The sequence below is a fragment of the Kitasatospora sp. NPDC006697 genome (genome assembly GCF_042869935.1).
Lineage (GTDB): Bacteria > Actinomycetota > Actinomycetes > Streptomycetales > Streptomycetaceae > Kitasatospora.
Genome location: NZ_JBIAGU010000049.1, coordinates 1 through 43,777 on the forward strand (window position 1 = coordinate 1; position 43,777 = coordinate 43,777).

Here is a 43,777-nt window from a genome sequence, read left to right on the forward strand (position 1 = left end):
CTGAGCCCGCACGCAAAGCGCGTCCGTACTACGAGCGGCCAAACCCCTGCCACGAGCCCGTCACAGGGCAAACGTTGCTTGATGCGGCACTAGAATCCGCGGCTGAGCATGGTCGACCAGGGGAGCAGGCGGATGTCCGAGCGGCAGCAGGAGCACAGCGAAGGACCGCCGGACGGGGTCGAGGAAGCCGCGGGTATCGACGGCCGGGCCGCCTGGACCGCCCGGCTCGCCGGGCCCAGGGGGCGGTTGGCCGCGGTCGCCGCAGGGGCGCTGGCCTTGGTCGCAGTGGCCGGCTGGCTGGCGGTGGACGCGAGTTCCACTACGGCCCCCCGCCACGGGGCCGTCCCCGCCGCCACCTCAACGGCGCCCTCGGCTGCCGCGTCCAGCCCATCGGCCCCGGCGTCCGCGGCGTCCTCTGCGAGCGCAGAGCCGTCGGCCCCGCCCACCGCTGCGCCGTCGGCCTCGCCGGCGGCCGACGGCGCTGTGCCGACCGCCGCCGCTTCGGCACCGCCCACCCGGCCCGCCGCGTCGGTCCGGGCCACCCCGCGCACTGCGCGGCCGAGCAGCACACCGCAGCCTGCGCACGCCAGCCCGACTCCCGGCCCCGCGGCCACCCCGCTGTGGGACATCACGCCCAGGCCCTGCGGCAGCGCCTGCACTACCGGCGGGACCCCGGCCGGGCCGGCGCCGTGCCCGCCGGGCTCGTTGAACCAGTACCCGCCATGCGATCCGGTCCGCAGCGGCATCCCGATCCCCCAGCCCGCTCCGTCGTCCAGCTTCACGCCGCAGTCCGTACCGTCGCAGGTACCCCTCGTGCCCTGACACCGGCCGCAGCAAGCGTTGAGGGCGGTGACCGTCTCCACTTCACCCCTTCCGTCTTCACCGCCTTCATCGCCACCCTCAGGAGAGCCCACCTCCCCATCACTGGCCTCCGAGGGCGGTGGCCGCGCCGCGGACCAGGTCGGTGGCTGCGGTGCGGGGTCAGGCGGCGCGGCAGGCGGCGGGTCAGTCGGCGGGTCAGGTGGCGCGGGCTGGGCAGGGGGCGTGGGAACGAGCGCTGCTGCTTGATCGTCATCACTGACATGTCGTCAGTTCTGATCCTTGGAATCGATCCACACGCAGTGCCTGGCATGGACGGGGATGTCATCCGCGCGGCCCTCGACCAGGAACTGACACGGTTCGGCGAACACGCCGTCGACGCGTCCATGGCGCTGATCGCCTTGGACGAGTCGGCCGAGTCCACGATGGTGACCGCGCTGTCCGAGCGTGAGTGGGACGTCGTCGTCATCGGCGGCGGAATCCGTAAACCGGAACCACTCCTGCCGCTGTTCGAGCAGGTCGTGAACCTTGTCCGACGGCATGCACCGAGGGCCGCGATCGCGTTCAACACCAGTGGAGGCGACAGCGTCGAAGCGGCCAAGCGGTGGCTGTGAATTCGGGCTGGGCTGGCAGCTCGACGCAGGAGACAGACCACCTGTTCCCCCTGTCATCGGCCCGTTCACATTCCCCACCGGCGGCCACCTGACGGGAAGTCACCTGGCCGCGCCTCCTTCACCTTCGTCGCCTGTCACCGCAGTTGGCTGAATGCCTGGTCGGCGTCGGCTACGGCCTCGGGGTGGACGTCGCGGGCGGTTCGACCGTCGGCGATCTTCTGCCAGTTGGCCCGGGCGAGCACCCGCTGGATCGCGAGTACCTGGGCGGCTCGCACGCGTGCCTGGATGCCTTCGCCGAGGGCGTGTGCCAGTGCCTCTTCGTCTTCGAGCTGGTACCGCATGAGTCGTCCAGCCAGGCTCGGGGTGGTGAACACCAGCCGGTGGAACGCCACTACCTGCGGATGATCGTTGAGGCCGGTGACGGGGTCGTAGCGGTCGAGGGCGGCCCGGAAGTGCCGGTGCAGTGCCGCTACCGGCTTGATTCCGGACTCGCGGTCCCGTACGACGCGAGCCGCCTCGCCCTGGTGGTCCGCGAAGCGGTGCAGTACCAGGTCTTCCTTGGTGGGGAAGTACCGGAAGAGGGTCGGCTTGGAGATCTCGGCGGCCGCGGCGATGTCGTTGACCGAGACGCGGTCGAAGCCGTGCTCCAGGAACAGCGAGACGGCCGCGTCGGCAATGGCATCGCGCGTCCGCTCCTTCTTGCGGGCCCGCAGGCCCGTTGGCTCGCTCATTTGACCACCGTAACATCAACATAACCGGGTTGCATTTTTAACCGAGTAACGTTTCTATGGGTGGCATGACTCAGACAGACAGTTCTCCCGTACTCGTGACCGGGGCGACGGGCCGGGTCGGCCGGGGCGTCATCGACCAACTCCTCGACGCGGGCCTGCCGGTCCGTGCCCTCACCCGTGGTTCGGAGGCAGCTGCGACGCTGCCGGCGAAGGTCGAGGTCTTCACCGGCGACCTCACCGTGCCCGACTCGCTCGACCCGGCATTGGACGGCGCTGCTGCGGTCTTCCTCCTCTGGACCGCTCCGCCCCAGACCGCCGCCGAAGTCGTGGCGCGGCTGGCAGCCCACGTGCGTCGTGTCGTCTTCCTCTCCTCCCCGCACCAGACGCCGCACCCCTTCTTCCAGCAGCCCAATCCCATGGCGGCCTTGCACGCCGACATCGAGCGGCTCATCGCGGCCACCGGGCTCGAGTCGACGATCATCCGGCCGGGGATGTTCGCGTCCAACTCGCTGGCCTGGTGGGCGCCCGCGATCCGCGCGGGCGAGGTCGTCCGGTGGCCTTGCGGCGCCGCCGAGTCAGCACCGGTCGATGAGCGCGACATCGCAGCCGTCGCGGCGCGGACGCTCCATCAGGACGGATACGTCGGTGGAGACTACGTTCTGACGGGCCCCGAGTCGCTGACCCAGGCCGCGCAGGTGGGCGTCATCGGTGACGTCCTGGGGCGCCGGATCGCGTTCGAGGAGATGACGCCGGACGAGTTCCGAAGGCTGTCGGAGGGTACGGCGCCCAGTTCCGTCGTCGACATGCTGCTCGCCGCGTGGAGCGCGGCGGTCGGGCAGCCGGCGTACGTCACCACTGCGGTGGCCGACATCCTCGGGACGCCGCCCCGAACGTTTCGCCAGTGGGCCGTCGACCACGCCGGCGCGTTCGCGAAGGATTCGTAGCCACGTCGGCGCGGCCTGTGCCCCCGGCCTCCGCCTGCGCGACCTGCCGGGCGCTCGGGCACGGGAGGCTCGGGCCGACAGGAGGCGACTCGTCCCGAGCCGGCAACGGACCCTTCGTCACCGACGTGAACCCGGTGCCGGTCGGCTTCGACGACTACGAGTCCCAGTCCGGGATCAACGGCCTGGCCTTCGGCAGCTGGGTCAACCTGCTCGAGAAGGACTTCGCCACCGCGATCGTCCAGTTCGAGCGGACCGCGGGCGCGGCCGGTGCCCTGCCCAACGGAGGGCCGACGCCGAAGCGGCCACGTGGCGCCGAACGCGTGACGTCCCGGTACGCACACCTCCCGGGGCCGTTGGACCGGGTGGGGCGAAGGCGAAGAAGCTGATCCGAGGGGAAGCCGTGGCAGAGGACGCACGCGAGCACGCCGAGCAGCTGCTCGCCGCACTGGACGCGCTGGACATCGCCTGGCAGCCCGACGCGGTGGCCGACGACGAGGTGCGGGCGGTGATGCTGGCCACCGCGCTGCTCGGCGCGGCCGAGGCCCACTTGGTCGGCGCCGAGATCGACGCCTTCGGAGCCGGCGCCGACGTGGAGGCGCTGCGCACCGCCTACAGCCCGGTGCGCGAGGAGGTCGTCGCCACCGCGATGCCGCCCGGAACCGAGACCGACCCGCAGCGCCTTCTGCTGACGGTGCGCGCCGCGATGCTGCTCGACGACCTGGCCCGCGCGGCCGGCCCCGACCAGGAACACCCGGACAGCGAGAGCCTGGCCGCCGCCCGCGACGCCCAGGCCGTCGTCTCCGCCCTCCTCGCCTACCACTACGGACCCGACCTCGGCCCGGACCAGGTGCCGCAGCGCGAGTCCCTCTCCCTCGCCGTCGGCCTGCTGCGCCAACTGGCCGGGCGCCTCGCACTCCTCGCCCGCGACCAGACCGACTGACTCGGCCCGACGCCGAACACGCCGAACACAGTGCCCGCGGCCACTACCGCCGGGCTGTGTCCGCTGTGCCCAGGGGGCCCTCAACCCGATCGAGTGCGGCGCGATGTGACGGACTCGCAAGGCTCCGAGCCCCGGGTACGCATTGAGCACGGCTACCGGTCGCGCCGGGTGGTGACGAGCCGGCCGTTGGAGAGGCGGTGGTCGAGTCGGGGCCGCCCTCTTTTCCGTGCTACGGCGGCGGTGCGTTCGCGGCTGCTGAGAGGATTGCGTCTCATGACTTCCGTTCCGTGGAGTACTCACGCTGTCGACCTGCGGTCCGACAGCGTCATCAAGAGGTTCCGGCCTGAGGGCAGTGGCAAGTGCGAGCGCGAATGGCGTGCGCTGACGCTGCTGGCCGCCCACGCACCAGGGTTGGCCCCCGTCCCTCAGAGCGTGGATCTTGCGGCGACGGGGCCGGTGGTGGCGATGTCGCGCCTGCCGGGTGAGCCGCTGCGGGGAAAGTCGCTCAGCAATCAGCAGCTCAGGGCTCTGGCGGCGGCAGTGAGCGAGCTGTATGCGTCCGTGCCGGCGGATGTTCTGGCGGAGGTCCCCGTCCGGCCCGGCCAGCAGCATCAGCTCATCGCTCAGATTCGCTCCTGGGCGCCGCAGGTTCGTCCGCGAGTCAGTGAGGCGATAGGGGAGAGCATGGACCACGGCCTCGAGTGGCTCGCCCGTTCAGGCATGGAACGAGTCGGCGGACCGGACATCCCGATGGTTTTCGGCCCGGGGGACGGCAATCTCGCCAACTATCTGTGGGACGGCACTCGCGTGCGGGTTGTCGACTTCGAGGACTCCGGTCTCAGCGACCGGCCTTTCGAGCTGGCGGAGATCACGGAACATGCGGCCAGCTGGGTGGGCCCTCCACTCGACAGCGAAGCGTTCCTGAATCTGTTCGACCTGAACTCTGCCGAACGTACGCGGCTGTTGGAATGTCGCAGGCTGCTGGCGCTCGTGTGGTTGTTCCTCTTGTCCTTCGACGATCCCCAGCACCCTCGCAACCCGCCGGGAACGGCCGAGCGGCAAGCCGTCCGGCTGTCCCGGCTTCTCGCTTGAGGACACACGCTTGGTCGACCTTCCGAGCGGGGACTGATCACGCGGTGGGGGCTTTCAGCGCGCGGGGAAGGTGGGCGCCCTTTTCCGGACCAGTAAGTGATCTTGTAGCTGAGGTCCGTTCGGCCGAGCCACAGGCTGCGCTTCGTGAACCGATTCGATGAGGTCGTGGCGACGTTCTGGAACAGCGGCGACTTCGGCGTCCACGAGCCTTTGACGGACGAGATGGTGCAGGAGGCCGAGCGTAGGCTCGGTGTGAGACTGCCGCTGGCGCTGCTTGACCTCCTTCGGGTTCAGAACGGCGTCGTCGTGGGGGATGGTCACGACGCGTTTCCCACCAGCCAGCCGACCTCGTGGAGCGAAGACCACGTGCCCTTCGACCACCTGATGGGGATCGGGCGCGACGAGCGGGCTACCTCGTTGCTCGACACTCCGTACCTGGTTGAGGAGTGGGGCCTGCCGACGCCGCTCGTGCTTGCGCGGTCATTCCGCCGAGCGGCGGGACTCCCTGAACTCGCGGGAGACCTCCCACGCGTCCCCGACCGGGCCGACGTGGCCCAGCTTGTCGGGGTTGAGCACGAAGCGGATCGTCTGGATCTGCCCGTCCAGCACGTCGAGCGCCAGAGTCTGCAGCACCTTGCCGTCCCGGTCGCGGAAGATCGCGCCCGGCTGGCCGTTGATCTCGTGGGCCTCGGTCGTGAGTCCGATGCGGGCCAACTCGGGGAAGACGGCGGCAAGCAGGCGCGCCACCTTGTCGGCGCCCATGACCGCTCTGGCCAGCTGCGGGGCCTTGCCGCCGCCGTCGCCGACCATGGAGACGTCGGCGGCGAGCAACTGCTGCAGACCGAGGACGTCGCCCTCGCGGAGGGCTTCGAAGAACCGCGTCGCCAATTCCTCCCGCTCCCGGCGGTCGGCCTCGAAGCGGGGGCTGCCGGCGCTCATATGACGCCTCGCCCGCACTGCGAGCTGGCGGCACGCGTCTTCCGAGCGGCCGACCGCAGAGGCGACTTCGGGGAAGCCGAAGTCGAAGACCTCGCGGAGCACGAAGACCGCACGCTCGAGCGGGCTGAGCCTCTCCAGCAGCAGGAGCGCTGCCGTCGACACGGAGTCGGCCAGCTCCGCCGAGCGCTCCGGGTCCTCATAGGGGTCAGCGAGCAGCGGCTCTGGAAACCACGGCCCGACGTACTCCTCCCGCCGGACCCGGGCCGAGCGCAGCACGTCGATCGAGATCCGGGTCACCACGGCGGAGAGGAAGGACTTGACCGAAGTCGGCTGCGTCGGCGAGGCCTCGAAGCGCAGCCAGGTCTCCTGGACCGCATCCTCGGCCTCGCTGACGCTGCCCAGGATCCGGTAGGCGATGGAGAACAGCAGCGGCCGCAGCTCCGTGAACTCCTCGACCTTGCTCATTCCTTGGCCCTCTCCGTCTCCCGATGATCATCCGAGCCGCTGACGTTCAGTGCAACTGCCCGGCGACGTAGTCGCCGGCGCACGGCTGGCGGGTGATGATGTTCATCCGGTTCACCATGTTCATGAATGCGATGTGGATCACCAACGCGGTGAGCTGCTCGGCGTCGAAGTGCTCGGCGGCGTTGGCCCACACCTCGTCACTGACGCCCTCGGCTGCGTCCGCGACCCGGGTCCCCTCCTCCGCGAGCGCCAGCGCGGCCCGCTCGGCCTCGCCGAAGACGGTGGCCTCCCTCCACGCCGCCACGAGAGCCAGCTTCACCGGGCTCACGTCGGCGGCGATGGCCTCCTTGGCGTGCATGTCGAGGCAGACGGCGCAGCCGTTGATCTGGCTCACGCGCGTGGACACCAGCTCCTGCAGGCTGGTGGGCAGCCCCGATTCCCGGATCACCTTGCCCGCGGACATGAAGTACTTCAGGGCCTTGCCGGAGACGGGAGCGGCGAAGAAGTCGAGTCGCGCGTCCATGGTGTGTTCCTCCGTGCTCGTGAGTGGGTTACACCCCCGAGACGAGACAGCCGGCCGCTCAGTGACACGTCCGAATGTGACGTGGATCACCACGATGTTCGCACTGCCGAAGAACTGGCCTTCTGCCGCTGGTCGAGCTGCTCGGCTGGGCCCGCGACGGTGTGCCCGTCTACGGCAGCGGCAGCGGCAGCTTCACCGCTTACGGCGGCCCTGAGGTCCTGACCCTCCCACCGCCGAGGGCCCGGTGAACAGGTCCTGTCACGAACGATCCCCGGTGCTCAAGGCTTGGACGCCCGAGGTCGGCCGGACCCCCGCTCCGGAGCCTGGCCACCGGACCCGCGCAGCCGTTCAGGGCAGCGCCCGCTGGGCCGATCGGCCGAGCGGGTTCCACCGGGCGATGGAAAACGTGCGCCGAGCGGGCGATCTCGGCATCCGCCTCCGACGCGCCATCTCGGGTCTCGTGCACTTTCTCTTTATCAGCTCTCCATAAGTGAAGAAAGCACGAGGACATTGCGCACAGACCCACCCCGGCAGGCCGTTCCGGCCGGCCCGCCGGAACACAGGCCATCGCGCTGGTGGCGGCCCCTCATCGGGTCAGAGCCGCCGACCAGCGGCGGCGCACCGGCGCCGCCCGTGCAACCGTCCGGGTCCGCGGTCACCTGGTGGGGCCGGACGCCCCGTCGGCTCGCGGCCACACTCGCCGCGCTGGCCGTCGCCGGCGGCTACCTGACGATCCATTCGCACCCGGCCCGGGCCGCGGCGGGCGACGGGTCGGTCACCGTCCGGGTGGTCCGCGCGGTCGACAACACCGGCGTGTACACCCCCGTGCTGGAACCGGGCCTGTCCGGCGTCACCGTCAACCTCACCGACGACGCCGGCACCACCATCAGCGGCACCACCGCCGCCGACGGCACCGTCACCCTGAGACCGGCGAGCAGCGGTCTCACCGGCGGCAAGTACCGCGTCCAGGTGATCAACCCCAAGCCCGGTATCTTCTACTCCGCCTTCGCCTCCCGGCAGGGCCTGTCCGGCGCGCCCAACCAGCTCAGCAGCACGGAGGAGTTCGTCGACCTCTCCGGCGGCAAGAACGTCTCCTACACCACCGCGCTGTGGAACCCGGACGACTACTGCCAGAAGAACGCGCCGCTGGTCACCGCGTGCGTGCGCGGCGATGTGAACCCGACGGAGCCGGGCACCGCCCGGACGCTGCTGACCTTCCCCTACAACGCGCGCGGTGTCGAGAACCAGACCACCAACATCGCCACCAAGGCGCAGACCGGTGCGCTGTACGGCATCGGGTACAGCAAGCAGAAGAAGTGGATCTTCAGCGGCGCCCACGCGCACCGCGCCTCGGGGTACGGTCCGTCCGGGCCGGGTGCCGTCTACCTGACCGATCGCGCGACCAACGCGACGTCCTTGTTCACCACCGTTCCCAACGCCGGGACCACGGTCCACAACTTCGCCGTGGACATGGACCTCGGGTTCGCTCCAGCCGTCGCCAAGGAGGCCCTGGGCGACGTGGAGGTGTCGGACGACGGCGCCGACCTCTATGTGGTCAACCTGAACGACCGGAAGCTGTACCGGTACGACGCGACGAACCGGACCGCGTCCGCGCCGAAGGCGAGCTACGACATCCCCGGCCCGGACAGCCCGTGCCCTGCCGCCGGTGACTGGCGGCCCTACGGCCTGGGGATCCAGGACGGCGTCGTCTACGTGGGCGGAGTCTGCTCCGGCGAGTCGACGCAGAAAAAGGCGGACCTGCGCGCCGTCGTGCGGACCTTCGACCCGGCCGCGGGCACCTTCGGGTCCGTGATCCTGGACCAGCGGCTGGACTACCCCCGCCTGCGGTCCAACCGCGACTCGGTCTGCCCGGGGGCGGGCTGGTACCCCTGGCAGGACAAGCTCCCCACCTCGCAGGACGGCATCGCCTCGTGCGGGCCGGGCAACATCGCCAACCCGGAGCCCATGCTCGCGGACATCGTGGTCGACACCGACGGCGCCCTGATCCTGAGCTTCCGCGACCGGTACACCGACCAGATCGGACTGAACCAGCAGTACATGGCCGGCAGCGGCCTGCTGGCCTCCCCGGCCTCCGGCGGAGCCCTGAGCCGGGCGTGCCCGGGGGCGAACGGCATGTTCGTCATGTACGAGAACGGCGGCTGCGGAAACACCAGCGGCACGCGCGGCGGCGGGTTCTACGACCAGCACCGCAGCGAGTTCCACAACAACGCCCTGTACTCGGGCATCGCCCTGTCCAAGGTCGAGACCACGATCGCCAGCTCCGCGATCGACCCCACGGACGCCATCTTCACCGGCGGCACCGCCTGGACCAACCGCGACGGCAGCCGCGCCACCGGGCTCGGCAACCAGTTGACGACCACCTTCGGCAAGGGCGGCTCGATGGCCGACCTGGAGGTGCTCTGCGACCTGGCGCCGCTTCAGATCGGCAACCGGGTCTGGTACGACGTCAGGAAGAGCGGCTTGCAGGACCCGGGCGACCCGGTGGTGGTCGGCGCCACCGTCCACCTGTACGACGCCGGCGGCACCCGCGTCGGCACCATGAAGACCACCGCGCGCGGCGAGTACTACTTCGACGACTCCAACGTGACCGGCGGCCTGAAGCCGAACACCGCCTACACCATCAAGCTCGACAACCCCGCCGACTACGCCGCGGGCGGCCCGCTGTACCAGTGGGTCCCCACCACGGCTCACGTCGGCACCAACCCGTACATCGACAGCGACGGCACGGTGCCCGCCGGCGCGGCCTACCCGCAGACGTCGCTCACCACCGGCGGCCCCGGCCAGAACAACCACACCTACGACTTCGGCTTCGTGCAGCCGGAGGGACGGGTCGGCGTGGTCAAGCAGGACCCGGGCGGCAGACCGCTGGCCGGCGCCACCTTCCAGCTGTGGAAGGACGCCGTCGGCGGCACGGGCAGCAAGGTCGGCGCGCCCTGTACGACGGGGGCGGACGGCGTCTGCTCGGCCACCGTGCCACTGGGCACCTACTACTGGGAGGAGACCCAGGCACCGCCGGACTACGCGCTGCCGAACCCGCCGGTCTTCGGGCCGCTGGTGCTGACCATGGACAACTACCGGCAGGGCATCAGCACCGTCGCCACCGACCAGTTGCACACCGGAGCGGTGAGCGTGGTCAAGCAGGACCCGAAGGGCAATCCGCTGGCGGGAGCGGTGTTCCAGCTCTGGCACGGCTCGGTGGGCGGTAGCGGCAGCAAGGTCGGCGACCCCTGTACGACGGGCGCGGACGGAGTCTGCTCGGCCACTGTGCCGATCGGAACCTACTACTGGGAGGAGACCCGGGCGCCGGCCGGCTTCGACCTTCCCGACCCGGCCGTCTTCGGCCCGCTCGTGCTCACCAGCGCCAACTACCAGCAGGGCGTGCGGGTGACGGCCGTCGACCCGGTCCAGACCGGCAGGGTTTCGGTGCTCAAGCAGGACCCGAAGGGCAACCCGCTGGCCGGGGCGGTGTTCCAGCTCTGGCAGGGCTCGGTCGGCGGCAGCGGCAGCAAGGTCGGCACCCCGTGCACCACGGGAGCCGACGGCCTCTGCTCCACCACCGTGCCGCTGGGTACCTACTTCTGGGAGGAGACCGAGGCTCCGGCCGGTTTCGACCTGCCTACCCCGGCCGTCTTCGGACCGCTGGTGCTCACCAGCGCCAACCACCTCCAAGGCGTCAGCACCACCGCCGTCGACCAGCCGCAGACCGGCAAGGTCTCCGTGCTCAAGCAGGACCCGAAGGGCAACCCGCTGGCCGGGGCGGTCTTCCAGCTCTGGCGCGGTTCGGTCGGCGACACGAAGGTGGGCACGCCCTGCACCACGGGCACGGACGGGCTCTGCTCCGAGACCGTCCCGCTGGGTACCTACTTCTGGGAGGAGACCCTGGCTCCGGCGGGCTTCGACCTGCCTACCCCGGCCGTCTTCGGGCCGCTGGTGCTCACCAGTGCGAACCACCTCCAGGGCGTCAGCACCACAGCGGTCGACCCCGTCCAGACCGGCAGGGTTTCGGTACTCAAGGAGGACCCGAAGGGCAACCCGCTGGCCGGGGCGGTGTTCCAGCTCTGGCGTGACGCGGTCGGTGGCACGGGCAGCAAGGTCGGTGCCCCCTGCACCACGGGCATGGACGGGCTTTGCTCCGAGACCGTCCCGCTGGGCACTTACTTCTGGGAGGAGACCCAGGCGCCGGCGGGCTTCGACCTGCCCGACCCGGCCGTCTTCGGACCGCTCACCCTGACCCCCGACAACCACCTCCAGGGCCTGACGGCGACCGCCGTCGACCAGCCGCAGACCGGCAAGGTCTCCGTGCTCAAGCACGACCCCGCCGGGAAGCCGCTGGCGGGCGCGGTCTTCCAGCTCTGGAAGGACGCGGTCGGTGGCACGGGCAGCAAGGTCGGTGCCCCCTGCACCACGGGAGCCGACGGGCTCTGCACCGAGACCGTCCCCCTCGGCGCCTACTTCTGGGAGGAGACCCATGCGCCGGCGGGCTTCGACCTGCCCGACCCGGCCGTCTTCGGCCCGCTCGTCCTCACCAGCGCCAACCACCTCCAGGGCGTCAGCACCACAGCGGTCGACCCCGTCCAGACCGGCAGGGTCTCCGTGCTCAAGGAGGACCCGAAGGGCAACCCGCTGGCCGGGGCGGTGTTCCAGCTCTGGCGTGACGCGGTCGGTGGCAGCGGCAGCAAGGTCGGCGCCCCCTGCACCACGGGCATGGACGGGCTTTGCTCCGAGACCGTCCCGCTGGGCACTTACTTCTGGGAGGAGACCCAGGCGCCGGCCGGCTTCGAGCTTCCCAATCCGGCCGTCTTCGGACCGCTCGTCCTCACCAGCGCCAACCACCTCCAGGGCCTGACGGCGACCGCCGTCGACCAGCCGCAGACCGGTCGGGTGAGCGTGGTCAAGCACGACCCCGCCGGAAAGCCCCTGGCCGGGGCGGTCTTCCAGCTCTGGAAGGACGCGGTCGGTGGCACGGGCAGCAAGGTCGGTGCCCCCTGCACCACGGGAGCCGACGGCCTCTGCGCCGAGACTGTCCCGCTCGGCACCTACTACTGGGAGGAAACCCAGGCACCGGCCGGCTACGACCTGCCTACCCCGGCCGTCTTCGGCCCGCTGGTGCTCACCAGTGCCAACCACCTCCAGGGTGTCGGCACCACCGCCGTCGACCAGCCGAAGCCGGGCTGGGTGCACCTGCTCAAGCGGGACCGGGACACCCACCAGGCGCTGGCCGGCGCGGTGTTCCAGCTCTGGCGGCAGGCGGCCGGCGGCGACGAGAAGGTGGGCGAGCCGTGCACCACCGGCTCCGATGGGGTGTGCGCCTTCGGACCGCTGCCCACCGGCGACTACTTCGCCCGGGAGCTACAGGCGCCGGTCGGCCACCGGCTGCCGGCCGACCCGGTCACCCGGCTGCGGATCACCGCCTCCGGTCCCGAGCAGGCGCCGACCGTGATCGTGGACAACGAGAAGGTCCCGCCCGTCCCGCCGCTGCCGAACACCGGCTCCCCGGTCCTGTTGCCCGGGATCCTCGCCGGCGCCCTGCTGCTGGTCGGCGGCGCCCTGGTCGGCATCGGCCGAACCGCTCGAAGGAGGTCCTCGCGGCGCTGACGCCGCGTCAACCGTGAACACCTGCGCCGTGGGGCGGGTGGGCCGCCGGCCCGCCCGCCCCACGGCCGCGCCCCGCCCGTACGAGGAGTTCTCCCCAATGTCAGCTCGTCCACCCCGGCGCCGGGTGCGCCGCCGCGCCGCCCTGCTGACGGGTGGCGCCGTGCTCGTCACCGCGGCGGCGGCTGCCGCCCTGCTCGGTTTCCGCTCTCCCGCCGACCCGTCCCGCCCGGTCACCGGGGACGAGGCCGAACAACTCTCGCTCTCCCGGCTGACCACCTACGAGGCCAGCCCCGCCCGGGTGACGGTGACCGTCCCGGGGCCGCAGGGCAGCACTCGAGTCGAGGGGCTGGTCGACTACCGGGCCCAGCACGCCGTGGGCGCCTACACCGACGGGCTCGGCGGCTCCGGCCTGCTGGTCTGGGACCGGGCCGGCCTCGGCGTGGCGCCGGACCGCAGCCGGCCCGACCCGGCCACCGCAGCCGACCCGGCCCGCGCGGCGGCCGGCCTGCCGACCACCTCGTGGTCCCCCCGCTCCTACACCACCGACCCGCTCGACCTCGCGCTGCGGCTGACCATGGCCCTGGGCGCCGACCGGCCCGACAACGCCCAGCTGCTCGCCCAGTCCGGGGCCCGCCGACTGCGCGAGGAGTCCCTGGACGGGCACCGGTACACCGTCTTCGCCGGTCCACTGCCGCGCGCCGCGGCGGACCGGGCGCCCGGGGCCGAGGCCACGGCGCACCTGACCTACTGGGTGGACCGGGACGGCGTCCTGCGTCGCGCCGAGGCCCAGCTGCCCGGTCTGCGGCAGCCGCTCGCCATCGAGCTGACCGGGCGCCAGGTGGCCGAGCAGGTGCCGGCGGCGCCGTGGCAGGGCATCGGCTGACCAGGCGGCGCGCGGGTCAGCCTGCGCTCCGGCCTCCTTGCGCGGTCGCCTGCCCGGCCCCTTGTCCGCTGGCGGTCGGCAGCGGGTAGGCGGACGGGTCCACCGGTCCCGGCAGGTCCACCGCGGGTCCGGCCGGGGCGCCGGTGTCCGCCAGACCGGGCTGGTCCGGCGGGGCGGGCAGGTCGCGGAACGAGACACCGGGCGGGGCCGTCACCGGGGCGGCGCGGTCGGGGACCTGGGCGCAGTCGGGTGCCGTGCCGAAGCAGTTGCCGGAGCCCGCGGGCGCGTCGAGCACCTGGTCCACGCCGTTGCCGGTCACGGTGTTGCCGGTGATCCGGTTGTCCCGCGCGGGGTGGCCCTGGACGTCGGTGACCAGCACGCCGGCGGCCGTGTTGCCGCTGATCAGGTTGCGGGTCACCAGGTTGCCGGTGCCGCCGCCGATGCCGATGCCGATGCCGAAGGCGCCGTCGGCCTGTTCGGGGCTGTCCGGGTCGTTGTCCTCCGCGATCACGTTGCCCGCCAGCACCGCGCCGTGCTGTGGGGAGAGCGCCTCGACGTCGTTGGAGTCGACGGTCACCCCGACCCGGTTGGCCACCGCCCGGTTGCCCAGCAGGTAGAGGTCCTCGGAGGCGTTGGTGACCTCGATGCCGACGGCGTTGTGCGCGACCTCGTTGCCGCGCACCAGGGTCTGGCACGGGCGGCACTGGCCGACGTAGATGCCGGAGTCGGCCTGGCCGGAGGCGTAGGAGTCCTCGATCACCCCGGCGTGCGCGTCGAAGGCGTAGATGCCGTAGAGCGCGTTGCCGTAAGCGGTCACCTTCGAGGCCCGGAAGCCGTTGAGCGGCGGGAACCTGACGGTGTCCAGCGGGTTGTAGGCGGAGCCGCCGGCGCCGTGCTGCTGCAGGCGCTGGTCGGTCACACCGGTGAAGAGCACGCCGTTGGCGAGGTGGTGGCGGACCGTCAGGTTCTCCACCACCGACTGCGCGCCGGTCACCGTGATGCCGTTGGCACGCCGGAACTCGCCGTCCACGACCACGCCGGACCGGTCGGTGCCGCGCAGCACCACCCGGGCGGTGCGGATCGTCACGCTCTCCCGGTAGACACCCGGGTGGACCAGTACCAGGTCACCCGGACGGGCGGCGTCCACCGCCGCCTGGATTGACGGGTAGGCCCCGGGAACCTGCAGTACGGCGGCCGGTCCAGGCGGCGCCGCACCCGCACGGGCCGCCTGTCCCGCGCAGCCGCTGACGGCCGCCAGTACCGCGCCGACCAGCAGCGCCACCGCCGCACGCACCCGCCGCCGGGGCGGCCGTCCGCCCCGGCGGGGGTGGACGCCGACCGGGCGGGGCTGGAAGAGAGGAGTTCGCATGGTTCCGTGTCTACCGGGCCGCTCCCGCCCGGGCGAACGGCGCAGAGCGCGGAGAGGTGGCGAGCAGGCCCACCCTGTCTGCTCAGGCCGATGCAGCGTCGCTCCGTTCTCGGCGCCAGCTGGCGGGGCCCGTAGGTGCGGGCTCGGGCGGTGGTGGTCATCGTGGTGAACTCCCTCGTCGTCGTGGTCCGAAGCGGGGGCTCGTCGGAGTACCGGCTGCTGGAGACCCGCCACAGCCGCAGCATCGCCTCGGCCGCGGTGTCGCCCTCCCGCCGCCACCGGGCGCCGGTGGCGGCGGCCACTCGGATTTCTGGCCGACCACAGGGTCGCTGGGCCGGTGTGGTCATCGGCTCGGCCCATGCCCGGGTGGGTGACGGTCGAGCCGCTGTCCGTGCCTGTGGCGATGCCCTGTCGCTTCCCGCGGTGGCCGGCGCACCCCCGAAGCGGCCGCCGTGGTTGTCCGCCCGGCGGCGTCGCATAGAAGCCCGCCTGGCATGCTGGCCGCATGGATGCTGACGCTCTGACTCCGGTTCACCTCGACAAGGTGATGGACGGGTTGGCGATGAATTCCGCCCTGCCAGCTTCCATGGTTCGGCGGCTATTCGCATGGCGGCGGGGCATGGGAAAGGTGGCGAAGCGTCCGGACCTTACCGAGGACATGATCGCCGAGATCATCACGATCGACGACCACTGGCTCCTGCACAGCCTTGCGCTCAACGACCGGCTGCCGGACCGGTTCCGTATCCGACTGGCCTCCCATCGGGACGGGGCGGTGCGGGCCGCGCTCGTTATCCACGCCGCGACCGCACCACGGGAGATGCTGGAGCAGCTCGTCGAGGATCCCGATCGACGGGTCCGTGAGTACCTGGCTCAGGGCCACCACACACCGCCCGACCTCCGGGCCCGCCTCGCCGCCGACTCAGACCCGGCTATCCGCGCCGCGCTGGCGAAGCACTGGCCACAAGCACCGGAGGCGGTCCGCCGGCTCCTGCTGACCGATCCCGAGGCCAAGGTCCGCGCTGCGGCCTGTTCGACCTACTACGCGCATAGGCCGCATCCGATACCGCCCTCGGACCTACTGCCGGCGCTGTTGGCGGACCCGGTGACTCGGGCGGGCGCGGTCATTCACGCCGTTCTCGACGCGGACACCCTCCAGCGGCTCGCCGCGGATCCGGACAGCGAGGTTCGCGCCGCGCTTGCCCGGCATCCTGACCTGCCGCCGCCAGCCCGCGAGGCCCTTGCGGTCGATCCGGCCTTGAGCGTCCGTGTGAAGGTCTTCGCCCGGCCGGACACGCCCGAGCACGTGCGGGCGCAGATCCACGCCTCGGGCCACGAGCTGTCGCGCTCGACGGCTGATCCGGACCCTGACGCGGACGACGAAACGGTCCTGCAGTGGTTCCAGAACGAGTTCGCACCCACCGAACTGTGGCTCCTGCGGCTGCCCTGGGTGACGGCCGATCCGCTGCCGCACATCGACTCGCCCTACGTCAGCTTCCGAGTCTCCGCGGCCGCCAGCAAGGCCCTTCCCGCCAATGCGGTGGCCCGACTTCTCGACGACGAGGAAGAGATGGTCCGCCTCACCATGGCGCACACCGCCCCGCACCTGGTCGATCCCGCGACCGCCGAGAGCATCGAGCGCCGCTACCGCCGACGGGACAAGTTCACGTTCTGGTGGGACAAGGAGGAGGTTCTGACGTTCCCGCCGGCGACTCTGCGCCGCTTCGCCACCGACCCTGAGCCCCGACTCCGCTCCTTCGCGCCCCGCGATCCGGATCTGCCCTCGGAACTCGCGGAGAAGCTGGCCGCCGACCCCGAAGACCGCGTCCGCCGCATGGTCGCGCCCCACCGCAACCTCCCGTTCCAATCCCTGCTCCGTCTCCTCGCTGACCCCTCGGAGAGCGTCGCAGAAGCCGCCGGGGCATCACCGCTCCTTCCGGGCGAGCACATGGAATGGCTGCTGAACCGGGCGGGTCTGTAGCCGCCGTGGCTTGTAGGCCGTTCAGTTGAGGAGTGTTCAGCGGCCGATGTCGTCCAGCTCGGTCAAGTCCTCATGCGAGAGGGAGAGTCCCGTGCCGGCGATGTTCTCGCGAAGGTGCGCTGTCGATGACGTGCCGGGGATGAGCAGGATGTTCGGTGAACGCTGCAGCAGCCAGGCCAGTGCGACGGACATCCGTGTCGCCTTCAACCGAGCGGCGACCGCCGAGAGCGCCGAGGACTGAAGCGGGGTGAAGCCCCCGAGGGGGAAGAAGGGCACGTACGCGACGCCTTCGGTGGCGAGCCGGTCGATGAGCTTGTCGTCGTGGCGGTGGGCGAGGTTGTACATGTTCTGCACGCACACGATCGGCGCGATGCTCTGTGCCTCGGTGATCTGCTCCTCGGTGGCGTTGCTGACCCCGAGATGGCGGATCAGGCCCTGCTGCTGGAGTTCCACGAGCGTCTCGAACGCCTCGGCGAGCGAGCCGGACTGGGGGCCTTCGGCGTTGCCGAGCCGGAGGTTGACCAGGTCGAGTACGTCGAGCTGGAGGGACTTGAGGTTGTCGTGGACCTGGCGGCGCAGGTCTTCGGGTCGCCGGGCCGTGGGCCAGCCACCCTGTTCGTCGCGGGTCGCGCCCACCTTGGTCACGATGTGCAGCGACTCGGGATAGGGGTGCAGTGCCTCGCGGATCAACTCGTTGGTGATGCGCGGCCCGTAGGCGTCGCTCGTGTCGATGTGGGTGATGCCGAGGCCGACCGCTTCACGCAGAACGGCCAGGGCCCCCTCGCGATCGGTGGGCGGCCCCATGACCCACGGGCCGGCCAGTTGCATGGCGCCGTAGCCGAACCGGGTGACGGTCAAGTCACCCAAAGTCCAGGTGCCGCCAGGAAGAGAGAGGGAGGGTGTGCTCATCTTGTTGCCTTTCGTCGTGCATTGGGGGTGGCGCCTGCTGCCTCCCTGCATCAGCATTGGAGAGAAACTTCCTATCGGGAAGTAGGCACTTCAGAGTGCGTAACCCACCCATCGGTGAGAAGGTCGATCAGTGACGACGATGAAGGCGGCCCAGAAGAGGGCCCAGGCCAAGGTGGAGTACGACGCGTTCCTGGCTGGGTGCCCCAGCCGGCAGCTGCTCGACCGGATCTCGGACAAGTGGGTCGTCCTGATCCTGTGTGCGCTGGGCGGCGACACCGGCCCTGGCCAGCCCGGTGCAGCACACGCGGACGCTCCGAAGGCGATGCGCTACTCCGAGATCTCTCGCCTTCTGGCCGGAGTCAGCCAGAAGATGCTGACCCAGACGCTACGGTCGCTGGAGCACGATGGCCTGCTCACCCGTACCGTGACCCCAACCGTCCCTGTCACCGTCTCCTACGAGCTGACCGACCTCGGCCTCTCGCTCCACCACATGACGCGCGGGCTCAGAAACTGGGCGCAAACACACATGGCCGAGGTTCTCGCAAACCGTGAGAAGCACGACGCTCGCACCTCCTGACGACTCACATCCAGCCGTCCAACAGCTCTGGGTTCAGGGTCTGTGATGGGCGGCGTGCCGGGGCAGGGGGCCGTAAGCTCCCGCAGAAGTCGCCGCAGCCTCGGCAGGCCCAGTCGGTCAGCGCGCGGCGAGGTGGCGAGAGATCTGCTCGACCGCGTCGAGCTGGGTGGTGGTGAGACGTCGGGCTTCCCAGATGACGGCGGCCACGTCGGTGGCCCCTGAGTGGAGCGGCGGCAGGTCGTCCGGCAGGCAGACGCGGCCGAGCGCCGCGAGGTCGGCGGCGGGGTTGCCGAGCAGGCCCGCGAAGCCGGCGACCAGCTCGGGGGTCACTTCAACGGTGCCGCGGCCGATGCCGCCGATGGTGGATGCCGACAGGTAGATCCGCCCGCCGGTCACCGCGTGCAGGGCCTTGGCCGTGCACATCCAGTTGAGGTTCCGGTTGTGCGTGAGTTGCAGGAGTAGATCAATCGCCTCAAAAGGCAGAGCGCCGTGGCCACGCGATACGACAAGCTCGCGATCCGCTATGAGCCGACCGTCCTCGTCGCGGCCATCAACGAGTGGCTGTGACCACAAGGATGTCGACGTGCTTGGCCAGCGTGTCACAGAGGGTGTTGAGCAGGCCTCGGTGGCCTGCAGGTTCGCGTGGGTCTGTAGCCCCCCGTGGGCGAGTTCCGTGCCGCGCGCGTGCTGGTGCCCACCATCGGCGGCGCACCGCAGGCAGGAGAACTCGGGGGCATCCGATGGCTGTTCGCCTTCTCCGGCCAGGCGAGCCTGGACCGGTTCAGCCTGGCGTGGGGGAGGGGGAGCGAGGTGCCCTGAATGAGGGTGAACCGGTGGCGGCTGCTGGAGGTGGCCGTACCGGCCTTGGGGGTACCGGGCAGGGTGGCGGCGGATGTGGCCGGGCCGGTGACGGGCCTTCCCGGGTTCGGCCTCGACGGGGCGCAGTACACAGGCCACTGCCAGGAGGTGGCACCCGAGGCCCTGGCCAGGCACCACCGGCTCTACTACGAGCGGAACTTTCCCGACGCCCGCGTCCGACGGCAGTGGTTGCTCCCCGAAGACGACTTCCGAGGCGACGGTCCCCGCCGCTTCTACACTGTCACGGTGCACCAATGGTGGCTCCTGGACATCGAACGCTGGCTCGTGGACAAGTACGACCAGCGCATCCACGTACCACTGGAAGCGATCGCCGACCACGGCATCGAGGAACACCGGGCGCCGTGACAGCGCCGGCCGCTGCCCCTCTCGTACGAGTACCGCCCGACAGCACCCAGCAGCGCCTCTTCACCGCCATTCTCGCCCGAACCGAAGGGGGGTGTGGACGGCTTGCGCGGCGCCGGACACATCGGACCAGGTCCTGGAGTCCCCGTGGCGCCTCCAGGACCTGATACAGGCCTGGACCGGCGAATGCCCCACCTGCAGAGGCGATTTGCCCACGACACGCCAGCTGACGCCTTCCACCGGATCACCGGCATCGAACCCACCGACGCCACCGCCATCCGCTCGCCACGCTCGGAGACCGGCGGGGCGTCCGCTCAGTGGAGCCGACGCCCTGTTGCTGAATGGCCGACAGCCCTGTGGTGCCACAGGGCTGTCGGGTGTGGTCAGGTCACTTCTTCACGGCCACCAGTGCGTTGGGGAGGTGGCGCTCGTACGGGCTGTTCTGGTTCGGGGTACCCCAGTCGTCCATCGGGTTGTTGTAGAGGACGCCGTTCATGATCAGGGCGGTGTCACCGCCGCAGCCCATGGAGAGGGCCTGCTTGGCGCCCAGCCACTGCATCAGCTTGGCCGTCTCCAGGAAGGACATGCCGATGCTGGTGTTCGCGTCGCGGCCGTCGACGGTGACCATCTGGACCTTGCCGTCGGCCGTGATGCCGACCAGGGTCCGGGGGTGGCGCTCGGCCGACCAGTTGTTGAGGTCGCCGTTGTCGCCGAACATGCCGTTGGCCTTGACGTTGAGGTAGATCTGGCCGTCGCGGAGGAGGGACGGGCCGCAGCCTCCGGCGACGACGCCCAGGTCGGAGTTGGTGATGGACTTCCCGGTCGGGGTGTCCAGGATGTCCGCGGACGGCGTGAGCCGGGTGCCGGTGGCCTGGTACTTCTGCAGCCAGGCCGCACTGGTGCCGAGGCCCTGCAGGACGATCTGTCCCGGTGGGATCTGGTCGCCGGGCGTGTGGACCTTCTGAACCACCCAGTTGGCGTCGAGGAGCAGTTCGAACTGCTGCGTGTACCCGTTGGCCGTGGTGAGGGCCGGCGACTTGACCGGCGTGTTCGTGCTCCACTCCGACCTGATGACCGTGAGGTCGTTCTTGTTGGTACAGGGGTAGTAGCGGTGCGCCGCCGCCTCGGCGGCGGTGGTGCTCTCGAAGCCGCAGCCGATGATGTAGCCCGGCGGACGGTTGATGCCGAAGACCGTGGTCGGGTCGGGCTGGTGGGTGACGGGGTCGGTCGCGGTCACCTTCATCGTGGTGGAGACCTCGCCGATCCGGGCGGGGACGATCGCGCCGTTCGGGTCGGCCGGGTCCTTGCCGTTCAGCACCAGGGCGCTTCGGCCGTTGCTGGCCTCGCTGTAGATGCCGTCGCCGCGCACCTGGATGCCCTGGACGTCGCCGGTGTAGCCGTCCGGGGCGGGCACCCCCGGCTCGTACTGGCCCTGAACGCCGTCGGACGCGTTGATCCCGACCATGGCGCCGCTCGCACCGACCAGCTGTCGCAGGGTGTCCGGGTTGGCGACGGTCCCGCCGAAGGTGGTCTGGAGGTTGTACTTCGCCGGGTCGATGGTGACCACCCGGACCGCCCAGGGGCCGGTGGACGGGCGCCCGTCGTTGGCGTCGTAGAGCACCCGGGCGGTGTAGGGGACGGTCTTGCCGGCCGAGTCGACGTGGCTGCCCAGCTTTCCGGCGGCGACGAAGGCAGCGGCGTCGGCCTTCGTCGGGAAGGGCCCGATGCGGACCGCCCAGCCCACGGACTGGCCGGTCGCCGGGATGTCGCCGTTCCAGCCGCCGGCGGGGGCGGAGATCTGCAGGGTGTGGGCCTGCCCCGCCAGCGTGGGCACGTTGGTGAGGAGGCGGGCCAGCTGGTTCGTCGCGTCGTCCTGCGAGGCCAGGACGGTGTCGCTGCCCCAGTCGTAGTCGAGTGACAGTGTCCAGTGGTCACCGGCCGCGTCGCCGTACGGCGTGCCCGACGGGAAGCCCTGGGTGTAGGCCCGGTAGGTGATGCCGTCGGCGATCTGCTGCGGGCCGTCCTGCGGGTAGGCCACGGTCCAGGTCTTCGAGTCGGCCGGGTTGTACTGGCCGATCGGCATCTGACTCGCCGGCAGGGTGGCTGCGGGGGTGTCGGCGAAGGAGGCCGTCGACACGGTGGCGGGGAGCAGGCCGAGCGCCAGAATGGCGGGTAGGAGGGGGCGGACCTTGCGCATGTTCACCTTCAGTAGTTGGCGAAGTAGCCGTTGACGTCGACGACGAGTTGGGTGCTGCCCCAGCTGTTGGTGACGTTGTAGGAGTTGTTCGTGGCTTGGATGAGATCGAGGTCGGCCACGTCGACACCGGTCTGGTAGTTGACGGTGGCGGTGCCCAGCGGGCTCTGGTATCCGCCCGGGGAGACCGCGAGGAATCCGTTCGCGGCTTCCTGGGTGGCCGTCAGGTTGGCGACGAGCGTGGGGTTGACCGCGCTCACGACGCTCCCGGGGTAGGTGTTGGTCACACTGCCGGTGAGTGTGCCGCCGGTCTGCCGGGTGTCGAGGACGCGGGTGGAGTCCAGCGGGTGGTACAGCTGGCCCGGAGTGTTGAGGTAGCCGCTCTGGTTGGTGGTGTAGAAGCCGACCACGTCCGCGATGACGTCGACCGGTCCGCCGTTGCCGTTGCCGATGGTGAAGTTGCCGTTGCCGTCCACCGCGGCGATCACGAAGGCCGAGGCCGGCGTGCCCGGGTGGTAGCTGACGTTGCTGGTCAACGGCCTGCTGGTGCCGGTGGGGTAGGCGTTGAGGTAGGCGCTGCCGGTCTGGTCGGCCGCGGTGAGGTTGAGGGCGACGGCGGTGACTCCGGAGGCCGGGATCAGCCCGACCAGGGCCCCGGAGGTGCCGACCGTGAGGGTGCCGCCGGAGGCGAGCTGGCTCTGGGCCGCGCCGGTGCCGTTGCGGGTGTCGACGAGGCGGCTCGGCAGCACCGGGACGTACCAGCCGGCGTTGGCCGCGGCCGGGTCGGTGGTGTAGTAGCCGGTGACGTCGACGATGATCTGCGCGGTGGCGTTGCCGCCGTAGTTGTAGATGTCGACCTTGCCGTTGCTGCCCACGGGCACGATCGCGCCGTTGGTCACGACGGTGCCGCCCGGGTAGTTGACGTTGCTGGTGAACGGCAGCGGGGTGCCGTCGGGGAAGGCGGTCAGGAATCCGGGGCCGGTGGCGCCGGCCGACGTGATCGACAGGGCGACGCCGGTGACGCCTGCGGTCGGGATCCCGGCGGCGCCGGTGACCGACAGGACGGCGGTGCCGGTGCTGGTGATGGGACCGCCGGTGCCGCCGGTGCCGCCGCGGGTGTCCATCAGCCGGGTCGGTGTGACGGGCACGTACCTGGCGCCGGGCGTCTGGGGCTGGGCCGGCGGCGCGACCTGGTTCCAGGTGTGCACATCGGCGACCTGGCCCGAGTAGTAGGCGGCGTGCACGCCGTTGGTGAGGTAGTCGCCGATGTGGAAGGCGCCGGCGAAACCGGTGACCGGGGTGTGGCTCGCGGTCCTGGTCTGCACGCCGTTGACGTAGAGCGTCATGATGCCGGTGGACGCCTGGTAGCTGGCGGTCAGCCGGGTCCACACGCCGAGCTGGACCTTGCCGCCGCGGGCGCAGTCGTAACCGGCGCCGTTGGTGTCGGACTTGGCCATGCAGAAGGACCAGAAGCCGGTGCCGCTGTCCGGGTACAGGGTGAAGCCCGAGGTACGGGTGCCGTCCTGGGAGAGCACGATCCCGTCCATGGCGTTCGGCTTGACCCGCGCCGAGACGGTGAAGTCGTCGGTACCGGAGAAGGCGACAGCCGGGCCCGATGCGTCGAGGCTGCCGGTTCCGGCGGTGCGCGTGGTCCCGTCGGAGGCGGTGTTCAGCAGCACGTCGGGGCTGAAGACGTCGCCCCGGTGCCAGACCGCGCCGCTGGTGCCGGTCAGGGAGATCGACCCGACGGCGTCCGCGGTGCTGGTCACGGTCGTGCCCGGGGTGGCGGAGCCGATGTCCTGGAAGGCCCAGGCGTGCTTGGAGGTGTCCAGCGTGGTGACCGCGGTGTTGACCGTCGGGTTGTCGGCCAGCGCGGTGGGCAGGTAGGCGGTGGTGCTGCCGGTGGACGGGTCGGTGGCCCACAGGCCGGGAACACCCTTTCCGGCGATGTCGGCGGCGCGCAGCTGCAGGGTCTTGCCGGTGTTCCAGCCGGTGGCGACGGTGTACTGCTGAGCAGCGCCGGTCAGGGTGCTGCCGTTGCTGTTCGTGCTCAGGGCGAGCCCGGTCCACAGGTCGAGTGCGCCGGTGCCGGGGTTCCACAGGTACATGGCCGTGCCGGAGGAGAGCTGCACGGTGGCGATCGTCCAGTTGTTCCAGTCCTGGGTGCCGTCCGGGCTGTTCATCGCGGTCAACCGGACACAGCGATAGCGGCAGTTGAGCGTCATGGTGTAGTTGTTCGGGCCGGCCGAGGAGACCAGGTACAGCTGGTTGTTGATGGTGGCGAGCAGGTCGGGGGCCCCGGGTTTCGCGTTGCCGCTGCTGTTGCCGGCCGCGGCGAGCCTGAGGGCCTTGTTGTTCTGCGAGTCCTCGAAGGTTCCGGCCGGGATCGTCAGCGGCGCCTGGGTGGTGGCGAGGCTGACCGCGGACCCCTGGTGGAGCGGTCCGCTGCTGCCGTCGTTGCAGGCGATGCCACCGCCGCCCGCCCGCGAACCGGTGGGGAAGTAGGCGAGCACGTCCTGGGCGCCGTAGCCGCAGAAGTCGCCGGTGACGGCCTGGGCGCCGTTCCAGTCACCGGGGTTGGTGGTGCCGGGGTTGATGCCGAGGCCGTTGGTGCCGATGTCGGTGGCCTCCCGGGTGACGGTGCCGTCCGCGTGGCCGGTGGCGAGCCAGAGGCCGGGAGGGAACGCCGTCCCGGCGGAGTTGCCGGGGACGACCAGGTCCGGGGTGCCGTCGAGGGAGAGGTCGCCGTCCTTGGCCGGTGTGGTCATCTTGGCGCCGTCGAACCAGTCGGGCGTCGCGGGGCCCGGGTTGCCGCCCGCGGAAAGGGCGCTGACGGTCAGCGTGTTGACGAGGTACTGGACCGGCACCGAGATGGCCGTGGCACCGGTCGCGGCCACGGTGACCGGCGGGGACTGGTTGACCTGGAAGAGGTAGCCGGAGACGCTGCTTCCGTTGGGCGGAGTGACGATGAACGAGCAGGTGGTGCCGATCTGCTGGACGGCGTCGGTGGTGTCGCCGAAGTCCGCGCAGGTCTGGGTGCCGCTCGGCGGTGCGGGGTTCGGCTTGATGGTGGGGGCGCCGGGCCGGGACGGGTCCCAGGTGAAGGTGCACGTGCTCGACACGGGCGACTGGAGCGTCCCGTCCGAGGCCTGCACCTGCCAGCTGAAGGAGGTGGCGCTGCCGTTCGACTGGTTCTTGAAGAACGACTCCGGCACGGGCAGCACCGCGGCCTGGCCCGAAGCCCCGGTGTAGGTGTTGGAGTTGATCTGGTTCGCGGGGGTCAGCAGGTTGGTCTTGGCCCCGTCGGCGGTCTTGTAGAGCTTGAAGGTGGTGGTCAGCTGGCTGTTGGTGGGCGTGGACACCGGGGCGTAGAGCGAGACCGAGGTGTCGCCGAGCACGGTCGACGAGCAGTTGGTGGCCGGCGAGGTGAAGAGGCCGCCCGGGGCGTTCGGGTACAGGTCGTAGACGACGGTCAGGTTGGCGGTGGTGGCGTCGAACTCCTTGAACGCGTAGTGGTCGAGGCCGTCGTCGGCGCGCATCGCGAAGGTCTGCGTCCCCTTGCCGGCCGCGACGTCGTTCGCGACGGTGGTCGTCACCTCGAACGGTGAGATGGCGCCGGAGGGGTCGGGGGTGCCGCTGGACGGCAGCTGGCCGACCGGACCGCCGAGGTTGCCGGCCCAGCTGTTCCAGGTGGCGTTCGTGGAGTCGAGGGTGGCGGACGGGGCGAAGAGGTTGACGGCCTGGTCGTGGCCCGCGGTCGGGCCGGCCCAGGTGTGCGTCTCGGTGATCCCGAAGTAGGCCTTGGAGATGTTCGCGCCCCGGAGGGTGTTCAGGTCGATCGGGAAGTCGAAGAGGCTCATCGCCTCCCCCTCGGAGCCCCCGCTGTTGCCGACCTGGGTGGTGGTGCTGTCCGGGTCGACCGAGTTGTTCCAGTAGGAGCTGTTCGGGTAGCCCGCGCCGGGGCTGGAGTAGCCCGTGTTGCCGTAGTTGGGCGTGTACGCCGGGTCCACGAAGAGCGGGAAGACGCTGTCGGGCGAGGTGAGCAGATCGGTGGGCGGGGCGAGGGAGACCCTCCCCGGCCCGGCCTCGGCCTTGAGCTTCGCGATGTGCGCGCCGCGAGCCGGAGCGTCGACGGTGGAGGGCGGTGCCGGGGCGCCTACGGCATCCGCCGCTGCCGCGGACTTCGGCGCGCCGGTCGTCGCCGGCGTGCCGGCCGAGTCCCAGGCACGGGGCGCCGGCGCGGTGTACAGCGGCTGCCCCCCGGCGTCGGACACGGCGAGGTTGCCGGCGGCGTCGGAACCGATCCGCACACCGGGCGTCGTGCTGGTCTTCGCGTCGAGCAGGCCCGCGAGCCGCGGGTCCCGGGCCGCTGCCGGCGTGCGGACGGTGAAGACGTCGCTGACCGTGCCGGCGGCCTGCACCGTCACGGTCAGGTCCACGCCGGGAAGCACGTCGGCGTAGACGGCCTTCGGCCCGGAGAGCACCGGGTGGGGCAGCGTCACCGGCAGGGTGAGTGAGAAGCCCTGCCCGGCGTTGTGGAAGGAGGCGAGCGGACCGTCGCCGCCACCGGAGAGGATCACGCTGGTCAGCGCGGTGGTCGGCGACAGCGTGCCGTCCGGGTTGGTCTTGAGCGTGGCGTCCAGGTCCGTCCAGGCACCCTTCCGGAACATCCGGGTCGGCACGGCGGACTGGGTGAGCGTCAGGGTGCCGTCCGGGTTCACCACGGTCTGCGAGGTCTCGGTGGTGAGCGTGGTGGCCGGCACCGGGTGGCCCGTCGCCCGCGCCTGCGCGGCGGCCTGCTGCGGGGAGACCAGCCCGGTGGCGGTGGCCGGCGGTGCGGCCGCGGCCTTCGTGGCGGTGCCTGGCGCGGCCGCGGCGGGCTGCGTGCCGGTCAGTGTCGCCGACGCGAGCACGGAGGCCAGCACCACCGCCAGGCCCAGGCCTGATGAGCGCAAACTTCTTCTTGTCCTCATTGCCCCTCTTCGGTGCGGGAACCGAGTCGTGACCCCGGTTCCGTGGGGGCTGCCAACTCGTCGTTCCGCAGAGGCTTTCCGGGCGCTCTAACGGCGGTCTAACGACGGGCCCACCCGCTGACCTGGGGCTCCGGCGGCCGCGGCGTTAGGCTGGTCATGATCACGCCGCCCGCGCGGGCGGCGGACGGTCGCAAAGGGGGGATCCACCATGTACTTCGGCCTGCTCGGCCCACTCGCCGTCTGGGTCGACCGCGCGCAACGGCCCGTCAACGGTCACAAGTTGCGCACCCTGCTGGCGGTACTCCTGCTGGAGGCCAACCAGCCGGTCCCGGCAGACCGCCTCAAGGACGCGCTCTGGTCGGACCACCCACCGGCTACGGCCGCCGCCTCGATCCACAACATGGTGGCCAAGCTGCGCGGGCTGCTCGACGACGGGAGTGCGGACCGCCTGCGGTCCACCTCGCTGGGCTACCTGCTGGAGGTCGGCCCGGAGGAGCTGGACACCCGGCTGTTCGAGCGGAGCATCCAGCAGGCCCGGGAGGCGCTGCTGCGCGGAGACTGGGAGTCGGTCCGGCAGGAGTCGGCCGGGGCGCTGGCGCGGTGGCGCGGCGAGCCGCTGGCCGAGCTGCCGGACCTGCCGCAGGCACACGCGCCGCGTCTGCGGTGGCAGGAGGCGCGGCTGCAGGCCCTGGAGTGGCGGATCACGGCCGAACTGCGACTCGGCCGGGTCGACGGGCTGGTGCCCGAGCTGACGGGTCTGACGGCGGAGCACCCCCTGCACGAGGGCTTCCACGCCCAGCTGATGCTGACACTGCACGGGCTCGGCCAGCGGGCCGAGGCCCTGACGGTCCATCAGCGACTGCGCCGTGCACTGGCGCAGGAGCTCGGCATCGAACCGGGGACGGAGGTCAAGGAGGTCCACCAGCGGATCCTGCGGGCCGACCCGGCCGGCGCGCACCCCACCGCCGCGGCGCCGCCCGCCCCGGTCGGCAAGCGCCTCCCGGCCGGTGCGGGCGACACCGCCGCCTTCCCGGTCGGCGCCCCGGCCCAGCTGCCCGCCGACCTCGCAGACTTCACCGGCCGGCAGGCCGAGCTGCGGACGCTCACCGCGGCGCTGCAGCCGGGCGCGGCCGACGGGATCCCGCGGCTCGTGGTGGTCTCCGGCATGGGCGGCATCGGCAAGACGGCCCTGGCCGTCCACGCCGCACAGCAGTTGCGGACCCGGTACCCGGACGGCCAGCTCTACCTGGACCTGCGCGGCTTCGGCGCCGGCGGGACCCGCGAGGCGGGTGAGCTGCTGGCCGCGATGCTCACCGCGCTCGAGCCCGGCGGCCTCGCCCTGCCGATCCCCGACCGCACCGAGGACCGCGCCGCCCTGCTGCGCACCACCCTCGCCGGCCGCCGGGTCCTGCTGGTGCTCGACAACGCCCGGGACGCCGACCAGGTGCTGCCGCTGCTGCCCGGCAACGGCCGCTGCGCGGCGGTCGTCACCAGCCGCACCGCCCTGACCGACCTGCCCGGGGCCGTCCAGCTGCCGCTGGAACCGCTCGACGTGGAGGAACAACGCGCCTTCCTGGCCGCCGTCTGCGGGCACGAGCGCGTGCGGCAGGACCCGGACGGCGCGCTGCGCCTGCTTGCCGCGTGCGCCGGCCTGCCGCTCGCGCTGCGGATCGCCGGGGCCCGGCTCGCGGCCCGGCCCGCCTGGTCGCTGAGCACACTGGCCGAGCGCCTGGACGACGGACGGGGCCGGCTGCGCGGCCTGTCGGCCGGACGCCTGGCCGTCCACGCGACCTTCGAGACCAGCTACCTCGCGATCCGCGACGGCGGCCGGGCGACCGAGCGGGAGGCGGCCCGGGCCTTCCGGCTGCTGGGGCTGTGGCCCGGCCGGTTGCTCGGCGTCGGGGCCGCCGCCGCCCTGCTGGACCGGCCGGTCGCCCGCACCGGCGACTTGCTCGAACAGCTGACGGACAGTCATCTGCTGCAGAGTCCCGAGCCGTTGCACTACCGCTTCCACGACCTGATCGGTGAGTACGCGGCCGAGCGTGCCGAGGACGAGGAGGAGCCCGAAGAGCGCGAGGCCGCCCGACTGCGGCTGATGGTCTGGTACGCGGCTGCCATGGAGGCGGCCTCCGACGCCATGACGCTGGGGGTTCAGGACCCGCCGCGCCTGGACGAGGTGCCCGCCGTCGCGCCGCCGGTCTTCCGCGACGCGGAGTACGCGTTGCGCTGGTGCGTGCAGGAGCTGCCCAACATCAAGGAGGCGATCCGCCTGGCCGCCGGCAGCGCCCGCCCGGACCTCAGCTGGCGGCTGGCCGGCTGGCTCCAGGGCTACTCGCGCAGCTACTGGTGGACCCGCGAGCTGGACGACTGCCTGACGCTCGCCCTGCGGACGGCCGAGCAGCACGGCGACCTGGTGGGCCAGGCCTGGATGCTGCGCCGGATCGGCACCACGCACGGCATGGCCGACCGCACCGAACAGGCCGCCGAGGCCCTGCGGGCCTCGCTGCACCTCTTCGAGCAGTTGGGAGACCTGCGGAGCCGGGCGGCCGTCACGGCCAACCTCTCGCTCAACCAGGCGGACCCCCGGCAGGCGCTGGCCCTCGCCGAAGAGGCACTGGGACTGCACCGCCTGACGGGTGATCAGAGCGGCGAGGCTCCGTACCAGGACGCCCTCGCCAGGGCCCTGCGGCTCACCGGGGACCTCGCGGCCTCCGAGCGGCACTACCAGCGCGCGCTCGTCCTGTGGCGCGCTCAGGGCAGCACCCGCACCGTGGCCGGCGCCCTGGCCTGCCTGGGTTCCACCCTGCGCAAGCTGGGCCGGCGCGAGGACGCCTTCGCCGCGCTGGAGCAGTCCCTCGGCATCTGGGAGCGCCTTGGTGATTTCACCGGCAGCGCGGACTGCCTGGTACTGACCGGGCAGACGCACCTGCAGTTCGGGGAGTGGGCGGAGGCGAAGGACTGCTTCGAGCGTGCGGTCGAGCTGGGGCGGGCGTACGGGATGCGGGACTTGGTGGCGGAGGCGCTGCGGGGGCTGGAGGAGCTGCGGGTGGCGATGGGGTGAGGGGCCGAGGGCCCGGGCCCGGCCGGTGGGTTCCGGCCGGGCCCGGGCCCTCGGTGGGATGCGCGGGTCAGCCGCGACCGATGTAGGCGGCGTACTCGCGGGTCCAGAAGGCGTAGTTCAGATTCGCAGCCTGCTGCGCCCAGGTGTGCTTGGCTTCGCCGACGCCGACCATCGCCCAACTCGGGCCGTTGGTGCCGGTGGTCGTCCCGTCCTGGGAGAGGACGAGCTTGCCGTCGTGCGCGGAGACCGAGAACGTGATCACGGAACCCTTCGCATCGAAGTACTGATCACCGCCCTGCACGATGAAGCTGAAAGACGTCTTGCTGTTGACCCTGACCGTCACTGCGCCTGGTCCGTTCAGCAAGCGGGCGGCCCCGTAGAACTGGGTGTCGGACGGGTGGAGGAGGCAGGAGGTGCCGTCCCTGAAAGCGGAGCAGCCGGTGATCGGGAACGGGAAGATCCTCCCCGGGTGTGCCATGAAGTAGCCCATCACCTGTTCCGGCGTCCCCTGGCTCGTGCCGCCGATCACCTCGCTCAAGTGGTAGTCGTACGTCATGACGCGCTCCTGAAACAGCTTGAGCTCAGGAAGGTTTCGCACGGCCTGGACCAACGCCGAATCGCTGGCAGCCTTCATGGGCTCCCGCTCCGGCAGGTAGCCACCGGTCGCCTCGTAACGCAGGTAGGCCGGGTCGTCGATGCCCATGAAGAGGCCGTGGCAGATGCTGTCGCAGGTCCTGCCCCGGTCCCCGCGCTGTGGCCGGTCCTCGTCCGACGGGGTCCCGTGGGTCCCGCCGAGCGGGCCGGGGTTCTGGCCGTAGCCGCCGCACTCGTCGCGCGGGCAGAGGCCGGTCGGGTCGGCCTTGGTGACCGGGTTGGCGCCTGCGTAGGTGTAGCCGTTGAGCTGCTGGGGGTCTCCTTCCAGGACGGGGTCGAGGCTGATGAAGCGTCCGAGGCCGGTGTCGTACTGGCGGGCGCCGACCGCGGTGAGCGCGTCGTTCGCGTCCTGCGGCTTGCCGAGGAAGCCGTCGGGGTCGAGCCAGGAGCTGCCCGGGGTGGCGCCGCGCGGGGCGCCGTAGGGTGTGGACTGCCGCCAGGAGGGGTTGGCCGCGTTGCCGTCCAGGCTGACGGCGCCGGTGCCGTGCTGGTCGGTGAGTTCGAAGCCGTAGCCGTTGTTCGTCTGGACCACCCGGCCGCCGCCGGGCAGGTCGTAGCTGCGGACGGTGGAGAGCGTGCTGGTGCCGGTGAGGGTGACCTCCAGGTCGGGCAGGAAGAGGGTGGTGCTGCCGGGGTCGGTGCGCTCGATCACGTTGCCGTCGGCGTCGTAGGCGTAGGTGGTGGTACCGGCGCTCTGCAGCTTCTCCTGGTCGTTCCAGGTGAGTTGCTGCTGGCCGGCGGCGGTGTTGCGGGTGGTGGTGGCGCCGAGGCCGTTGTAGCAGTAGGTGTTGGTGGCGGTGCTGCCTCCGGTGGTGGTGGCGCTGGTCAGGGTGTGGGCGCCGGTGCTGGTTGCCGGGCAGCCGGCGGCGCTGCCGCCGTAGGTGTAGGCGGTCGTGGTGTCGGTGCCCGCGCTCGGCGAGTGCTGGGTCTGGGTCTTGGGCTGGCCGAGGGCGTCGTAGGTCCAGCTGGTCCAGTAGGCGCTGCCGGTGATGCCGTCGCCGACCGTGCCGGTGACGTTCGCCGCGGTGGGCTGGGTCGCGCAGCTCTTGGCGGTGCTCGCGGTGGTCCAGGCCTGGCTGAGCCGGTCGAGCGGGTCGTAGCCGAAGCACTGGGTCTCGGTGCTGCCGCCGGTCCGCACGTCGGTCTGCGCGGTGGTGTTGCCGGACGCGTCGTAGACGTAGCCGGTGTCGTCCAGCGGGGAGTTGGCGACGGCCGTGTTGACCACGTTCCGGTCGGTCAGCCGGCCGGTGTGCGGGTCGTAGCTGTTGGTGACGCTGGCCTGGTTGCTGACGGAGCCGATGACCGTCTGGGCGACCTGGCCGAGGGCGGTGTAGGAGGTGCCCTGCGTGTAGCCCTGGTCCCCGGCGAAGGTGGCGGGTTCGTCGAGGCCGTTGTAGGCGGCGTATCCGGTGACCACCAGCTCCGGGTTCATGGTGCCGGCCCCCGGGACGAGGGTGGCGTTGGGCAGGCCGACGGTGTCGGTGTAGCCGTGCACGTAGCTGTACGTGCCGGCCAGGGCGTTCGTACCGGGCACGGTGTAGGTCTCGCCGGTCGACTCGCCGAAGACGTTGAAGCCCTGGACCTGCTCCGTGAACGTGCCCGCGGGGGTGTAGGAGGCCTGGGCGGTGAGGCGGCCGAGAGGATTGGTCATGCCGGGGACGCCGTTGTCGCTGTTGTCGTAGGTCCAGGAGGCGATCTCGTTGCCACGGGCCTGGTTGGGGACGGTGGCGTCGTAGGAGGCGGTCTTCCGGTTCAGCGCGTCGTAGGTGTACGAGGTGGTGTGCCCGGCCGAGTCGGTGGACTGCAGCACGTTCCCGACGGCGTCGTAGAGCGTCGGCGACGCGGCGGGAGTCGATCCGGCGTCCGGGTCGGTCTTGCTGACCGGCCGGCCCAGGAAGTCGTAGCCGGTGCTCCAGGTGGCGCCGAGCGCGTCGGTGGTCCGGGACGGTCGGCCCTGGGCGTTGAAGGCGTACTTGGTGGCCTGGGTGCTGCCGCCGGTGACGCTCGCGGTGGTGAAGCCGCCCGCGGTCTGGGTGGTGACGGCCGGTGCGGTGCTGTACTGGTCGAGTTCGCTGGTGCGGCCGAGCGCGTCGGTCAGCGTCGCGCTGGCCGTGCCGCCGGTCGGGGGCACGGTGACCGTGCGGTCGCCGAGGTACTGGGTGTACCCGGTCGAGACCGGCTGGGAGTCGTCCAGGGTGGTGACCACGGTGGGCCGGCCCAGGCCGTCGAAGGAGGTCCGGGTCTGCCGGTCCGCCCGGTTGTCGGCCACTGTCACCAGGCCGGTACCCGGGTTGGCGCTGGTGTCCCAGTAGGCGGCGTTGCTCTTGTAGACCCAGCCGTGGGTGTCGTAGAAGGTGTCGCTGATGATGCGTCCGGCGGCGACGGTCACCGCCTGGGCCTGGGTCTGACGGACCCGCAGCAGCGAGTCGAGCAGGGTGGTGGAGATCGAGTAGCCGGACTCGTCGTTCATGACCTGGCTGGTCACGGCGACCGGGACGGAGCTGGTGGTGGGGAAGGTGTAGCTGTACAGCTGGTTGGCGGGCAGGTTGGTGGCCCGCGAGGCCTTCCACACCGCGATGGTGCGGCCGAGCCCGTCCGCGTGCACGGTGGTGACCACGGCGTTGACGTCGCTCGCCGTCAGGGCCAGCCCGCGCTCGGGGTCGAGGGTCGTGGAGGTGCTCTGGCCCAGCGCGTTGGTGCTGGTGAGGCCGGTGGTGGTCAGGTAGGGGGTGGTGGCGTAGGTGCTCACGGTCTTGTGGCCGGCGCCGTCGTAGGCGGTGGTCGGCCGACCCTGGGCGTCGAAGACGGTGGTGTTCCTGGTCTGGTAGGTGAACGCCCCGCCGGTGTACCCGTTGGCCGCCTGGCTGACCGAGAGGTCGCCCAGCGTCGGGGCGGCCTGCGGCCAGCTGGGGGCGGCCGGCTGCGGCCAGGTGCCCGCCATGGTGGGGTTGTCGTAGAAGGAGCGGGTGTCCGAGACCACGTCGGTCGCCCTGTTCAGGCTCGCCGGCGCGGTCAGGGCGTTGGTCTGTGCGGCGGTGGGCGCGCTGGCCCCGGCGGGCGAGCTGCCGCCGCACGGCTTGTCGTCGGTCTCGGTCTCCGCGACCAGGCCGACCAGGTTGAGGCCGGTGTTCGCGGGTGCGTAACCGGTCCGGGTGCAGGTCTCCTGCGAGGCGCCGGTTCCCGCGAGGCTCAGGTCGCCGTGGTCGTAGGAGTAGAGCGCGAGGCCGAAGGTGGGTGAGCCGGCGGAGGCGTCGTAGGAGGTGTCGGTCTCGGTGGTGCGCCAGCTGGTCGGCGAGGAACTGGTGACGGCCTGCCGGTTCCAGCTCTCCACCTGCCCCACGGCGTTGGCGGTCAGTGCGGGCAGATTGCCGCGCGCGCGGGTCGCGGTCGGCGCCGACACCCAGTAGGAGTTGACGGTGGAGTGGTCGACCGGCCCGCCGTCGTAGGTGTAGGCGGTGGACTCCAGGACGTTCCCGGTCAGCTGCGGGCTGTCGGTGTGGCTGCCGCCCTGCGAGTCGGTGAGGTTGACCGAACGGGTGCTGGTGGTGGAGAGCCAGTCCCCGTCCATGCCCCGGTAGTACCGCTTCTCGGAGAGGGTGACCGGGTCCGTGCCCTGACCGGTGCGGGTCTGCACGTCACCGTAGCCGCGCCACTGTCCGTACGTGCGGTACTTCGACTGCGCCGTCTCGTTGTCGCCGTAGTGCCAGGCGGCCGGGCCGAGGTACGTGTACGCGGTGAACAGGCCCGCCGAGCCGCCGGACGGGTCGGACTGGGAGACGGACTGGACGACGTACTTGTTGAACCAGTCCGTGTAGGGGTCGGGGCCGGTGTAGCCCTTGGGCATCCAGACCACCGGGAAGCAGGAGCTGGTGTTCGTGGACGGGACGAGCGACTGGATCCCGGCGGGCGTACAACCGCCGTCCGCCAACTCGTAGTTCACGCTGATCACACTGCCGGTCTCGGTGGTGATCGAGGTGATCCGGTAGCGGTTGAGCGGGCCGAGGCCGGCGCCCGTGCCGGTGGTGAAGTTGACCCGGTTCGCCATCATCTGCCCGCCGAAGCTCACCGGGGGCAGCGGGACGGCGGAACCGCCCGCCGTGGTGTCGGAGCCGGTGCGCTTGATCGAGTCGAGCCACAGGGTGGAGGTGTTGAACGTGCCGCTGGTCGGGATCCGCTGGGCCAGCGCCCAGGAGTCCACCGTGTTGTACGAGGAGCCGTTCCACTGCTCGGTCGCGATGCCGGCCAGCCGGGTGGTGGAGAAGAACGCGGGCCCGGTGCTGGTACAGGAGGAGGCGCAGATCAGATCGACCGGCACGTCGGGCCAGTTTGCCGCGTTGGCCGCGTTCGGCGGGTCGCAGGTGCCGGAGAAGCACCGCTCGCCCGGCGTGTAGACCACCTTGTCGGGCACGGTGCCGTAGGCGTTGCCGTCGGTGAACCCGTAGTCGATGTGGTCGAGGTGGCTGTCGCGGACGTAGGAGGCGTCGCTGGTGCCGTTGTTCTGGCCGTAGGAGTTGCGGTCCTGCTGGTAGTAGTAGGACATCGCGTTGCCGTGCAGGTCCTTGACGTAGTCGAGGTGCCAGCGGTACGCCATGGTGCAGGCCGAGGAGGCGAAGCCGGCGGCCGAGTAGCACGGGTCGCCGGGGTTCGCCGAGTACACCGGCTCGGTGTCCACCGAGTTGGTGGCGGCCCGGCCCGCGGACCAGCCGGGCAGCTGGTTGCGGCCGAACTGGTAGACGGTGCCCGAGCGGTCGGTGACCGTCCAGTAGTCGCCGTCGTGGGTGCCGGTGCCGTTGTTGCTGCCGGTGACGTGGGTGACCACGTCACCGTTGTCGGTCGCCGGCTTCCAGGTCTTCTTCAAGGCGTCCCAGACCAGGGAGGTGGTGGAGCCGTTCAAGGACATGGTCAGGACCGGTCCGTCGTAGCACATGTCGCCGGTCTGCTGGGCGGCCGGGAGCGTCACTCCCTCGGGCCCGGTGGAGCAGGCGACGAAGGACTGCTCGATGTAGGAGTCGGCGGTCGACCAGCCGTCACCGATCCACGAGGACTGGGCCTGGGTGGCGGCGGTCTGCCCGTCCACGGTGCCGGAGTCGTAGTCGAGGGAGACCTTCGGGGTCAGCGAGGAGACGGCCGGCGGAAGGGTGAGCGGGTAGGAGTAGGTGAACGAGCCGGAGGAGCCGCCCGTGGTCCACGAACCCGAGGGCTTGAGCGAGGTCGCCCCGTACTGGCCGCCCGAACCTCCCCCGTCGCCGGAGGAGGGCGAGGAGGACGCCGCGAGCACCATCGGCGTCGCCGTCGTCGACGGGGCGCTCGACGCGGTCCCGGCCGCTGCCGCACGGGGGGCGGGCGGCTGTTGGGCGGACGGCTGGGTCGTGGACGCCAGGTCCACCGTCGCGGAGAGCGTCTGGGCCGCCTGGTCGTTCGTCGTGGCCAGCGGCGTCTGCACACGGCAGGCCGCGAGTTGAGGGGTCGTCAGTACACAGGAGGGCAGCGTGACCAGGTGCAGGCGGGCGGCGTAGTCGCCGCCGTAGGCCTGGGCGAAGGCGGCGTAGTCGACGCCGAGGCGGGCCGGGAACTGCCCGGGGCCGGTCGGGGTGACCTGGGCGAGCACACCGCTGACGCCGGCGGCCTGGGCCGCGGCACGGTCCAGCACCTTGACGTCCAGTGAGCCGCCGTCAGGGTAGTGCCCGTTGGCGTCCGGCAGCGCCTGTCCCCAGACGGGGGTGCCGGCGAGCTGGCTCCGGGTCGGTGTCAGCGGCAGCGCACCCGCCTTGGCGCCTGGCCAACTGGTGGCAACTGCGGCGTAGTTGGCGGGTGGCTCCGGGCGGGCAATGGCCTTGGCCGGCACCGCGGTGACGGGAACCGGATGTCCCAGCTTCGGCGCCGGCTTCGCGGCCGGGCCCGAACGCGTGGGCGCGGCCTGCACCGAAGCGCCGAAGGAGACGCTCGCGACCAGGGCAGCGGCCATGACCACGGCGATGCGTCTCCACACGGGATGGTGCGTGGCTGTCGAGTGATTTCCTTGCACAGCTGTCCCTTTTTCTCATGACCGCACGGGCGGTCCTGCGGAAACCGGATTCGTCGTCGGCCCGTGGCAGCGGCGACTCCTCGGCAGGGCAGGATTTCCGGTGGACCTAATCGCGGCCTAATCGCGGGCCCACTCTTCTGCGATCTCGACTTTCCCAGGGATTAGCGGAGTTGGCTGCCCGGAGCGTTATCCGATGTTTCCTTGACGGTGCGCCGGACCCGGTGGTGTGATCGATCGAATCACCAGTTGGCCTGCGAACTTGATGTGAAGTCAACTGCGGCCCCAGCCCCTTTCTCTGGAGATCCGATGGATCATGTTCACCCGCGCGCGCCCAGGCGCGGCACCGGCCGCAGACGCCGGTCGGGCCTCGCGCTCCTCACCTCGGCGTTGTTGGCCTGTGCCGCGGGCCTCGTGGGCCCGACCGGTGCCACGGCCGCGCCCGTCACCGTCGGGGCGGCCAGCCCGTCGAGCGCCGCGGCTCCGCAGGACACGCTCTTCGACGACTTCCACTACACCGACCAGAACGACCCCGCCCTCGCCGCGCACGGCTGGACCATCCGCCAAGGCGGCGGCGGGCCCGCTCCGATGACCCCCAGCGGGCAGAGCCTGCCCGTCAGTTGGTCCAAGGACGCGGTGAGCTTCTCCTACGACACCCTCGCCGGCAGCCAGGTGATGCAGCTGCGCGCCACCAACAACGGCACCAGCGCCGTCCAGGCCCAGATCTCCACCACCCAGCGCAAGTTCTACTCCGGTACCTACGCCGCGCGGGTCTACTTCAACGACTATCCCACCAGCGACAACGCCGGCGGCCGACCGGTAGAGGCCTTCTACGCCATCGCCCCCGAGAATCCGCTGCGCCCCGACCTCTACAGCGAGCTCGACAACGAGTACCTGCCGAACGGCGGCTGGCCCGTCACCGACAGCAATTCGTCGCTCTGGAACACGGCCTGGTACCACGTCGAGGACGACAACCACAAGGTGGACAAGGCGAGTTTCGACAACGGCGCCGCCAGCCACCTCCAGGGCTGGCACACCCTGGAGATGACGGTCGCGAACAACGCGGTCGCCTTCTACCTGGACGGTACGAAGTACTTCACGCCGGCGTCGGCGTACTACCCGCGCGAGGCCATGACCATCGACTTCAACGAGTGGTTCAACGCCCTGGACCCGGGCCAGAACAGCGTCTGGGACGAGAAGGTGGGCTGGGTCTACTACACCGACTCCGGCGCCCTGAGCCCGACCGCGGTCGACAGCAACGTCGCCGCCCTCCGCACCGCCGGGACCCACTTCGTCGACACCGTCCCCAACCGGCCGCCCACGCACGACTACAACGGCGACGGCCTCGGTGACGTCTCACTGGTCTCCGACTACGGGCCGAGCGACCCCGCCAAGTGCCCACAGGGCGGCACCCGGCACACCACGATGTTCGACCTGGCCGGGCAGCCCGACCCGGCCGCGCCGCTCACCCCGACCCCCCAGTGGGACGGGCTCTGCGAGGCCGGAGCCCCGAAGCTCACCACCTCCGGCGACTTCAACGGCGACGGCCGGGCCGACGTCGCGGCGCTCTACGACTACGGCCCCACCGACCCGAGCTGCCCGCACAGCGACCACATGGCGATCCGGGAGTGGCTGGCCACCGGTACCGGCTCCCTCCAGAACCCCACCACCGTGTGGGACAGCCCCTGTTTCGGCGGCGGCACGACCCACCTGAACGCCGGCGACTTCAACGGCGACGGCAAGAGCGACCTCGCGCTGCTCTACGACTACGGCGGCGGCGACCTCAAGCTCCTCACCCTCACCGCCGACAGCAACGGTGATGGCGGTTTCGGCGGCCTGGTCACGCAGTGGGCGGGCAAGGCCTTGGGCACCACCGTGGGCAGCAGCACCAAGTTCATGACCACCGGCGACTTCAACGGTGACGGCCGCAGCGACCTCGCCCTCTTCACCGACTGCGGCGACACCTCCACCGCCGACTGCCCGGCCGACGCCCACCAGGCCGTCTTCACCTTCACCGCCGACCCGGCCGGCACCGGCACCCTGCGGCCCCCGGTCCGGTCGTGGCAGAGCCCCGGCTTCGGCAGCGGCACCAAGTTCGTCAGCGCAGGGGACTTCAACGGCGACGGAAAGAGCGACCTCGCCCTGCTCTACGACTACGGCGCCGGCCACGAGGCCGTGATCACCCTCACCGCCGACCAGAACGGCGGCTTCGGCGGCCTGGTGCCCCGCTGGGACGGCACCTCCCTGGGCGTCGCGCCCACCTTCATGACGACCGGCGACTACAACGACGACGGCAAGAGCGACCTCGCGCTCTTCGAGGACTACGGCAACACCGGTGCCACGTGCGCCAACGGCCACCGGTCCCTCTACACGCTCACCGCCGACCCCTACGGCACGGGTGGCCTGCAGGCCCCGGTCCAGGTGTGGAACCACACCTGCTGGGGACCGGGCACCACGTCGGTGAACTGACCCCGCGTCCACCCCGCACCAGGACGGTGCGGGGTGGACGTGCAGGTCAGCACCGCTTCGCCTCCGCGTCCGCTACGAGCGACGCACTGACCTCCACCGGAGCCTGCTCGAACTCGCCTGCAGCATCATCTGCCTCCGACGGCTGCGGAGGGCGCCACGAGCAGAGATTGAACACGTTCAGAAAATCTGCCAAGCCGGCTCCCGGCCGATCCGGCGCGTCCCGATGCGCGGCAGCTCGAGGGCGGTCGACTTCACCTGGGGGACGGGTATGGAGCGCGGGCACGGGTTCTCGACGGCCGCCGGCGGGGACACACCGCAGGCTGGCGCCGGGAGGCGCCGACGGACGGACCGGGCTGGCGGGCGAGGCCGACAGGTCGCGATGTCGCTGGGGTTTCTGCTCCTCGGGTGCACCGCGTGTGCGGGCGCCGGGGGCGAAACCAGGTGCCGTCCCCGCCGGCGGTGCCGCCGGGCCGCGCCGGGCGGCCGTCGGTCGGCTGCGAGTCGGTGCCGGTCTGGTCCGGACGGTCGGAGGCGGCGGGCTCGGTGGACATGGCGGCTCCCTCGCGGGGTTCGTGGCACGGTGGCGCGCAGATCGCGGCGCGGCGGCGCGGGGATCGCGACGCGGGCCTGCCGGGGACGCGAGGCGGCCGCCGGAAAGGATGTCAAGAGGTGTCCTTTAGGCCGGGGAGCGCATACTCGTAGGCATGCATATCTCCGCCAAGGCGGACTACGCCGCCCGCGCGCTGGTCGAACTGGCCTGCGACACGGCCCGTCCGCTCACCTGCGAGGCGATCGCCTCCGCCCAGGGCATCCCGTTCCGGTTCCTCAAATCGGTCGTCGGCGACCTGCGCCGGGCCGGCCTGGTGCGAAGTCAGCGCGGCTGCGAGGGCGGCTACTGGCTCGGGCGCCCGGCCGAGGAGATCTCGCTGCTGGACGTGGTCCGGGCCGTAGACGGCGAGGTGATCACCCTGCGCGGCGAACCCCTGGCCGGCCTGGACTACCCGGGCCCGGCGGACGGGCTGCCGGCGGTCTGGCGGGCGGTGCAGGACCGGACCACCGAGATCCTGGCCGACACCACGGTGGCCGGCCTGGTGCACGCGGCGGCCGCCGCGGGGCCGAGGGTGCCGGCCGCGGGGGCGGCGTGAGCGGGCCGGGCGATATCCCGGGCGGCCCCGGCATCCCCGGCATCCCCGGCCCCACGGCGGCCGGGGACTGGCTGTAGGTGGTCGAGTACACCGACCCGCTCTGCCCGTGGGCCTGGGGTTCGGAGCCCAAACTCTGCCTGCTGCAAAGGGCGTTGGCCTCCTCGCCGGCGGCGGTGCGGCACCGCCGGGTGTTCGGGGTGCTCTTCGACGAGGGCGGGGATCCGGCGCCCGATCCGGCCGCCGAGACCGCCTGGTAGGCCCGCTACGTGGCCGGCATCACGGAGCACACCGATGCCCCGCGGGCCGCCGAGCTGCGCTGGGTCGCGGCCAGCAGCTGGCCCGCCTCGCAGGCGGTGGCGGTGGCCGAGGAGCAGGGTGCGCAGGTCGCCGAACGGGTGCTGCGCCGACTGCGGGAGACCGTCTTCGTGCTCGGCGAGCCCGCCGACACACCGGAGCGGGTGGCGGCCGCGCTGCACGGGGTGCCCGGGCTCGACCGGGGCCGGCTGCTCGCCGACGCGGCCGGTCCGGCGGCGCGCGAGCGGGTGCGGCGGGACCGGGCGGAGGCCCGGTGCCCCGTTCCGGAGGTGATGGCCGTCACGGCACCGGGTCCGCACCCCGGGGCTGCGAAGGAGACCGGGGACGGTCACCGGTACGCGCTGCCCACCGTGCTCCTACATGGTCCGGCGGGGCGCCGGGCGGTGCCGGGCTGGCGCCCGCTGGCGGCCTACCTGGCCGCCGCGGCCGAGGTCTGCCCGGGCCTCGGACCGGTGTCCGTGGAATCCCTCACGGCGGGTCGACTCCTGTCGCTGTACCGGAGCCTGACTCGGGTCGACCTGGCCGCGGCAGGGCTGCCGGCGGAGCCGCCGCCAGCTGCCCTGCGAGTGCCCAGCGGGCACGGCGAGTTGTGGCTGCACCCTGCGGAGGCGCCCGGTTCGCTGCTCGCCGCGCGCGCCCCCGGCCGGCCGGGGCAGCCCCCGCAACTGCCCTGAGCAGCCAGGACCGCGCCCGGTCCGGCCGGGTCGGACCAGGGCCGGAGAAACAGACACCCAAAGGTATCCATTGACAGACCGGGTCCGCAGTGGCCAGGATGAGCGCATGCTCTCCACGCACCCCAACGTGGTGTGCCGCTACGTGGACCTTCGGCGCACCAGCAGCGACCTCTGTCGCTGAGCGCGCCCGACCGGCGGCCCGCCCACGGCCCCGCCGCCCGTTGACCACCAAGCCCTGACGGTCCGAGACCCGGGCGCGGTGGCGCGACGGCCCCGCCCCGCCGGTGTCCCGCCCTGTCCGGCCCGCCCGCTCAGGGCGTCCCGCCCCGCCGTGCAGGCCCGCCCGCTCCATGCGACCCGCCCCGTCCGCCCGTCCGGCGCCGGGTTCGCGCCCACCTCCCTGTTGCCTCCCGGGCCGCGCGCCGCCGCTACCGGTCCGTTCCAACTCCCCTGACTTCCCATGCGAGTTCCGCTGAAGCGTCGGCCTGCGCCGACGCCCGTGCCCGCCCGTGGACCGCCGCGTTCCCGGCGGCCGGCTCCGGTATGCCCGCGAAAGGTGACGTACCGCCATGACCACGACCGCTCCGCATGACGCCCCGACCCTCGCCAGACGCTCCTTCCTCGGTCTCGGCCTCGGTGCCGGTGCCGCCCTCGCGCTGGCCGCCTGCGGCTCGCCCGACACCGCCGCCAGCGGCGCCGCCGGCGCCGGCGGAGAAACCCGATGACCACCGTGGACGAGCGGCCGGCCGCGTCCCGCCCGCCGGCAGCGCACTCCGCCGCCGGAGCGGCGCAGCACGAGCCGCCGACCGCCGACCTGCTCCGCCGCACCCTGCGCCGGCACCCCGCTGGCGTCACCGTGATCACCGTGCCGGGACCGGCCGGCTTCACCGCGACCTCCTTCACCTCGGTCAGCCTGGAGCCCGCCCTGGTCTCCTTCTACCTCGCCACCGGCGCCTCCTCGGCTCCGGCCGTGCGCCGGGCCGACGCCTTCACCGTGCACCTGCTGCAGCGCGAGCAGGAGGACCTGGCCCGCCGGTTCGCGACCAGCGGGGTCGACCGGTTCGCGGGCACCGCCTGGCATACCGGCCCGCACGGCACCCCCCTGCTGGCCGGCGCCGCGGCCTGGCTGACGGCCCGTCCGGTGCTGCTCCAGGAGGTCGGCGACCACCTGCTGGTGGTCGGCGAGGTCCTGGCGGCGGGCGCGGGCGGCGGAGCGCCCCTGGTCCACCACGACGGCGGCTTCGGCGGGTTCGACCCGGCCGCCCCGACCCGATAGGACAGCAGATGGCCCTCACCCTGCACTGGTTCCTGCCCACCACCGGCGACAGCCGCCAGGTGGTGGGCGGGGGCCACGGCTCCACCCCCGGCACGGCCGGCGGCGACCGGCCCCCGAGCGTTGAGTACCTCGGTCAGATCGCCCGCACCGCGGAGCAGTTGGGCTTCGCCGGCGCACTGACGCCGACCGGGGCCTGGTGCGAGGACGCCTGGCTGACCACCGCGATGCTGACCCAGGTCACCGAGCGGCTGCGCTTCCTGGTCGCCTTCCGCCCCGGTCTGCTCAGCCCGACGCTGGCGGCCCAGATGGCGGCGAGCTACCAGAACCAGTCCCGCGGGCGCCTGCTGCTCAACGTGGTCACCGGCGGGGAGTCCGCCGAGCAGCGCGCCTTCGGCGACTTCCTCGACAAGGAGGGCCGCTACGCGCGCACCGACGAGTTCCTGGAGATCACCGGCCGGCTGTGGCGCGGCGAGGCGGTCGACCACCACGGCCCCCACCTGAGGGTCGAGGGTGCCCGTCTCAACCGGCTGCCCGACCCGGTGCCCGAGGTGTACTTCGGCGGCTCCTCGCCCGCCGCCGAGCAGGTCGCGGCCCGGCACGCCGATGTCTACCTGACCTGGGGCGAACCGCCGGACCAGGTCGCCGCGAAGATCGAGCGGATTCGGCGGCTGGCCGCCGAGCACGGCCGCAGCCCCCGCTTCGGGATCCGGCTGCCCACGATCACCCGCGACACCGCGGCCGAGGCCTGGACCGAGGCCGGGCGGCTGCTCGCCGGGATGGACCCCGAGCGCATCCGGACCACCCAACTGGCGCTGGCCCGGAGCGAGTCGGAGGGTCAGCGGCGGATGCGCGAGCTGCACGGCGGCCGCACCGACCGGCTGGAGGTGGCCCCCAACCTGTGGGCGGGGATCGGTCTGGTGCGCGGCGGGGCGGGCACCGCCCTGGTCGGCGACCACCGTCAGGTCGCCGACCGGATCGAGGAGTACCACCGGCTGGGCATCGACGAGTTCATCCTGTCCGGCGTCCCCCACCTGGAGGAGGCCTACCAGGTGGGGGAGGGGGTCCTGCCGCTGCTCGCCGCCCGCGGCCTCTGGCGGCACCCGGACGCGCACTCCTGATGTCCGTGCCCGGTGGTGATGAGCAGTAGGTTGGGCGGTGAGCTGGGGCAGCGCCTCCAAGGTCATCGCCGCCAGCGACGACGCGAACGGTGCCAACAGCTCCGCCCGACGTTGCCTGTCACCCGGGCCGCGGACCTGGCGAGCGTGCGCCGCTCAGCTGCCCTGAGAGGGTGTTCGATACCGATTTAGGCTGCCGCGAGGAGTTTCGGGCGGAGGTATTGCCCGATTCTGTCCGGGCTGGCGGTCAGTCGGGTGG

At 71.7% G+C, this 43,777-nt stretch carries 29 protein-coding genes and 1 pseudogene; 19 read left to right on the forward strand and 11 right to left on the reverse strand.

Annotated elements, in window-relative coordinates:
- Positions 1 to 89 precede the first annotated feature (89 nt).
- Positions 90 to 782 (reverse strand): hypothetical protein, encoded by a 693-nt coding sequence (locus ACFYNO_RS39350; RefSeq protein WP_388023087.1) that lies wholly within the window; start codon positions 780 to 782, stop codon positions 90 to 92.
- Between the two features lie 300 nt (positions 783 to 1,082).
- Here ACFYNO_RS39350 and ACFYNO_RS39355 point away from each other — a divergent pair, with 300 nt between their 5' ends.
- The gene (locus tag ACFYNO_RS39355) at positions 1,083 to 1,433 is read left to right on the forward strand and encodes a hypothetical protein (RefSeq protein WP_388023155.1); all 351 of its coding nucleotides are present in this window, start codon (positions 1,083 to 1,085) and stop codon (positions 1,431 to 1,433) included.
- Positions 1,434 to 1,567: 134 nt separating this feature from the next.
- On the opposite strand, the gene ACFYNO_RS39360 is transcribed toward ACFYNO_RS39355, so the two are convergent.
- Positions 1,568 to 2,164: a TetR/AcrR family transcriptional regulator gene (locus ACFYNO_RS39360; protein ID WP_388023090.1), complete on the reverse strand. Its 597-nt coding sequence runs from the start codon at positions 2,162 to 2,164 to the stop codon at positions 1,568 to 1,570.
- 65 nt (positions 2,165 to 2,229) lie between these two features.
- Here ACFYNO_RS39360 and ACFYNO_RS39365 point away from each other — a divergent pair, with 65 nt between their 5' ends.
- From ACFYNO_RS39365 to ACFYNO_RS39380, 4 genes are all read left to right on the forward strand, one after another.
- The gene (locus tag ACFYNO_RS39365; RefSeq protein WP_388023093.1) at positions 2,230 to 3,108 is read left to right on the forward strand and encodes an NAD(P)H-binding protein; all 879 of its coding nucleotides are present in this window, start codon (positions 2,230 to 2,232) and stop codon (positions 3,106 to 3,108) included.
- Positions 3,109 to 3,233: 125 nt separating this feature from the next.
- Positions 3,234 to 3,494 carry a hypothetical protein gene (locus ACFYNO_RS39370; protein ID WP_388023095.1) on the forward strand — a complete coding sequence of 87 codons (261 nt, stop codon included), beginning with the start codon at positions 3,234 to 3,236 and terminating at the stop codon, positions 3,492 to 3,494.
- A 14-nt stretch (positions 3,495 to 3,508) separates the two neighbouring features.
- On the forward strand, positions 3,509 to 4,048 hold the full coding sequence (locus tag ACFYNO_RS39375; protein WP_388023097.1) for a hypothetical protein: 540 nt from the start codon (positions 3,509 to 3,511) through the stop codon (positions 4,046 to 4,048).
- A gap of 273 nt (positions 4,049 to 4,321) precedes the next feature.
- The gene (locus ACFYNO_RS39380) at positions 4,322 to 5,140 is read left to right on the forward strand and encodes a phosphotransferase family protein (RefSeq protein ID WP_388023100.1); all 819 of its coding nucleotides are present in this window, start codon (positions 4,322 to 4,324) and stop codon (positions 5,138 to 5,140) included.
- A gap of 54 nt (positions 5,141 to 5,194) precedes the next feature.
- On the opposite strand, the gene ACFYNO_RS39385 is transcribed toward ACFYNO_RS39380, so the two are convergent.
- A complete protein-coding gene (locus ACFYNO_RS39385) occupies positions 5,195 to 5,461 on the reverse strand; it encodes a hypothetical protein (RefSeq protein ID WP_388023103.1) in 267 nt (88 codons plus the stop codon).
- On the opposite strand from ACFYNO_RS39385, the pseudogene ACFYNO_RS39390 reads away from it, so the two are divergent.
- Positions 5,393 to 5,542, forward strand: a pseudogene (locus tag ACFYNO_RS39390) (SMI1/KNR4 family protein); the annotation flags it as partial. The gene ACFYNO_RS39385 and the pseudogene ACFYNO_RS39390 sit on opposite strands and share 69 nt — an antisense overlap.
- A 78-nt stretch (positions 5,543 to 5,620) precedes the next feature.
- Here the strand turns inward: ACFYNO_RS39390 and ACFYNO_RS39395 are convergent.
- Together ACFYNO_RS39395 and ACFYNO_RS39400 are read right to left on the reverse strand one after the other, a co-directional pair.
- Positions 5,621 to 6,544: an RNA polymerase sigma-70 factor gene (locus tag ACFYNO_RS39395; protein ID WP_388023106.1), complete on the reverse strand. Its 924-nt coding sequence runs from the start codon at positions 6,542 to 6,544 to the stop codon at positions 5,621 to 5,623.
- 46 nt (positions 6,545 to 6,590) lie between these two features.
- Positions 6,591 to 7,067: a carboxymuconolactone decarboxylase family protein gene (locus ACFYNO_RS39400; RefSeq protein ID WP_388023109.1), complete on the reverse strand. Its 477-nt coding sequence runs from the start codon at positions 7,065 to 7,067 to the stop codon at positions 6,591 to 6,593.
- Positions 7,068 to 7,700: 633 nt separating this feature from the next.
- On the opposite strand from ACFYNO_RS39400, the gene ACFYNO_RS39405 reads away from it, so the two are divergent.
- On the forward strand, positions 7,701 to 12,683 hold the full coding sequence (locus ACFYNO_RS39405; RefSeq protein WP_388023111.1) for a SpaA isopeptide-forming pilin-related protein: 4,983 nt from the start codon (positions 7,701 to 7,703) through the stop codon (positions 12,681 to 12,683).
- Between the two features lie 97 nt (positions 12,684 to 12,780).
- Complete coding sequence (locus tag ACFYNO_RS39410; protein ID WP_388023114.1) at positions 12,781 to 13,566, forward strand: hypothetical protein; 786 nt, start codon at positions 12,781 to 12,783, stop codon at positions 13,564 to 13,566.
- A gap of 16 nt (positions 13,567 to 13,582) precedes the next feature.
- Here ACFYNO_RS39410 and ACFYNO_RS39415 read toward each other — a convergent pair whose 3' ends face one another.
- Positions 13,583 to 14,935, reverse strand: coding sequence for a nitrous oxide reductase family maturation protein NosD (locus tag ACFYNO_RS39415; RefSeq protein ID WP_388023117.1), 1,353 nt, complete (start codon positions 14,933 to 14,935; stop codon positions 13,583 to 13,585).
- 505 nt (positions 14,936 to 15,440) lie between these two features.
- On the opposite strand from ACFYNO_RS39415, the gene ACFYNO_RS39420 reads away from it, so the two are divergent.
- On the forward strand, positions 15,441 to 16,913 hold the full coding sequence (locus ACFYNO_RS39420) for a hypothetical protein (protein WP_388023119.1): 1,473 nt from the start codon (positions 15,441 to 15,443) through the stop codon (positions 16,911 to 16,913).
- A 36-nt stretch (positions 16,914 to 16,949) separates the two neighbouring features.
- On the opposite strand, the gene ACFYNO_RS39425 is transcribed toward ACFYNO_RS39420, so the two are convergent.
- Positions 16,950 to 17,822: an aldo/keto reductase family oxidoreductase gene (locus ACFYNO_RS39425; protein WP_388023121.1), complete on the reverse strand. Its 873-nt coding sequence runs from the start codon at positions 17,820 to 17,822 to the stop codon at positions 16,950 to 16,952.
- 139 nt (positions 17,823 to 17,961) lie between these two features.
- On the opposite strand from ACFYNO_RS39425, the gene ACFYNO_RS39430 reads away from it, so the two are divergent.
- Positions 17,962 to 18,399 carry a winged helix-turn-helix transcriptional regulator gene (locus ACFYNO_RS39430; protein WP_388023157.1) on the forward strand — a complete coding sequence of 146 codons (438 nt, stop codon included), beginning with the start codon at positions 17,962 to 17,964 and terminating at the stop codon, positions 18,397 to 18,399.
- A gap of 117 nt (positions 18,400 to 18,516) precedes the next feature.
- Here ACFYNO_RS39430 and ACFYNO_RS39435 read toward each other — a convergent pair whose 3' ends face one another.
- Positions 18,517 to 18,822, reverse strand: coding sequence for a hypothetical protein (locus ACFYNO_RS39435; RefSeq protein WP_388023124.1), 306 nt, complete (start codon positions 18,820 to 18,822; stop codon positions 18,517 to 18,519).
- 396 nt (positions 18,823 to 19,218) lie between these two features.
- On the opposite strand from ACFYNO_RS39435, the gene ACFYNO_RS39440 reads away from it, so the two are divergent.
- Positions 19,219 to 19,623: a hypothetical protein gene (locus ACFYNO_RS39440; RefSeq protein WP_388023126.1), complete on the forward strand. Its 405-nt coding sequence runs from the start codon at positions 19,219 to 19,221 to the stop codon at positions 19,621 to 19,623.
- A 385-nt stretch (positions 19,624 to 20,008) separates the two neighbouring features.
- On the opposite strand, the gene ACFYNO_RS39445 is transcribed toward ACFYNO_RS39440, so the two are convergent.
- Both ACFYNO_RS39445 and ACFYNO_RS39450 read right to left on the reverse strand, forming a co-directional pair.
- On the reverse strand, positions 20,009 to 21,817 hold the full coding sequence (locus tag ACFYNO_RS39445; RefSeq protein ID WP_388023128.1) for a phosphodiester glycosidase family protein: 1,809 nt from the start codon (positions 21,815 to 21,817) through the stop codon (positions 20,009 to 20,011).
- An 8-nt stretch (positions 21,818 to 21,825) separates the two neighbouring features.
- A complete protein-coding gene (locus ACFYNO_RS39450; RefSeq protein WP_388023131.1) occupies positions 21,826 to 26,769 on the reverse strand; it encodes a beta strand repeat-containing protein in 4,944 nt (1,647 codons plus the stop codon).
- 226 nt (positions 26,770 to 26,995) lie between these two features.
- Between ACFYNO_RS39450 and ACFYNO_RS39455 the strand changes: the two genes are divergently transcribed.
- Positions 26,996 to 29,848, forward strand: a complete 2,853-nt coding sequence (locus tag ACFYNO_RS39455) for a BTAD domain-containing putative transcriptional regulator (RefSeq protein ID WP_388023134.1) — start codon at positions 26,996 to 26,998, stop codon at positions 29,846 to 29,848.
- Positions 29,849 to 29,915: 67 nt separating this feature from the next.
- Here ACFYNO_RS39455 and ACFYNO_RS39460 read toward each other — a convergent pair whose 3' ends face one another.
- Complete coding sequence (locus ACFYNO_RS39460; protein ID WP_388023137.1) at positions 29,916 to 36,467, reverse strand: RHS repeat-associated core domain-containing protein; 6,552 nt, start codon at positions 36,465 to 36,467, stop codon at positions 29,916 to 29,918.
- 366 nt (positions 36,468 to 36,833) lie between these two features.
- Here ACFYNO_RS39460 and ACFYNO_RS39465 point away from each other — a divergent pair, with 366 nt between their 5' ends.
- The 7 genes from ACFYNO_RS39465 (at position 36,834) to ACFYNO_RS39495 (ending at position 43,521) form a co-directional block, all read left to right on the forward strand.
- The gene (locus ACFYNO_RS39465) at positions 36,834 to 38,993 is read left to right on the forward strand and encodes an FG-GAP-like repeat-containing protein (RefSeq protein WP_388023139.1); all 2,160 of its coding nucleotides are present in this window, start codon (positions 36,834 to 36,836) and stop codon (positions 38,991 to 38,993) included.
- A gap of 704 nt (positions 38,994 to 39,697) precedes the next feature.
- Positions 39,698 to 40,138 carry an RrF2 family transcriptional regulator gene (locus ACFYNO_RS39470; RefSeq protein WP_388023142.1) on the forward strand — a complete coding sequence of 147 codons (441 nt, stop codon included), beginning with the start codon at positions 39,698 to 39,700 and terminating at the stop codon, positions 40,136 to 40,138.
- A 77-nt stretch (positions 40,139 to 40,215) separates the two neighbouring features.
- Entirely contained in the window at positions 40,216 to 40,395 is a 180-nt protein-coding gene (locus ACFYNO_RS39475) for a DsbA family protein (protein WP_388023144.1), read from the forward strand.
- A 9-nt stretch (positions 40,396 to 40,404) separates the two neighbouring features.
- Positions 40,405 to 41,127, forward strand: coding sequence for a hypothetical protein (locus ACFYNO_RS39480; protein WP_388023146.1), 723 nt, complete (start codon positions 40,405 to 40,407; stop codon positions 41,125 to 41,127).
- Between the two features lie 569 nt (positions 41,128 to 41,696).
- Complete coding sequence (locus ACFYNO_RS39485; RefSeq protein ID WP_388023149.1) at positions 41,697 to 41,852, forward strand: hypothetical protein; 156 nt, start codon at positions 41,697 to 41,699, stop codon at positions 41,850 to 41,852.
- Positions 41,849 to 42,403, forward strand: coding sequence for a flavin reductase family protein (locus tag ACFYNO_RS39490; protein ID WP_388023151.1), 555 nt, complete (start codon positions 41,849 to 41,851; stop codon positions 42,401 to 42,403). The genes ACFYNO_RS39485 and ACFYNO_RS39490 overlap by 4 nt, the downstream gene beginning before the upstream one ends.
- A gap of 8 nt (positions 42,404 to 42,411) precedes the next feature.
- Positions 42,412 to 43,521 (forward strand): LLM class flavin-dependent oxidoreductase, encoded by a 1,110-nt coding sequence (locus tag ACFYNO_RS39495; protein WP_388023153.1) that lies wholly within the window; start codon positions 42,412 to 42,414, stop codon positions 43,519 to 43,521.
- Positions 43,522 to 43,777: the final 256 nt, after the last annotated feature.

Excerpts from the sequence above, each read along its gene's own strand:
- ACFYNO_RS39355 (WP_388023155.1), top strand. The coding sequence starts at position 1,083 with ATGTCGTCAGTTCTGATCCTTGGAATCGATCCACACGCAGTGCCTGGC.
- ACFYNO_RS39360 (WP_388023090.1), bottom strand. The coding sequence starts at position 2,164 with ATGAGCGAGCCAACGGGCCTGCGGGCCCGCAAGAAGGAGCGGACGCGC.
- ACFYNO_RS39365 (WP_388023093.1), top strand. The coding sequence starts at position 2,230 with ATGACTCAGACAGACAGTTCTCCCGTACTCGTGACCGGGGCGACGGGC.
- ACFYNO_RS39380 (WP_388023100.1), top strand. The coding sequence starts at position 4,322 with ATGACTTCCGTTCCGTGGAGTACTCACGCTGTCGACCTGCGGTCCGAC.
- ACFYNO_RS39395 (WP_388023106.1), bottom strand. The coding sequence starts at position 6,544 with ATGAGCAAGGTCGAGGAGTTCACGGAGCTGCGGCCGCTGCTGTTCTCC.
- ACFYNO_RS39400 (WP_388023109.1), bottom strand. The coding sequence starts at position 7,067 with ATGGACGCGCGACTCGACTTCTTCGCCGCTCCCGTCTCCGGCAAGGCC.
- ACFYNO_RS39410 (WP_388023114.1), top strand. The coding sequence starts at position 12,781 with ATGTCAGCTCGTCCACCCCGGCGCCGGGTGCGCCGCCGCGCCGCCCTG.
- ACFYNO_RS39415 (WP_388023117.1), bottom strand. The coding sequence starts at position 14,935 with ATGCGAACTCCTCTCTTCCAGCCCCGCCCGGTCGGCGTCCACCCCCGC.
- ACFYNO_RS39420 (WP_388023119.1), top strand. The coding sequence starts at position 15,441 with ATGGATGCTGACGCTCTGACTCCGGTTCACCTCGACAAGGTGATGGAC.
- ACFYNO_RS39425 (WP_388023121.1), bottom strand. The coding sequence starts at position 17,822 with ATGAGCACACCCTCCCTCTCTCTTCCTGGCGGCACCTGGACTTTGGGT.
- ACFYNO_RS39430 (WP_388023157.1), top strand. The coding sequence starts at position 17,962 with ATGAAGGCGGCCCAGAAGAGGGCCCAGGCCAAGGTGGAGTACGACGCG.
- ACFYNO_RS39435 (WP_388023124.1), bottom strand. The coding sequence starts at position 18,822 with ATGTGCACGGCCAAGGCCCTGCACGCGGTGACCGGCGGGCGGATCTAC.
- ACFYNO_RS39440 (WP_388023126.1), top strand. The coding sequence starts at position 19,219 with ATGAGGGTGAACCGGTGGCGGCTGCTGGAGGTGGCCGTACCGGCCTTG.
- ACFYNO_RS39445 (WP_388023128.1), bottom strand. The coding sequence starts at position 21,817 with ATGCGCAAGGTCCGCCCCCTCCTACCCGCCATTCTGGCGCTCGGCCTG.
- ACFYNO_RS39455 (WP_388023134.1), top strand. The coding sequence starts at position 26,996 with ATGTACTTCGGCCTGCTCGGCCCACTCGCCGTCTGGGTCGACCGCGCG.
- ACFYNO_RS39460 (WP_388023137.1), bottom strand. The coding sequence starts at position 36,467 with ATGGCCGCTGCCCTGGTCGCGAGCGTCTCCTTCGGCGCTTCGGTGCAG.
- ACFYNO_RS39465 (WP_388023139.1), top strand. The coding sequence starts at position 36,834 with ATGGATCATGTTCACCCGCGCGCGCCCAGGCGCGGCACCGGCCGCAGA.
- ACFYNO_RS39470 (WP_388023142.1), top strand. The coding sequence starts at position 39,698 with ATGCATATCTCCGCCAAGGCGGACTACGCCGCCCGCGCGCTGGTCGAA.
- ACFYNO_RS39485 (WP_388023149.1), top strand. The coding sequence starts at position 41,697 with ATGACCACGACCGCTCCGCATGACGCCCCGACCCTCGCCAGACGCTCC.
- ACFYNO_RS39490 (WP_388023151.1), top strand. The coding sequence starts at position 41,849 with ATGACCACCGTGGACGAGCGGCCGGCCGCGTCCCGCCCGCCGGCAGCG.
- ACFYNO_RS39495 (WP_388023153.1), top strand. The coding sequence starts at position 42,412 with ATGGCCCTCACCCTGCACTGGTTCCTGCCCACCACCGGCGACAGCCGC.